The following is a 57,671-nucleotide window of genomic DNA, read 5'->3' as shown; positions in this document are numbered from 1 at the left end:
TAATGTTGCGTACCCGTCCTTCAGAACCATCGCGTTTCTGGAAAGTGCGAACATCCGATACATCCAGCACCATTCCAACGACATTAACATCAGAATCTCCGTCCTTTATCTTCGAGATACCGGAGAGGTTAATATTTGCCTTGACATTTTCCTCACTTTCAGAAATGCCTCCACCTCTGCCGATATTGACTTCAATTCCTGAATAACCTTCTTTGGCGTAGCCACTGATATTGTAACTCTTACCAGTACTGATATCACCGGTTTTTAAAAGGTCTGCAAGATCGTCCCAGAGAGTTACCCTGATCGAACCGGTTTCATCCGCCACTATAATATTTCCAACCCTGCCTGTGGTGCCATCGTCACGGCTGAATTCCTTTGGTTCAAAAACAGAAATTGCCTTTCCTGTGAAATTCACGTTGGATGATGCCTCATTTATGTCTGCAATCTTAATCGTTTCAACGCCCACATCCGTAGCACCGAGGTTATGTGCTACCAGCAGGGCGGCTGTTTGGACATCACAGAGGTTATGCATCTCCTCTATTTTTTCCTCTACCTTTGCTTCAAATTCTTCCCTGGAAATTATGCCTTCCAGTTTTTCATATACTGTATCGATATCGTCCATCAGCACACCTGCATTCTTTAATAAACAATGATTGGTTTAGTCTTCATTGCAGGGCGAATGTGATAAACCTAACGAAACAGGTCATTCCGATAATATAATTAACCATAAGTTCCATCCCCCTTCTGGTATCATGATCCGAAAATGTGGAGAACACGGCTATTTCCGTGGTGAGGAATGCCCCCGATGCGGGGAAAGAGGTAAATTTATGCTCGATGATGAGCATGAGATGAGACTGGGACGTTTCGTTTCCGGTGTCCTCAGGCATTTTCCGGATGATGTAGGGCTGGATATGGACGCTCAGGGATGGATCGAGCTTGATGCTTTTTGTGAGGCAATGAAAAAACGGTATAAGTGGGCAGGCAAGATGCGTCTGGTGTCCCTTGTGGAATCTGATCCCAAACAGAGATATGAAATTGATGACTCTTTTATACGTGCCCGCTATGGTCATTCTATAGATGTGAATCTTGATTATCCCCTGTATGATTCTGATGTACTCTATTATGGGGTCAGTCAGGAAGAGGTTGATATGCTTCTGGAAAATGGTATCAAACCTTACAGGCAGACCTATATTCATCTGAGTACTACCAGCCAGCAAGCAAGACAGGCGGCGGCGGTGCATACCGATAATCCGGTTATACTTGAGATAGATGCTGCCAGTGCTGCAAAAGATGGATATGAGTTCCTCTGTGCTAACGATGAGATAGTACTCAGCAAGGAAGTTTTGCCAGAATATATAGAAGTTGCAGATGAGTAAATGATCCTCCGTTAAATGGGAAAAGACCAACAGCAGACCCCCATATTTCCACTGGAGACACATCTACATTTTTCTTTTAGTCTGATCTTTTTGTTCTTTGGTAAGTACCATAAAGTTCTTAAAGGACAAAATCCAACTAGAATTGGTCATTAAAAATATATGATCATTATTAAGATAATCAAATTTCATTAGGTGTTATGATCTAATGAATAATCAGCCAATGCAGATAAATTTGGATCATTACGATTGGCTGCCAACATGGGTGGCCAATGATCAATAAAACGGAAGCATTATCAGATTTCATCACTCATAGAAGCATATATTTCCGATAGGGTCGGTTATATAACATTGGATAATTTAGATAAGATCCAATCACACAAGCAAAATTGAACTTAAACAAGTTAGTTCACAGTCTTATGTGTTCATTCGGACTGTTGGTACAACATTTGTCCGTGGGGGACAAAAGCATAGAGCCGGCATTATCCGGGCTTGATGTGGTGACTTCTGGAAATATTGATTCTGTTTTTCTTTGTTCTGATCGCTATTTTACTGCATTCTCTAAGAATAAGGAGTGAATCAACAATGCAAAGTACTGATACAACAAAGTATATCATTCATTCAAAAATCAATGCTGACGGGGTGATAGAACGCCCTGATATTGTAGGAGCTATCTTCGGACAGACCGAAGGTTTGCTGGGGTCTGATCTTGATCTGCGTGATCTCCAGAAGACCGGCAGGATCGGCAGGATCGAGGTCGTTGTAAGCACCAAGGGTGGAAAGACCAAGGGCAATATACACATTCCTTCCAGTCTGGACAGGATCGAGACATCAATCCTCGCAGCATCACTGGAAACTATTGACAGGGTAGGTCCCTGTTCTGCGAATATCGAAGTTAGCAATATAGAGGATGTGCGTGCGACCAAACGCAAACACATAGTCGAAAGGGCCAAATTCATTCTCACAGGTATGTTCGATGCCAACCTGCCTGAATCCCAGGAAATCGCTGACGAAGTACGTCAATCCGTACGCGTCGAAGAGATGCAGTTCTTTGGCAAGGATAAGAATATCCCCTGCGGTCCCAATGTAATTGATTCCGATGCCATTGTAGTGGTAGAAGGACGTGCCGATGTCCTGAACCTGCTGCGTTACGGTATAAAGAATGCCATCTGTGTGGGTGGTACGAATGTGCCTCCTGAGGTTGCAGAACTTACCCGGAAAAAGACCGTAACCGCATTTACCGATGGTGACAGGGGAGGCAAACTCATTATTAAGGAACTGCTGCAGGTAGCAGATATCGATTATGTGGCACGTGCGCCGGATGGTAAAAGTGTTGAAGACCTTGTACAGCGGGAAATCATACGTGCCCTTCGCCAGAAAGTACCGGTAGAACAGGCAATGGAAGCCTATTCTATCGATAAACCTGCTGAAAAAGCCAAATCATCCAGCTCTTCAGGTCCTAAAAAGGGTGGTCGTATCGCCAGGGTTCCAAAACGTGAGAAAAGGGTCAAACCCGATCGTGCCAGGAATCCCGCTGCCAAAATTAAAAAGATCGCCGAGCCACCTATCAAAAAAGAAAAGCCTAAACCTTTCAGGTCAAAACCTACAACCTCGCAACATCCCGTTCTGAAACGTTTAAGTTCTCACTCGGAATCGCTTGCAGGTACCCTTGGAGCACGCCTGCTTGATCAGGATGATAAGGTTGTCAATGAAACACCTGTACGTGATCTTGTGAATACCTTGAAGAATTCAGAGAATAATGTAAAAAGTGTGGTATTTGATGGTGTTGTTACCCAGCGTATACTGGACATAGCATCCAACAAAGGGATCGATACCCTGATTGGCGTGAAAAAAGGCAATATCACAAAAAGTCCTGCAAACGTAAAGGTTTACACATCTGCCTGATACATATCCCGTAAATTATATCAATATTTCACACCTCTCCTTTGCATGAGGAAAGATCGTGCAGAGGAGAAACCTGCTTTTTTTGTTATTGGTTTTAGTACTGTTTAGTTCAGGGTGTTCTGACATAGGGGATACGGTGAAGGATGTTAATGAAACCGTGGCTCAGGGCAGGGAAGATGTCGAGTACCTGAAATGGATGAAGGGTTCACTCGATGTCATTCATTCCGATTATGCCGATATCAAACAGGCTCTTGAAGCCCGAAACGTGGTAACACTGGAAAGAGCTGCTGGCAATCTTACTACTCACTGCAGGGAATCCAAAGAAACAATGCAATCTTTCAGTCCATCTCCCCACCTGCAACCTGTGGCTGAGAGGTACAGTCAAATTCTCAATCAATCCTGCAGTCTGGGTACCTTTCTGGAAGAAAATGCAGCCACTCTTAATGTCACAAATGAAACAACCATGCAGAAAGTAGAGAAAAATATGGCTCTTGTAAATGATTCGTTAATTCTCAACAATTGAAAGTCAACCCTGACTGTAATATGGAGCAGTTGCCATCTTTGGACATTCAAAAACATAACAAAAAATAAGAAACTATATATATTATAAATTATTTGTAAGGAATAGTTGAGGAATACTGCGAAAATACCCCCAAACTCCCCCAATTGAGTATTGCAGTACTGATCCTCCAAAACTCATCCCCCATCATCGAGTATTCCTCAACTACCCCCTCCTTTTTGGTCTTCTTTCTTAAATCTCAGCCCTTGCTATTGGTACATAAGTAATTTTAAAGATTTACAAAAAAAGATACTGGATTATTGCTTACCTGAGTTTTTCAGGAAAGGATTACTTCCAGTTTCTCCTGCTCTGCTGCAAGTTTGACTTCCTGGGAAATACGTTTGCCCGTGGATAATCCTTCTTCTATGAAATCGGAGTATGGCGAACCATTGGTGTATATATTTGTCCCTGCTACTATCCTGGCTGAAATCTCGAAGACCTTGATTTCAAGCTGGTCTGTAAAAACCGTTTCCAGACAGAAGGACCCGATCATGCCGCCAAACAATTTGAGGGATTCCTCTACAACCTGTTCCCCGAGGGAAAATATCTTGGGCATCAGGGATTCTCTGGCTACCAGGGGGATATTGCCGGTAACAACATATGTAGGCTGCACACTTGCCTCCTCGAGTTCCTTAGGAGAACCAAGACGGAATATCTCATCGGCATTGGATTCGACACGCCTGTCCATACTCAGCATTTCAAGTGTTCCGTTACTGAGCCTGTATCCTTCTTGCCTGAGGGGTGAATAGAAGAAGTGCAGGTAATAACGCGTCCCTACAATGAATTCCTGGACGGTGTACTTCTCACTTTCATCGATATTTTTCAGAAATTCCTCATAGTTCTTGGCAATGAAGAAACCACGTCCTCCTTTGGCACCGTGATATTTGACCATTACAGGACCGTGGATATCCTCTGGTTCTACAAGCCGGGGCATGTGGATTCCTGCTCCCTCCAGCCATTCCCGCTCTTTTGTGCGGTCTGATTCCCAATTGAGTACAGCACGGTTACCAAAGGTGGGTACTTCAAGATCAAGGAATTTCTCGGCACCCATGTATTCCACAAAGGAGCCATGTGGTATTATTATGGCATTTTTCTGTCTTAAAAGGGGGGCGATATCGGGAATATTCTTGTAACTGTCAACGGAAATGAACTCATCGGGTTTGGCCAGGGGATAGGCATCATAAAAGCGCGGAGGTTCACCTATGCAAATTCCGATTGTTTTTAACCCCTCTTTCCTGGCTCCATGAAATATCTGGAGGCTAGTATGAGAACATACCGTTGCAATCGCCAGGTCATCGGTATTGTAATCTTTCAGGATGTCGGAGATTTGCTTTTTCGTAATCATGATATCGCCTTAAAAGTTACATCACATTGTAGGAAGTAGTATTTAAATTTAAGGATATACTACGGAGTGGTCCGCACATTACACTAAATTTATTACTTCATTAATTGATACTCCTTTGTATGGAAAACGATGGCAATACGGAAAAAGTATTGGTCTTACCTTTAAATGAAGATTCACGTAAAATCACCCAGGCCCTTTCCAATGAGAAATCCCTGAAGATCCTGGAATTACTCGCAAGACAGTCCATGTCTGCAACTTCGATAGCCGAAGAGCTTGATATGCCCCTTACCACTATCAAGTACAATCTGGATGGTTTGCTGGAAAGCGAACTCATACAGGTAAAGGAGACCAAATGGAGTCGCAAGGGCAGGGAGATCAAGATATATGAACCCGTGCAAAAAATGATCGTGGTAGTTCCGGGCAGCAGCAAAACCGATCGCTCCAGTATCCTCGGTATGTTGCGCAAATATGTGGCAATGGCAGGAGCGGCTCTTTTTGCAGCATTGGGTATTGAATATTTCAGGGATTTTGAACCTCTGGGCCAGACCATGCCACCGGTCGCCCCTGCGGTGATGTCTGAGATGCCGGCTGGCAATGCCAGCAATGACACGGCTCTTTTTGCTGGCGAAGCTCCCACAAACGCAACCACAGAAGCTGCCAGGGCAGCCGGTGAATCTGCAGGTGCATCAGATGCAAGCAGTCTGATATCTGCGGATATCCTCTCCCATATAGGCGTATGGTTCTTCTTTGGATGCCTGTTTATAATAGCAGTACTTGCGTTGTGGGAAATTTATAATAGGAAAAAGGTGTAATTGGGCACAAGTGATCCTGTATGAGAGTTGCTCTCAAAATCGCTTATATAGGCTCTTCATATCGTGGTTCTCAGGTGCAGCCCGGAGTGGCCACCATAGAAGGGAGACTTTTAGAAGCCCTGCAGTCCCTTGAGATTATCGAGGATTCTTCCTCTGCCAGATTTGTAAGTGCCGGGCGTACGGATACCGGAGTGCATGCCATGGGACAGGTGGTGGCTTTTGATACCGATAAACCCAAGCTGGCTATTCCCAGGGTGATCAATTCCAAATTACCCGGGGATATATGGGCGTGGTCCCGTGCTGAAGTCGACAGTGATTTTCATCCCAGAAGGTATGCCAGAAATCGTACCTATCGCTATATAACACCTTCAATGGATGCCGATATTTCAAAAATAAGAGCCGCTTGCAGTATCCTTGAAGGCAGTCATGATTTTGCTAATTTTTGTTTCAGGGATAACGGACGCAGTACCATTCGCAGAATCGAGAAGATCGATGTGAGACTTGCAGGCAACCTGCTCAGGATCGATATCACGGCCAACAGTTTCCTGTGGAAAATGATTCGCAAGATTGTAACTGTCCTGTTGCTTGTGGGCAATGGTGCCAGGGATCTGGAATGGCTGGAAAACATGCTGGATCCTGCTTCCTACGAAGAGGGTATTAAACCTGCAAAACCCTATGGGCTTATTCTGACGGATGTGAATTATGGCGATTCAGTCCAGTGGTTTGATGACGGTTACTCCATGCGTCGCTCCCGTGAAAGAATAGAGGAATATCTTGTTTATCATCAGGTGTTAGCCGAGGTAATGGACCAGTTTTTGCCAAAAGAATAAAAGGCTGAATGATGCAGTTACATATTCGAGATGCTGTAATAGATTATGATATAGTTCACCGTCCCGTCAAATACGCAAGATTGGAGTTTAAGGACGGAATGTTGCGGGTAATTGTTCCCAAAGGATATGGTAATGCTGCAGCCTTTATCGAGAAAAATACAGACTGGATTTACAACAAACATCTGCATTTGCAGCGGGTTATTGCTCTATCCGGGGAAAAGAGACTGGAGAAAAAGCGCGCAGATCCTCTCTTTTATAGTTTCGTGGAAAGTATTGTACAAAGGCTGCAACGTGAACTGGAAGTGGAGGTCAGGGATTTAACTTTCAGGAAAATGAAGAGGAAATGGGCCAGCTGCAGCAGTGATAAAAAACTTGTTTTCAACCGGCACATGATGTATCTGCCGGATAACCTGATAGAATTTATTGTGTATCACGAGCTTTTGCACCTTATCGAGTTTAAGCACAATAAGAGATTCTGGAACCTGGTAGAAGCCAGATATCCTCTACGACAAAAGTATGAACTGGAACTTGCAGCATACTGGCATCTCATTAAAAAGACATTTTACTGATTATTTTTTTGCAAAATTGTAATATTGCGGGTCAGGCTTCTGTGTATTCTCTGGCTGTACTGTTTCACTATTGTAAATCCCGCATCCAGTGCGAGCCTGTTAATCTCCATCTCCGAGACGATTACTGCTTTACTGCTGGGTTTGAGAACCCTGTACATTTCTGCGAAGGATTCTTCGTATAAATGCCGGATGGATTCTGCCTTTATCATGGCGGACCTGCCATAAGGAGGATCGGTGATCACTGAATCAATGCAGCTGTTTTTGAGGGGTAATTTACAGGCATCCCCCTGCAGCAGGTTATAATCCCCGCCGAAATATTCCAGATTCATTTTTGCTCCCTGTATGATCTCATTCCGCGCTTCCAGGCCGATTACTCTTGAACCCAGCATGGCCGCTTCCACAAGTATGCCGGCAGTACCGCAGAACGGATCCAGCAGTCTGGTATCCTTGTTTACCCCTGCAAGATTCACCAGCGCCCGGGCTGTAATGGGCATGAGTACCCCTGGATAGAAAAAGGGTTTCTTGTGGGGTGCACGTGCATGGAATGCCTTGCGGTCTATGGATGCAATGACACAACCACATACGCATTTTTCGGTCAGTATGAGCCGCAGGGTAACATCGGGTTGGTTGAGATTGGCCCTGTAACCCTTCCTGAAAACAGCTCCGCCTACCCTCTGTTCCAGGTAGGAGCCTTCCACGGTGGTATGGTGATTGACCTTCCGGGCACGTACTACAAAGGTCTGGCCTGCAGAAAGATGGGGTTTGATGTCGCAGTTTTCTGCACTGGAAATAATGGTTTCGGGTTCATTATTGCAGATGAAAGTAACGCGCAGGATATGATGGCACATGGCCAGTTTTCCGGCAAATTTTTCCAACCTAATTTCGGCATCCGGCTCTTCAAGTTCCACCACAAGGCAGTGATCATAATGCTGCGTGTATACCGGTTTGAGACCTTCGGTAGCCAGACAGGCCAGAGCCTCGTCTGCAGCGATTTCTTCATGGTCTCCGGAAAGCTCAAAAGCGTAGCGCATATCAGAACATCTTTTCAAGAGCCTGTCTGCCGGTCATCCCTTCCTCAATTCCGATACCAAGGGCTTTTTTGCTTACCGATTTCAGAGATGCCTGCAGTACATCTTCAAAACTGTCCACACCACTTACCACAGCAGCCACATCCCCCAGTTTGTCTGCGGTTTCCATATTGAGATAGCCACACATCACATAACCCATGTCGGCTTTGATCAGGAGCAGGGAAGCGTTTTCAAATTCCCATTTGAGACCCTGTGCTGTACCGTTTTCCAGTTTGATCTGTTCTATTCTCATTTTGCTCACCTGATTATTCAGTGTAAAGGGAAAAATACGATGTATTCCCTATATTGCCCCTCACAAAAGTAGTATTTTCTCCTTCTGAAACAATAACATTCTCCATTCCTGCTGTAGAATTTATCTCCACTGTATCAGCAAGTTCGATAACAACTTCAGACTGATTCTGCCCCCTGAAGGTAAAGTTTGTGTCGGAATTGAGAACTGGAGTATCAAAAATATAGTCGACACTGTAACGGTTGTCTATCCTGTCTGTTTTGTTGATGTTGCCCAGTGTTTCAAATCCCATTTGTGCTGCGATATCGGTTACCTGGATATTCTCGGAGGAACCATTGATCTGTACATCCATCTCCTCTTCCAGTTCTCCTTTGAGATAATTGCGCACTTTGACATCCATTTTCAATACTTCCCAGGCGTTTACAAGCCCGCTGTCGTCTCCCAATTGTGAGTCGATGTAATCTCTGTAAAGAATGACTGAAGAATTTGTGTAACTTTCGTTGTAATTCCATTCCATGCTGTCTTTTTTGAGTATTATGTGGTTGTTCCAGATTATCTGGGCGGATGCAGGCATAATCAGAATAAATAGTACAAGCAGGATAGGTATTGCAACCACAAGTTTACGCAAAACGGACACCTCAACGAGTAGTGATCTCACACCCGTCTTCGGTAACAATCAAAGTGTGTTCGGCCTGGGATACCATTCCTCCGCCCACCTCTTTCAGTACAGGGAAGGAAGTGATGATTTCAGCCTTTTCAAGTTGCATCAGGGCAAGATCGATTTTGGAAGAGGTCAGCCATCTTTTGGCAAAGGGAAGGGTGCTGTATTCTTTCAGTTCCTTGAGAAGTTTGCGGGCTGCAGGCATACGTATGGGCTTTTTCTGTATGAACTGGTAGATTTCCGTGAAACTACCATCTGAGATCTTGCCCGCACCATCTGTCGCAAAGGGCTCGATGGCTATGATATCGCCTGCCTGAAGTTCCATCCCCTGTCCGATATGGCGGTTGGGTATGCTTGGCGGGGTATGTGCCTGATAACGTGCAAGGCCGTGGCCCGTGAGATTTGCAACCGGTTTGAATCCCTTGTCACGGATTGTATCCTCGATAACCGCTCCGATCTCTGCAGTATTCACACCGCTTTTGACAGTATCTATGGCTGCATCCAGTGCCTCTCTGGAAGCATCTGCCAGATCCTTATTTCCTGAAAGGTCAACGGTCAGGGCGGCATCGGCAATATAGCCATCCACATGTACTCCCATATCCAGCTTGACTATGTCCTTGCCAAAAACTTCCGTATCCCCTGCCATCGGGGTTGCATGGGCGGCTTCGTCATTACGTGAAAGATTGCAGGGGAAAGCGGGTTTGCCTCCAAGTTCCATTGTACGTTGTTCCACAAACTCGGCTACATCCAGCAGCTTTGCCCCTACCTTGATTTTATCCGCGGCTTCTCCCCGTACCTGTGACAGAATCTTACCGGCGGTTAGATACTTATCGAGAATCTCCTCGACTTCCTGAACTTTATCCTGCATGCTCATCACCTGTTATGATTCTGGAGATTAATGTTTATACTACAAATTCCTTTTCAAAAGTGTTCAGGTTCTCATAACCATGTTCTGTTATCAGGACCAGGTCTTCCAGGCGTATCCCGCCGATCTGTGGGTAGTAGAGCCCCGGTTCAATGGTAATGATATTGCCCGGCTGCAGGGGTATCTCCCTTAAACCGATCGAGGGTGCTTCATGCACTTCCAGTCCGACACCATGCCCTGTGGAGTGGATGTATCCTTCACCTTTTTCAGCATCCGTGAAATATCCCCTTTCTTCGAACTCGTCACAGACCGCTTGATGCACATCATTTGCTGCAACACCGGGTTTAAGCATTCCCAGAGCCTTTTCCTGGGCTGCAAGCACGGCATCGTACATCTGCTGTAATTGTTCTGTAGTTTCTCCCCTGGTAACGGTACGGGTCATGTCGCCACAGTAGTGATGCATTTTATGCTGCGGGAAGATGTCGATCACAATGGGCTCGCTTGCCAGCAGCTGTCCCTCACCATGCCAGTGTGGATCGGCTGCACCCTTGCCACAGGCCACAATGGTTCCATGGGCCCGACAGTCATGATCAAGCAGGCAATGTTCAATAATCCTGCGTACTCTGGATGCTGTCAGGGGTTGACCTTCAAGGAAGAGTTTATTGTCCTCGATCTCAGCGATCCTGATGGCTTCAATGGCTGCCTGCATTGCCTCTTCGTTGGCCTGCTGGACCTGCCTGATAAGATTGACCTCTCCCTTTTCCTTGACCTCACGCAATTTTCTTAAGGGGCTCTGGATCGGATTGACGGTAAAGCCCATCTCTTTGAGCACCTGAGCCGTATAAACGGGGAAATCCCGGGGTACTGCCACATGTCGCACTCCTTCCTTCTGCAGTAACTGGCCGATACATTCCCCGTAGGCCCTGCCCGGGTCGGCTGTTTCCTTGAGGCGTTTTTTGTAATCGCAGAAACTTAAAGGCACGATTTCCTCGATCCTGCTTTCCTTCTGAGCCCTGCCCTTTTCCATATCCGATATAAGCATCATGTCCCTGGCATTGCGGGTCTGGATGTAACAGAAAGGGTCGCCTGCACGGAATTTCGTGGCAAAATACATATCGGCGTTGGAAGAATCGGCAACAAGGAGGTAGGCTTCACATCGGTTTTTTGCAAGGGCTGCAGTAACGTCCGGGAAATTGTTCGTTTGCTTCATGTACTAAAATTTGTACTGATGCTACATAAGGGTATCAGCGGAAAAAGAAAAAGTCCTTGAAAGAGCTTAACAATCCAAAACACAGGAAGGAGGTTGTAGAAAGGCCATTTTAGATTTTTCGCTCACCCCCTGTTGTAGCCGTGGCCCGAATAGAGCCGATACATCCTGTTGCGACGTACCCTGCCTTTACTGTCCAAGATGGCTGAAAAGACCACAGCCGGGTCAATATTTTGTCCCTGTTTGTATAGCACCACTTTTTCTATCATTTATTTATCCCCACTCCTTGAGGTTTTAACCCTGAAGAGTAGATTGGCAGGGAGATATTTATACTGCTGCAATTGGGCTACACATGTAAGGGATTTGGGTAAGAATGGTTGCAGAATACCCCATCATAACAGGCATCATGAATGCCAATATAGAATTTTTGTGTAATTTGTAGACAAAGCATGTTTTGTATAGGACAGATATTATTATATACGTTATGTCTCAAATATTAATAATATGAACAATTAGCCCCCTCTTCAATCCCGGGCTTGCATAATTCTAATTAAAACAGCAAGGTGTCCAGATGAAAATCCCCCCTAATACTTCTGATTTTAACCATTTTGATGGTTGGTACAGCAGGTGCAGATACACTTAATGTGAACGACACTGGATGGTGGAAAGATGGCAACTCTTTCAATGAATCCTCCACTCCTATACAGGCAGCTGTGAGTAATGCAAGTAGTGGAGACACTATTCTCGTGGATTCAGGTACCTACATTGAGAATATCGAAGTTTCCACATCATTATTGAATATCACTTCGGCAAATGGTGCTTCTGTCACACATGTCATTGCAGCCGATCCAGAAAATCCTGTCTTTGATATAAAATCTGATAGTGTAACTATTAATGGATTTAATATTAGTGGTGCTAATGGTAATAATGGTATTTATGCATCAGGCATTTATTTGAATAATGCAAACTATTGCAACCTAACTGATAACACAATTCCAGATAACTACTTTAGTGCTATATATTTAAGTAGTTCTTCCAATAATAACATAACAGGCAACACTATTGCAAATAATAGTATGATTTATGGAATTTATCTGGCCTCTTCTGAAAACAACAATCTAAGTAATAATATTGTTTTTGGTAATAACTATGGGATTTATTTAGCAAATTCCAACAATAACAATTTGACAGGAAACGATGTATCAGAAAATCCCGGAATTGGAATTTATTTGCAATCTTCAAGTAATGATAATAAATTGATTGATAACATCATTCAAGATAACGAGGGTCATGGCATTCTTATGGATGATTGTGATAATAACAATATAACTGCCAATAATATTTCAGACAATGGATATTTTGATGGGGACGAATTTAGTGGTATATATCTACTAAATTCTATTACTAACAATATAACTGCCAACACAATTTCAGGCAATGGCTATCATGGAATAAAATTAGAGGGAAGCAATTCTAATAATCTTATTGACAACACAATTTCAGGCAATGGATATTTTGATGTGACCGCATATAGTGGTATATATCTACTAAATTCTATTACTAACAATATAACTGCCAACACAATTTCAGACAATGATGGCAATGGAATTTATATGTCTTCGCCTAAAGATACTTCCAGTGACAATAATTTTTCCAGTAATACTGTATATAACAATTCCAATGGTATCTATTTACAATATCCTCAGGATAGCACTTTGACTGATAACACTGTATATAACAATTCCAATGGTATCTATTTACAATATCCTCAGGATAGCATTTTGACTGGTAACACTGTGTTTAATAATACTGAAAATGGTATTACTCTGTATGATGTTGATAGAGTCTATAATGAAAATAATACCCTTATAGATAACACAGTTTTGAATAACAATAATGGTATAGATATTTCATATGTTTATAACACTACCCTTATTGACAACATAGCTTTGGATAACAATAATGGAATAAAGATTGCTCACTCTAAATACAACAATTTGACTCAAAACAATGTGTCAAATAATATCAACAATGGAGTTTATTTTGTTTCTTCCCACGAAAACAGGCTGGTTAATAACACTATATTGAATAACAAAATTGGACTACTTTTGGGCGGGCAATACGGATCATCTAATAATTTTGTTGGCAATAATAATATTTCTAATAATGGGGACAATGAAATAAATTCAGATCAAGGATATGGATGTGGAATATATATCCATGAATCTGGAAAAAATGAATTGAGTGGAAATATCCTGTCCAATAATGATCGGTATGGAATTTTTTTATATCCAGGGTATAATAACTCCATCTACAATAATACTATCTCAATGAATGGGGGTGGTGGCATATATTTAAGTGGTGGAAGTTCTGAAAATCATATCTATAATAATTATTTCAACAATGATATTCGGAATGCTTACATTTCTGGAACTCTGACCAATTACTGGAACACCACAAAAACCCTCGGTCCCAATATTGCAGGCGGAGACTATATCGGAGGTAACCTCTGGGCGACTCCGGATGGCACCGGTTTTAGTCAGGAAAATACTGATACTGATGGCGATGGTTTTTGTGATACTCCCAACGATACTTACACAATACATGAAGCAGAGAATAATTACGACTATTTGCCTCTTGTAATGCCGACTTCTCTTAAATTCACAGAATCACCGGCTGTCTTTTTCATCAACAATGATGGCACTAACAGATCTGAAAATGCAAATTTCACCTTTGCTTACAGTGGGGAGAATATCAGTTTGTGGACAAAACTGGATAATAAATCGGATGCCAGCGTAGTTGCAGATTTTTCCAATATAACTGGAAATACTAATCCCATTTCATTTGAGCATCAGGGTGATGGTGTATTCACCCTTCTGAATCATACTATGCCAGATAATGATACTGGTGTCTATTATATTTCCATTCATGCCACAACAGCTACAGGTGCTAACAATACCGTCTGTCCTGTAATGCTCAATTTCAATCCCAAATCAAATATAACCGGTCTGGGTAACCCCAATACTACAGATTGGACTGAAATCAATGATCTTACTCATGTAAGCAACCTGACCTTTGAAGCAAACGACAGTAATGGTAACGTAATTGGAAGTCTGGAATTCACGAAAAACGTAAATCTCTGTGACATTGAGTTTGCCCAGAAATTGCAACAATTCGGGGAATATGTGGATTTCGACACAGCGCAGACAACACTGGACTCTGCAAACCTGAGCACATTGAATGTTTCCACAAATCTTACAATGTATGGCCTTGGATCCTTCGAAAACCAGCCGGGCATACTGCTCGATGGCCAGCCAATTCTGGAATCAGGTCAGACTTCCAATGGCACGGTTTCAGGGCTTGATTGGAACGCAGAGAAAGGTACATTGACTTTCAGTGTAGGTCACTGGTCGACCTATACTGCTGATGGTAAAACACCCGAGGTCACTGCAATTTCTCCAAAGGAGAAAAGGGTAAAAGTTGGAGATATTCTTGACCTGAACGTTTCGGTAAAAGACACATCCGGCATCTCCTCAGTGGTGGTCAATGTCTCCAGTGTAAATGATACAGTAGATGAAGCGGTTCTCAAAAATGTCAGTGGCTACTGGGTAAACAATTCCATAATGGTGGATACAGATGCTGAAGACACATATTACCTGAATATAAACGCCACTGATGTTCTGGGTAATTATAACAACACAGTCAACCTGTCCGTGATCAGGGCTGATACTCTCAAAGCAGATGACTATAAAAAGAGCAGTTCCGGTGGACGCTCTTCAGTAGGTCCAAGTATGCCTCCTGAAGATGTCGAAGGTACAGTTTCCGGAATTAAACGTGTGCTTGCTGGATCGAATGTGAAATATGATTTCTCTGATGGACAAGGACCTGTACTTGGAATCAGTTTTGATGCAAAGGATGACAAAGGCACAGTTGTAGCAAAGGTGCAGGCACTCAAGGACAAACCCGATGATGTGGATGATCCAAAAGGTAATTCCTACCAGTTGATGAGTATCACCGTTGGCAGTGAAGGTACTATCTCTGATGAAAATGCTGACAACATCCTGATCGAGTTCAAGGTCAGCAAAGAATGGGTTGAGGAAAACAACATCGACCCTTCCACAATACGCATGACCAGATTCCATGATGGAAAGTGGCAGGACCTTCCAAGTAATCAGGTCAGAGAAGATGACCAATATCTCCACTTCACAGCCGAGACTCCCGGATTTTCTGTATTCAGCATTGTTGGAGATGAATACAAAGAAGGGATTGAAGAACCGATTGCCGAGCAACCTGAAGATGAAGAAACAACAGATGAACCTGCATCTGAAACTGAAAATGCTCAGACACCCGGCTTTACCGCCATTTTTGCAGTGGCACTGATTGCAGGTGCAGCACTCATAATGCGGAAGGACTAAAAGTCTTGAAAATGAGCGGAGTCACCCGCTCATAATATTTCTTTTTGATTGGTAAATTTTCTATAGAACCAATACCCTTATAGTTAGAAGTAATAGTACTAAAATCAGATGAAAGAATCATCACAGATTAAAAAGGATGTAAATGCTGTTCTGACAACCACATTGTTATATGTTGTCTTTGCAGGTCTTTGGATCCTGTTTTCAGATATGGCATTGGGATGGTTTGTTTCTGATATAAGATTATATGGCCTGCTGCAAACCTATAAAGGATGGCTTTTTGTTCTGGTAACCGCCCTTTTGTTTCTATTTTACGTAATACCCCACATTAATGAAATCAACAACTTCTACGAAGAGGCCTTAAAAGCCAAAGAGGAATACAGGTCCATCTTTGAAACCGCTGCAAACCTGATTACCTCTATAGATTCTGATGGCATAATTGTTGACTGCAACAACCAGGTCCAGAATTTCCTGGGTTATAAAAAAAAGGAAATCATAGGCTATCCAATGGCAAAGATAATTCATCCGGATTATCTGGGCAAAGCTTCCCAATCCCTTCAGGAAATCCTTGAAACCGGCTATTCTTACGGTAAAGAATACAAGATGGTTAGAAAGGATGGCACTCTTATTGATGTCATCATAAATTCCTCAGGTATGAATAAAACCAATGGAAACTATGAAAGAACGATATGTATTATCAATGACATCACTCAACGTAAAACGAATGAAAAAAGGATTGAGTACCTGACTTCGGTGTTAAAATCCATACGCAATGTAAACCAGCTTATCGTAACAGAAAACGATAAATTAAAACTTGTACAGGGTATCTGTGACATCCTCGCTGAATCCCATAGTTTTTACAGTGCATGTATATGTTTAATGGATCATAATCAAAAGCCAATCCTTTTTGAGGAAAGTAGCGGAGTTAGTAAATATTCACTCCTTTCCTCAAAAATGGAAAAAGGTGAAATCCCTGATTATATCAGGACTGTTTTAGAAAAAGACGAATTGCTTATTGTGGATGACTTATTTGAGCAATATACCGATCATACTCCGGCAAAGGAATATACAAAATCAGTACACCTGCTTTCTAAACTTGAATACAAGGATAATGTATATGGTGTAATTGCAGCCACCATATCCCGGGAATTTGCACAGGACGGCGAAATAATCGGTTTGTTTGAAGAAGTAAAAGGTGACATTTCTTTTGCCCTCTACAAACTGGAACTGGAAGATATTCGCCAGGAAATAGAAAAACATCTCGTGGAAAGTAAGGTAGCAGCTGAGGAAGCAAATCGTGCCAAATCAGAATTCCTTGCCAATATGAGTCATGAATTAAGGACACCTCTTAATTCAATCATTGGTTTTTCTAATATCCTGAAAGATAAAAAACATGGTGATTTGAATGAAAACCAGACCAGATACATATCCAATGTTCTCAAAAGCGGAAAACATCTGTTGAAATTGATCAATGATATTCTTGATCTTTCCAAAATAGAAGCGGGTAAAATGGGGTATGAACCTGAAAACATGAACCTTACAGAAACGGTGGATGAAGTAGTAACCTTGATGCAACCCATGGCTAATAAAAAAGATATTGAACTTACATCCAACATCGAATCTGAAGATATAGAAATATTTGCTGATAAGGTAAAATTCAAACAAATCATGTATAATATACTCAGCAATGCAATTAAATTCACACCTCAAAAAGGTAAAGTTACAATTACATCCCAGCTTGTCGGTGATAATATTGAAATATCTATCTCAGATAATGGTATAGGTATTCCTGATGAAAAATTCCAAAGCATATTTGATCCCTTTAAACAGGTCGATTCGTCTTCCACCCGTAAATATGGTGGCACCGGTCTGGGGCTTGCCATTGTAAACAGATATGTGAAAATGCATGGTGGAAGTATACGGGTGGAAAGTGAGCCTGGAATGGGTACTACTTTTACGTTAGCGATACCTGTACCAAAATGATTTCCGTTTCAGCACAATCTAATATTAACCACTGTTTGAAAATCAATTGTCATATCTTTTCTTTTATATCTGTAAGATTTTGATTCATCATCCACTATCATCTCTGTAAGATAGCCTGCAATAATGGATGTCAGAATAATGTACACTGTAAGTATTAGAGTGTGAACTACCACTTGGCTAAACCAGATGGCTTCCTGCTTCATACCTTTCCCAACGAAAAACAAGTTTATCTTCCGGTAGATGCTGAGAAGCTGTACTTTGATGTAAAAAAGTGCTGGATTTAATCAATAACAAATGTGTATGTGCCAACTCATGATTGCGATCACTGCAAAAAACTCTTTCTGAGAAGAATTGGTTCACTTTAGATAATACACTAAGCAAAGCACACCAAGCATCATCGATCCTGCAATGATAATCATTGTCCAGGTAGCAGTAGATAGCAACGTTTTGCTAAGCATACTCCCTCCCATTAAATATTCAATGGCTAATAGTGCAAAAACCGTAAACATTAAAAATAGAATTGAAGATATAATTATAATAAATTCAGATATAACCTTGTTCATCTTAACTCTAATTTGCAACTATAGTTAATATATTATATATTTGTATGCCAATACAACATAAAAAATTCAGTATGCCAGAGAAATAGATGTTGCGCCGATATCTCAAATAATCGATCACTGGTATCCTGGTTGTGATGGATATTGCTGATATCCTCAAAATAAAGAATGGATCTGATAAATCCATTCTCATTTGAGAATTCTGATCAACGTTCCTCTTCCAGAACTTCTATAAAATTTGTTCTTATTATCACTCTACTAGCCTGTTTCCCGGGCAATTATTCTGAAATATCTGCTTATTTTTAGATAGTTTCCGCCCTCAGTCCACCACCTTTTTTCTTTTTAACGTCCTCATTTGATGCAAATTGAAACAAAACGCCGTCACCATCACCTTTCCCGCTTTGAATACGCCTTTTGTCACCGCATACACCCTTTCACAGGGCATCCTCTGTACACTAATCCTGTCATTGCGCATAATCTGTCTGATATTCAGTGGCTTTCCTCTTACCGCTCTTTGCATCGTTGCTGCAAATCCTTTTGCCGCCACTTCGAAATATCCCTTATCCCTATACACCACTTCTCCTTTTTTTGACAGATCCACCTGAGAATCATGTACTGATGCCACAGTCGTTTCAAACCTTCGAATCAACTCATTCTCCTTATCAATAATCGTATGCAGTTTGTACCCAAAATATGATTTGCCACCTTTTTTTGACCAATTTCCAATCCTCTACAATCAATCTGTCTTTGTGGTTCAAGTTCTGGATCAAAAAAGACCATGCCATTGTTGTAACACAAGCATTTTGAACATCATTACAACATCATTTTCAGGTCGACCACCTTTGTCTGTCCTGTTGATATACATAGATTCCAGTATGGGACGAAATGGTTTCCAGTCGATCAACTTGTCTATTATCATATAGTTTGTCACCACCAGCTATCAAACGGTCATATTCTGTGTTTCAGGGTGAAATTACTGAAAGTACTCATATAACTAAATTTATCTTGATAGAATATAAATATTGTTGTTTAGTTTGGGTGAGGGGAGGAGTTAATCAGAAATCTCTATAGGAATATTAATCAAAATTATACACTCATGGATATCGAATGATAGAAGACTTCCAAGGAAGTGATACAGGCAGTGTTTCCTTAAACTGTAGACTTATTATTTATGAGTTCATTAATGGCCATATCGGCATAATTAATATTTAATAATAACAGATAATTATAAATTCTATTTTTGAGAATGCAATAAATGTTATGCCTGACCACAAGAAAAATTAATGTGAATTGCTTTTGGAAGATTCAACCCCGAGAATACCTGCAATCTCCAATCCTTCACTACCAAGCTCAGAAAGACGGTTGAAAATTTCGCTGCGATCCACGTACTTTTCAGTGCGTGTTCCATCTTCTTGCTCAATCTTGATGGTAATTTCACCTTTCACATATCCCCTTTCACGACACTGGGTTATAATGTCTGAATACTGTTCTGCAACAGCCTTTAAGCAGTCAAATATCTCATTACTGTAAATGGCATTCTCATCACCGGCCATCAAATTGACAAGTTTGCGGGAAGCAATACTGGACCGGGCAAATCCCACAAGATTATTGACAAGTGAATCAATCTCTTCGAGGGTTATTGATTTAAAAAGCGCAGGGTCTGCAGTAATATCAGTATCATCAAAAATCACGGAATACTCATCGCCGTCTGAAATAATTCTCAGCGAATGGTCTGCCTTTTTATTGCTGAAAGAGGCGTCCACGTGCTCCTTGCCATCATACTCAAACGATTTCAGTAAATACTCGGACAGGTCTTCCATTTTGATCTTTTTTTCCTTGGATATTAATCCGGTTCTTGTCCACGTAGGGATAAAAAGGGTATCAATCAGATCTTTTACCGCAACAGAAGACCTGTTATAACCCAATTCAAAGAAAGATTGCATTGACCCAAAAGTTGAGACCTTCTTGCCGGTTAAATGGCCATTTTCAGCTTCCATGGAATAACTTTCATGAGAACCATAAATTCCGCCTTCAAAAAGAGGATTCAACATAGAAAGGACCTGACTGCCGATAGAATTCATGAATTTGTTATAGTCATTTCTTTCCTTTTCGATAGAGAGGTTTACCTGTTCCAAGCCTTCATGTACAGCTCTGTCACAGGCTTCCAGGACTGATTTTTTATATTCATCCAGATAGTGGCCGGCAAAATCAGAATCCAGGGATTTGACACATTCCACAGTTTTATCATTGGAACTATTCAGTTCCTCCAGTGCTTTTTCCAGAGAACCGATATTTTTGTAATAATTTTCATTTTTTTCAATCGCTTCCTTTTCTACAGGAAGAACTTTGGAACAGGCATCCACAAAGTTCTTTAAATCCTCAATGAAATCCCGCTGTACAGGCAGATCAGTAGAATCCTGAAATGTATATTTCATGTTTCCCCCGGTTTAATGCTAAATATCTGCCTGCAAACATTATATATGTTATCGTGGGGATTTACAGGAGAACTTCCCTGACAGGTGCAAGTAACAGGCTCATGTATTTTACAGCACCGTTTTTAAGGTCCATTGGGTGCAGGGTCCCGTCTTCAAAGATTTTTTCAAGTTCCTCGTAACCATTGCATGTAAGATTGCCTCCAAATTTCTCAGGCCTTTCAAACACGACCTCTTCATAACGGGGTAATATATGGTAGCGGAAGAGCTGTAACACAGGATTATCAACTATCTCACCAGCAGGACAGAAAGCTTTTTTCATCTTTTTCTTGATGGTTGCCTCATCATCATCCACAGAAATATAATTGCCTCTGGAAGATGCCATTTTATCACCGTCAAGTCCCAGCAGGATTGGAGTATGGAGACATATCGGTGCCTTGTAACCCATTCCAGGCAGTCCCTCACGGGCAAGCATGTGTATCTTACGCTGGTCGATACCACCTACAGCTACATCAACATCAAGCATAGCAATATCAATAGACTGCATTATCGGATAGACCATCTGGGAAACCCGCGGATCATCCATTGTTCTTCCTACCTCATCCATACTGCGGCGGGCCCTGTTCAGAGAAGTAGTACAGGTGAGTCTGAGTACATTGAGCATATATTCCTCACCCAGCTGGAAATCCGAACCATAAACAAAATTGGTTTTATCAGGGTCAAGCCCCAGTGCAAGAAAGCATCTCCTGTTATAATCAGCAATTTGTTTTACTTCTTCCATAGTACCTTTCTGATTCAGGAAAGCGTGCACATCTGCAAGGAGTACCGTTATATTGAAGCCGGCCTTCTGAAGGTCGATCAATTTGTTTACGGTAAGCACGTGACCCATATGTATCTTACCGCTTGGTTCGTAACCGGTGTAGGCAGAAGGCTCTGCTTTTGCTTCCATCAGTTCATCCAGTTCCTTCTCTGTAACAATTTCCTGAGCATTTCTTTTAACAAGATCTATTCTGTCCATGGAGTCACCGCATAAGATAATTTAACTGATAATAAGGTCAATAATTGTGCAATCTCTATTCAATCCAGAGATATATGTCTTTTGAGGAAATTATCTCCCTCTTCTGTACTGAAAAGAGGCAAATCCCAATCCTGGTAGATACGTGAACGTGTGGAACGTGTCTTTTCCTCCAGAAGAGGATTATACCCTTCTATTGGATATTTCACCCTGTATACAGCCACACCTCGCCTTTGCCATGCAGGTTTCTTTGCCAGATTTGTGCCTCTTTCAAACATCATCTCATGTATGTCCTGTGATTTTTTGCCATGCATGATCGAAGCTGCACTTTTTCTGTCAATACCTTCATCTATAAGAGTGTAATAACCATAAGAACTAACAAAATTGCGCCAGGCTTCCTGTTGTCGCCACTGCATATATTCGGTAAACTGGCCACTGCATACAGGAATCACGCGGCAGTCAAAGGCCACAGGTTCCTCAATTCCTGAAAAAAGGGTAAAAGAGCTGCTCAAAAATGAAGGTACAACCGAATCAAGTTTCTCCACTCTTCTGTCAAAGGGCAGATCCGTGAATACAATGCTTGCCTCATCAGAAAAAGTGTACGCAAAAACCGGGTTCATGTTGCTTTTTTTGAAAAACAGCTCTATTGAATCGGCCATACAGGTGGCAAAGAAAAGGTCATAGGGTTTTTCAAACCCTTCTTTTTTCAGGGTATGCTGGAAGTTCCTGCCATCTACTCGAAGAATTACCGGAGACACACAACGCAAATCAGCATAGATCTCTCGCTCTTTCATGAGATGATCAGTCTTCTTCTTTCTCTTTATTCCTGAATTTGCTGACAACATCCCTGATAAGAACGATGTCCCCGCTTGTGATTACCCAGCGATAGGGAATTATGACACCCTTTGTAGGAACATCGAAAAAATCACGACTGATGTCAGAAAGAGCAAGACCACTTATTACCCCCTCCTCCACATTCATTACAAGGTCATCAACTTTACCCACATAAGTACCGAGGTTGGTATATACGTTTAACCCAAAGAGTGATGTAATATCTGCGCGCATGTTATCCCCTGTTATAGTTGTATATTGTATAAGAATTTACGTTGGTCATATATATAAATACATTTTCTTAAATGATATATATTCTGGCAAATTTAATTACATGAGCTGAATCCATCATATAAAATATTGGTGACATTAATGCTTACAAGTACTTATATTCATATCCCGGGCATCGGGAAAGAAACCGAGAGGAAGATATGGTCCGGTGGAATTACGACATGGAATGAATTCCTGCAGAATAAAAGCGCAATAAACCTCCCGGGTTCCAAAAAAGATAAAATTGCAATGGAAATTGAAAACTCCATCGAAAAACTTGAGATACGCGATATTCCTTATTTTGCAAAATCGATACCTACATCCGAACACTGGAGAGGATTCCGTAATTTTTCGGACTCTGTAGCCTACGTGGATATTGAAACCACAGGGCTTTCACCTGCATCCTCTGAAATAACTGTCATTGGAGTTTATAACGGTAAAGATGTGAAAAGTTTCGTGCGGGGCATAAATCTGGAAGAAATAGTGCAGGAGATGGAACAATACGATTTCCTGGTAACTTTTAATGGTGCGCGTTTTGACCTTCCTTTCATACAGCGAGAGTTCCCACAGATCACAATGGAACAAATGCATACCGATCTTATGTATCCTTTAAGGAGAATAGGGTTTAAAGGCGGACTCAAAAATATAGAACACATGCTGGGAATTAACCGCTCCGAAGAAACTGAAGGAATGGATGGTTTTGAAGCCGTGCACCTGTGGAAAGAATATGAAAAAGGGAATGAAAAAGCCCTTGACCTGCTTCTTGAGTACAACCGGCAAGATATAGTGAATCTGGAAACTATCCTGGATATTACATATGACAGGTTCGTTGAACATTGCTTTAAGGGGTGTACACCACAGAAATGAGTGAAAATATTGTGCCGGGACATCCGGACATATCGGATTTTCCCCACCTGCCCGGCGTATACCTGATGAAGGATGCAAATGATACCATAATCTACATCGGTAAAGCCAGGGACCTGAAGAAAAGGGTCAGCCAGTACTTTCAGACTGACAAAAACAAAAGTCCAAAAACAAAGGTTCTTGTCAGCAAGATCAGGGATATAGAATACATAGTTACATCCACAGAAGTTGAAGCCCTTATTCTGGAAGCCAACCTTATCAAAAAGAACAGGCCCAGGTACAATATCAGCCTTAAGGACGACAAACGTTATCCCTATGTGAAGGTAACCATCAATTCCAGATACCCGCGCATATACCTGGTCAGACGCAGGTTAATGGACGATGCTGTGTATTTTGGCCCATACACCAGTGTAAAGCCGGTACGCACCACCCTTGACCTGATATCCCAGATATTCAAAATCCGCAGGTGTCACGGCAATCCTGCACAGAAGAAAAGGCCCTGTCTGAACTATCATATAAATCGCTGTATGGGACCCTGTACAGGAGATGTGGATGCGGAAGAATACAGGGATAATGTGAAGGCTGCAGTAAAGTACCTCAGGGGGGACACCGGTGACCTGCTGGGCAAACTCAGACAGCACATGCAGGAATACGCAGAAAAACAGCGATATGAGGCAGCTTCGGTCATCCGGGACCAGATTGAAGGCTTAAAGGAACTTGCAAAACAGCAAAGGACAACTGCAGGAATCGATGACAGGGATGTAATCGGGTTGTATGTGGATGAAAAGGATGTCTACGTACAGCTCTTCTACGTGAGAAACGGCAGCATGGTGGGACGGGCGGATTTTGAATTGAACCGGGGGAAAAGTACGTCCTCTGAAATTATTGCCGAATTCATCAAACAATACTACCAGGATTCCCCTGTGCCTCCCGAAATTGTTGTGCCAGAAATGCCTCCGGAGGAAAAAGTAATCCGGAAATGGCTGTCTGAAAAGGCTGGCAGGAAAGTCACCCTGAACATTCCCCGGATAGGGGAAAAGAAAAAACTCCTTGATATGGCGATGAAAAATGCCACAATGGCCCGAGAAAGGGCAAACACGGAGAAAGCAAAAAAGGAAGGGACACTGAAAGGGCTCGAGATTCTGCAGGAAAAACTGGGAATTGGTACACTGCCCCGACATATAGAAGGTTTTGACATATCTAATATATCGGGAAGTGATCCGGTAGCTTCGATGGTGGTGTTCAAAAACGGTACACCTTCAAAAGCTGATTACAGGCATTACAACATCAAAAGTGTTGAAGGAATTGACGATTTTGCCATGATGGCCGAAGCTGTTGACAGGCGATACTCCCGCATGAAAGAAGATAAACAAGCCATGCCTGACCTCATACTTATCGACGGGGGAGAAGGGCAGGTCAACGCCGCAAGCCGGGAATTGCAAAAACTGCAGATGAATATACCCATAATCGGCCTTGCCAAGAAATTTGAGCATATAATTTTTCCAGACAACCACCCCCGTAAACTGCGGATTCTGCCAAAAAAATCTCCTGCACTAAAAATACTCATGCAGGTAAGGGACGAAGCACACAGGTTTGCGGTGGCTTCCCACAGGAAAAGAAGATCAGCGAGACTTTCCCATTCCGAGCTGGATGGGATTGAAGGTATCGGGGAGAAGAAAAAGAAAGAACTTCTGCAGCATTTCGGCTCTGTGGAAAAGATCAGACAGGCTGAGGAAAAAGAGGTCGCAGAAATTGAGGGAATCGGAAAGGAACTTGCAAGACGTATTGCCGAAAAGCTCAGGGAACAAAAATGAGCACGACAGTTATATAAAAAATACTGTCCTAATTAACTGCAAGGGTGATTAGATAATGAGTTACACCAAGATGCTTATTTCCGTTGACGGTTCCGGCTATTCGGAACAGGTGCTTGAAGCGGGGATGGAAATTGCAAAGAGTTTGGATAGTAGTATTTACGTAGTTTATGTGGTACATCCCGGTTCATCCCTTCTGTCAAATCCTGATTCCTGGAGTCCTTCTCGCCGGGTGCTGGAGGAGATGGGCAAAGACACATTCCGGAAGGCAATGGCTATTGCAAAAGAGAAGGGGTTGTCCTGCGAGACAAAAATGCTGGAAGGATATCCGTCAGATGAGATCATGGATTTTGCTGAACGAAAGAGTGTTGATATGATCGTCATTGGTTGCAAGGGCCAGCAGAGCACCAAAGAATTCCTGCTTGGCGGTGTTGCGGAGAAGGTGATACGCAATTCCAAAAAACCTGTATATGTAGTCCGTTGAAAATATTCTTAAATACTATGCCAGCGCGGTTAGTCCCAGGTGATGCAGATAACTTTGATAAGTAAAGAGCTCTCACAGACCAGATCAGACCTCTCTGCTGTAGAGGCATATCCTTTTGGAGAACTGGTTGATATAATCAAAGATGTGGGTTTTGAATGCAGCAGGTGTACACGCTGTTGCACCCGCGATTACAATGACCATGTTTTCCTGCTTGAGAATGATGTTGAGAGAATCGAGATGGTTGATTCTTCAAAAATTACACCTGCACCTTATTTTGATTACTGTGATAACAAGGGCAATTTCTATGTACAGGGGTATGCCCTGACCTACAAGGATGACGGGACCTGTGCTTTCCTGGGAGAAGATGACCTGTGTGCCATATACACACAGAGGCCCGCCATATGCAGCATATATCCGTATATGCTCAATCGCGAACCCAACAGCAGGGGCAAACTCCTGTGGAGATATGTAGCAGGCCTGAACGAACACGGTTACTACCACTGTGAAATGACTGAGAAGGACGCCATGCAGATAGCAAAAGATGTGTTAGAATATGAAACCGGATTCCTGCAGCACCGAATAGATTTCCTTACTACCCTGCTCTCCTATTTCAGGGAAAATAAACTCAAACCTTCCCAGAGACAATACGAAAGACAGATGAAAAAATACAATTCAGGAAAAGAAATTGTCGTTAACGTGTACCATTGCGGACAATTTCATACTCACCATCTTGCATATAAAAATTGAGCCCATTTTCCTGTCAATTTCCCATCCAGTGCCAGTTTACCCAGAAGTTTATTTACATCCGGTTCAATCGGTGCAGGAACTATATTTCCATAGGGAGTCGAAGGTAGTGGAGTCAGGTAATGAGCCCGCACCTTGCCACCTTTACTGATTATCCAGTTGATCATATCTAGGGTAATTCGCTGGTCCTCTTCGTTTTCACCGGGAAAACCGAATATGAAATCCACCATCGGCACTATATCTTTGTCCACACAGTGCTCAACGGCATTAAAGATATCTTCACTGCTATGTCCCCTGCGAATTTGCCTGAGTATCCTATCACTGCCTGATTGGCCACCCAGGCTTATGCTTTTGTTTGTGCAGTATTTATCTACCAGTTCCAGGGCATCCTCGGACACGAATTCAGGACGCACTTCCGAAGGAAATGTACCAAAGTAAATGTTCTTTCCCTCAAGTTCTGCAAGGGAGGCAAGTAATTTTTCCACCTTATCCGGCCTTGGATGAATTCCGTCACTCCCGTAGGCAAAAGCATTTGAAGAGGTGAATCTCAGGTCATTGTAGCAGCGTGCATAACGAACAATGGAGTCAATACTTCGATGACGCATTTTGTGACCTAAAAGTCTGGGAGTCTGGCAATATTTGCAATTCCAGGGACATCCCCGGCTGATTTCAATTGGCGATCGGGGCCCATCACAGTCAAAACAGGGATAATCATCAAGGTTTACCGGTTGCCGGGCAGCCGTATACACAATATTACCCTCTTTTTTGTAGGCGATGCCGGCTACTTTTGAAATATCTCCACCCATCTGCAGGGTATCCACAAGTTCTGGCAGGGTTTCTTCTCCCTCCCCTATCACCACATAATCAAAAAACCCAAGAGTTTCTTCCACTGATCCTGATGGATGCGGCCCTCCTGCTATATAGACAGAATCGGTGTTTGAAGAGGATACTTCCCTAAATATGTTTCTTTTTTGTGCGGTGGAAAAGCTGTACACCATTATGCCGTCAACCGGATGCCTGACAAAATCGGCATTTTCAAGCAAGGGATAAAGCGTCGCCAGACTGTATGAGTTCTTTCGATGCCATCGGAGATTTATATCCATTCAATTCACTTCCTTAAACAGTAACTACAGTAAAAGGAACCGGTGTGAAACACAACAGGCCCAACACGAAGGTAACTATTCCCAGTAACATCCTTTTCCCGTCAAGTTCATGGCTGTCTTCCATTGGTCGGGGATGGCCTGCGGTAGCAAAAAGAAACAGTAAAACCGCCCAGAAAAACCAGATTCCGGCATTCTGTCCCATTACAGTGCCTATATATATGGCTACCAATCCGAGTATAACCGGCATTGCTGAAGAAATGTATTTCGCTTTTTCACCAAGCATTGCACGCATGGCATGCCCTCCGTCCAGCTGGCCCGAAGGTAGCAGGTTGAGCAGGGTGACAAACATGCCCACCCAGCCGGCAAAAGCCACAGGGTGAATGGTTTGACCACTGGAACCCATTAGCCATTGCAGGAAGGCAAATAGGGGAGGCATCTGCAGGTCTATCATAAGGGTCCCGGGTGCCTGAGAGAACTCCAGCGGGGGTTGCATCAAACCTATGATCGTTACAATTACTGAGGCCACAAGCCCTACAAGGGGGCCTGAAACTGCCACATCAAACAGGGATTTCCTGTCCGGTATCATTCCTTTGTGTTTGATAACCGCCCCCATTGTTCCGATTATGGAGGGAAAGGGAATAAAATAGGGCAGGGAAGTTTGCATGCCATGCCTGCGAGCTGCGAGATAGTGCCCCATCTCATGTGAACCCAACACACCCATTATAGCGATAGTAAAAGGCAAACCTTCAAAAGCAGAGATCGGATCTGCAATTACATCTGCCCCGAACATGCTTGCACCGGCAAACATGGTTGTAAAAAAAGTGGCTATTGCAAGCACAACATTAATCCAGACCCTGTCCTTTCCTTGTTTGAAGGGAATCGCTGCAATTACCTCTTCCCCTAACTTAGATTCGATAGCAAGGTTGTAACCCCTGGCGGCAAACTGTGCCGTGAGAGATTCCTGTATGATCTTGCGGCTAACCCGTGGCATTCCATAGAAATAGACCGACCCGGCATGATAGTTCACCTCATATACCCTGAAAAAAGGACTTACCTGAAGATACATCCATTCAATAAACTGTTTGACCTGAGGGTCTACTGAAGGTTTCCGTTTCAAGCCCATCTTAATCCTTTGTTTCCAGCCAGCCTTCATTACCATTTACGTTCACGTTCATACCATCCTCCAGCATCTCAAATGGATTACTTTCCAGACCATCAACCAGAGGGATTTCGGATATGATCGCTCCCACAGCTACTATCGGTTCACATTCCAGGTTTACCATTGCAACCGGAGCAACACCATTTTTGAAAAGCTGATAAATTACATAGGAACCCACTGTCGAACCTTTCCCATGAGGAAATACCAATACCTTGCCAGCTATATTTTTCCCGAAAAGACAATGATCGGGATCAACGATCTTACCTGTTTGCGGGTCTACGTTGCCCAGAAATGAGATCGGATCTTCTGAAAGCAATACTTCACCGCCAGCAATTCCTTTTGAGATACCCCTGCCTTTAATCCGAATGAGCTCCACCCCCTTTTTCCATGCATTTTTCAATATTGTCAATTGTTGCGGCCACCTTGCACATTCCAGGCAGGTAGGCATAGGCTTTTCCGGAATTTACTGCCATGTGAGAGAACTTATCGGTTGCCGGGGAGACCACCATACATGTGTCACAGAGAACCTTTGCACCACTTTTCTCGATACGTTCTACAAGCCTGGGATTGGACTCAGCAACTTCTCTGGAAGTAAATATCCAGACATTGTTGTCCACTACCTTACCTTCAAGCTTTGCAGCAACCTCTTCCAGTTCTTCAGGTGAACAATGGGGACAACCCACAGCGGCACTGTCACATTCTGTTATTCCATTACCTGATACTGTTTCATAAACTTCATCTATCTGGGTTCTTTCAATCGTTAATTGTTCAGCGGGCAGCTCGAAATCTTTCCTGCAACTTTCAGGAGTGACACCTTCCACATGATAGAGGGCTACAGCACCCGATGCGGCCATTGCAGCACCCAGCGCTTTGAGCTGGTCCCTGTGAGGTGTAGATTGCATCCTGAATAAGGGAACACGTTTACCTGCTGCTTTGCCTGCAACATAGCCCAGGACTGCATAGTCTGAAGCCTCCAGTTCACAGTCCACGGATATCATAAGTTCAGGTACCCTGTTTTCATCCAGATGATAGCCATATTTTGCAGTTTTACCCACAAGAGCTGCACAAAGAGCAGAAGGACCACCTTCACGGTTGGTACGGGCCCCGATAACGGAGTTGGCGTAGGATACAGCTGAGGATTCACTCCAGGCAAGATGATCACCGTAGGTTGCCGAGAAACTTTTCAGGTAATACGGTGTGCATGTACACTGGACCTCTATACCCAGACTCCTGTATGCCTGGATGATCTCCTGCTGCTTTTTAGCGAATTCGGCAGATACTCCCATCTCCTGCCATCTTTCAAGATCCATACCGGCAGGATTGAGAATGGAAGGTACCTGCACCCTGCCTTCAAGATCGGATATCCATTCCAGACCGGCTTCCCCCATCGTTTTATAGGAAACGCCTGCAATCTGGGCACTCTTAATGGGAATCAGGCGGTCTGCTTTGTAGATATCACCCAGTGCGACCAGGATTTCCATGGCCTTTTGCAGGGTAGGGCCGCTTTCTCCTGCGATTATTCGTTCTTCTTCAGGTGTGAGATACATATAAAAAACCTTCAAATATGATCAGTGAATATTTTTTGGCATCGTGGCTCTTTCGAATTTCTCTTTTTCTGCCAGAACCTTTGTGGCATCAATACCCATTTTAGTAGTTGTACCATCGGATGCTCCACGGGGGTCAAGAGAACTCCCCCGGACTCCGGGAATTATCATAACATCTGAATCCGCCTTCACACGGGTTGCCATGGCAAATTCGATGTCATTACTGTCAAATATATCTATATCCTCATCCACAACAATCACATGTTTGAGACTGGTGTGGGCAGCAAACGCTGCCATTATGGCGTTTTTTGCATCTCCCTCGGTCTGCTTTTCAATCTGGACAATGGCATGAAGATAGCAGCAACCTCCTTCGGTAAGGATTACGTTTTTTACTTTTGTAACCTCCCCGACAGCCCTGTAAATACGGGGTTCATAGGGTACACCCATCATCAGCAGGTGTTCGGGACCCGCAGGTAATATTCCATGGTATATGGGGTCTTTACGATGCCATATTTTTGTGACAGTTATGACCGGCTCCTGGCGTACAAGGTCATAGGTGCCCGTGATATCCACAAACGGGCCTTCATCTGTCCTTTCTTCGGGATAGATGTAACCTTCCATGACAATTTCACAATGTGGGACCTTTACACCATTGTCACATTCAAATAGTTCCACGGGATTGCCCATCAGGGATGCCGCATAGTTAAATTCCTTGCCTTCCCCGACCCGTGTTGTGGATGCAAAAGCAATCGCGGGGTGCGAGCCCAGTACTATGGAAACAGGCAATGGATCACCATTGTTTTCAGCCTTCTTTTGCAGAAGATATGTATGTCTTGGAGGCACGAGGCGCCCGGCCAGTTTATTTTTCCCCACAACCATCATGCGATGGATGGAGGCATTTGTCACACCTTCATATTCGGAAACAACTATTCCTGCCGTGATATAGGGACCACCGTCTTTCTCAAAATGAGTCATTATAGGAAGAGAATAGAGGTCCACTTCTTCCTCACAAACTTCTTTTGTAGGAGAGGAATCCACGATCCTTATTTCGCCATCCGGCTGTATCCCGGAAAGACTCTTAATAATATCCCTTCTATTGACATCAAGCATTGCTCCCAGCTCATCCCTGCTTCCCAGCACGTTCATGATCGCCCGGTAACCATTAATATTTTCGAAAAGGACCGGCCCGGCGGTCTTTTTTGCAATCATTGGTGCCTCGTACTCGGCATTCACCTTTTCTTTGATTACGGTAAGCCTGCCGGAAGTACGGATCCTGTCAATAAAATCTCTGAGGGTCATTGGTTATACTATAAAAAGGGATGATAAATACATATTGCCATTAAAAAGTTGTGAGCTCCCCTCAGATAATTGTGGGAAACAGGATAAATGGAAAGGAGGTTGACAGGAGCCCACAGATATTCGGCAATTGAGAGAATGATACGACATTATAAATACCATATATTTTGCATCACGTGTGTAATCCAGATAGCTAACAATATCAGTACTCAAATCCCTCTGCTTCATTGATATTTTTGAGGACTTGTGCAATCAATAGCTGCACTTCCTCTGAATGGGATTCGGATAATTTCCCGCCTTCAATCTTGAGCAGTTCTCCTATATCATCTATCATGCTATGTATCATGGTTAGGATTTCTTCCTGGTCTATCAGACCTGCATAATATGCATAAAAAAAAGTTGTCCCACTGCGCCTGATTTTTTTCTTGAAGGCTGAATGAGCATTGGATACTTCCTGCCTGGAATACGGACTTTCTGCAAACGGCACAATATCCGGCAGGTTTTCACCTATCCAGGTCATTTCCGAATGGTTGGATACATTTTTGAAATCTGCACAGAGACGAGCAATCATCCATTCACGCGCGGTCAGATGAGTTGTAGATTTAAGGTACCTGTTGACTTCAGAGTATGTCTTGTTTTCCATTTTCTTGAATTTTTCATACCTATTCATGCTGATACCTTCTGTGTATTGCAACCACTATAATACTCATTGCTGTAATGTTTTAATAGTTTTTCCATAAGAAAATGGAACAAGGTAAAAATATCCCCCTCTGCACACAGGTATCCATGCATGAAATCAAAAAACTAGAGGAAACGTCTACAGGGAAGGCCTGTATCCCGTGAATTCAGGGAAATATTTCATCCAGTTTATTCCTTCCCGCAATGACATCATCCAGAGAAAAGACTTCAAGATTGAATATTCCATCAAATCCCGACAATTCTTCAAGTACGGTATAATCAATACAACCCGCACCCGGGCCAAGGTGTGCATCTCCGAAATAATCACCCGTGCACTTTCCGTGATTATCATGAACGTGTACATGGACAACATGTTCTGCAAAGAGTCGTGCAAAATGCCTGAGCAGACCACAATCTCCCCTACAGGTCAGGTTGGCATGACCAACATCAAAAGTGATACCAAGAGAGGGGGAATCAACTTCAAGCACTGCCCTTACAACTTCCTCTGCATCGCAGCAGAGATTATCAGGAGCTGTATTTTCCTTATTTTCAAGTCCCAGTACCACACTCCTGTCCGAAGCAAAGGCGGCCAGTTCTTTCAGGTTTGCAATCATTTTGTTGAAAGATTTTTCATAATCTCCCTTCTGGATACCGGGATGAATGACAACAGCATGGGAACCAATCTCTGCGGCAAGATCAATGGACTCTTCCATGAGTCTGAAATCCTGTTTGTCCATGGCTGCCGTATTAACCACAAGACCAGAAGGATAGGTTGGCACATCGGCAAAGTAAGGAGCGTGAATCGATGTCTCCAGATCACAGGTGGATAATTCATCAAGTATTGAAAAGAGCCGCTCCCTGTCCAGTGTTCTTCCATCATATACACCAAGTTTGGGAATATAGAGTTCAACAGAATCAACATACTCATCGAGTTTTGGCAGCGGAGCTGCAAAGGAAGATGCACCAATCATATAGAATACTGTTCTGCAAGTGATAAATAGTCTTTTTGGTAAGGCAAAGAGGTACTGTTCAGTTAAAGCATCATTCCCATTGATACGGCGTATATGAATTTAGATTTTGATGATTTCTGATGTAATTATGGTAAGTGATAAACATATTGATCCAATTGTTGATATGCTGAACAAATCCCTCTTTATGTGGGAAATATAATCGATTTCAGGAGACAAATCCGAAAGGTTTATGAATTATATTAAATAATCCAAACCCACCTTAGATGAGTCTATGTTATAATTCATAACATACGGAACAAACTCCAAAGAGTTGTTCTACAGCAATACATGGATTTATTATAATTAATTAAAAAGGAGGATAAAAGATATGGAACCACTCATAGGAATGGGTGTGTTGGCACTAATGGGTGCAGCGGCAACTATCGCCGGTGCATCGGAAGATCTGGAATCCGACGTTGGTTCTCAGAGTAACCCGAACTCCCAGGTACAGCTGGCACCCCAGATGATGTATCCACACAGGATTTTTAACAAAGCCATTTCAGGTGAACCACCCTCCAATGCCTTACTGGCAGCGGTCGGAGGTGCATCTGCATCGGTGCTTATGAGCGCCTACAGTATGTCAGTGGTCTTTGCCATCGCAGTTGGAGCCCTCATTGCAGCCGGTATACATGGCACTTACGCAACAACTGCATATATGGGAAGGAGCGCAAGCCAGAAAAGATTCAGACAACCCGTATATCTTGATATAGTCCGTTCACACGTACCTGTTATGATGGGATTTGCCTATATTACTACATTTTGTATCCTTGTTGTGTCATATCTCATGACAACTGTTCTCGGACATCCTTTCCCGCTTACCCTGCTTGCATTCATATGGGGTATCACAGTAGGAGCGGTCGGATCTTCCACAGGGGATGTGCACTATGGTGCAGAGCGTGAATTCCAGAATGTGGAATTCGGATCCGGGCTTAATGCCGCAAACTCCGGTAATATCGTGAGAAAAGCAGAGTGCGGACTGAGAAACGGTATCGATAATTCCTGGTTCTGCGCCAAATTCGGTGGACCTGTAACAGGACTGGCTTTTGGTATGACCGTATTCCTCAGTGGCTGGATTACTACAATATTTGACCCTTCAATGGGTGCCAATATTGGCTGGCTGTCAATAGTTGCCGGACTGGCAATCATACTTATCCTGATAATAGGAAACCGCAGACTGGAAGTATTCGCACGTAACCAGTACGGTCCATACAAAGAAGATGAAGAGGTGACTGCATGATAGATATTGCAGGAGTACTGGCAGCCAATTTCCTATACGTGATCCTCATCACACTTGGAGGAGTTCTCGTATCAGGAAGTGTACACTTCGTACCTGTGGGTGGTGCACCCGCAGCGATGGCACAGGCTACAGGAATTGGAACAGGTACAGTACAGCTCGCTGCCGGTGCAGGTCTTACAGGACTTGTGACAGCAGGCGCAATGCTTAACCTGACAGACAGTATGGCCCTGATCCTTGCAGCCGGCATGGTCGGTGCAATGATTATGATAGGAGTAACTATGATGGTCGGAAACCTTGTATACGTCTACGGTGTGGGAGTTCCCCCTGCTTCAGCAAAGGTCGACTATGACCCAATCACGAAGGACAGACAGGATATCTATGTATCACAAGGTACCGAAGGACACGGTCTTCCAACTGTATCATTTGTAAGTGGTATCATTGGAGGGGGGCTGGGTGGTATCGGCGGTGCACTTGTTTATTATTCCCTGATGAGTATTGCAAACGGCATGGCTTCAGCGGACTTTGTGGGCCTTGCAGCTATTTTCGCTGTGGGAATTTTCTTCGTAAATGCTGTAATACCGTCCTATAATATAGGAGGTACTATCGAAGGATTCCATGATCCTAAGTTTAAGAAGTGGCCAAAAGCAGTAGTAACATCTTTAATTGTCACATTTATGTGTGCAATTGTAAGTGTAATTACAATAGGAGGTCTGTAAAATGTCTGCAGGAGGAAGTGGCGGAGGTGCCTCAGAGGCAATTCCCCAGAATAAACTTATCGCTTTCGGAGCAGCAGGCGGACTTATTGCAATTTATTTGAGCTATTTCATGGTACAGTTTGCAGGACCTGCCTTCTCATTCATAGGCGCCCTCGGTGCAATTTGTGCCATCGTATGGGGCTCAGCTGCAGTACGCAGAGTAGCCAGTTATGGACTTGGTACAGGTGTACCTTCCATCGGTATGCTCGCTCTGGGTATGGGAGTGGTGGCAACAATGTTTGGCCTAGCAATCGGGGGTATTGCCGGACCCATAGTTGCATTTGTCACCGCAATGGTTATCGGCCTGGTAATCGGTGCCCTTGCCAACAGGGTAATAGGAATGGGCATTCCAATCATGGAACAATCCATGACAGAAATCGCAGGTGCCGGTACGCTGGCCATTGTAGGCCTCAGTACCGCCATGACAGGCACTTTCATGTTTGATGTGGTTCTGACAGAGGTAATCGCTACAGGTTACATCGCATTGATTTTCATCGCTGGAGGTATGGCAATTCTTCATCCGTTCAATGCAAACCTCGGGCCCGATGAAAAACAGGACAGGACCCTTTCCACTGCATTCGAGAAAGGTGCTATTGCAATGATAATGGCCGGTATCGTCTCTGCAGTTTCAGCCGGTGCATCCGCTGCCCCCACAATCGTCATCGGACTGGCCATATGGTATGTTTCGTTCAGCCAGTACAGGAACTATGTTGTCAGGGATGCATATGATGTGGTTGGAACAGGTCTCCTGCCAAAGGAAGAGGAGGAATCGGAATGAGCATGGTACATGTTGCACCTGAAGTACATTTAGTACTGGATCCAATGTCATCCCTGCTTGCAGCAGAACGGGATGATGTGATTCAATATTCCATGGATCCAATAGTTGAAAGAATAGATGATCTTGACAAGATTGCAGATGACCTTGTGAATTCCCTCGCCCCGGACAGGCCACTTCTAAGTTCCTTCCCGGGAAGAGAAAATACCTCATACAGTGCCGGTATCTACAGCAACCTGTTCTATGGCGTCATTGTAGGACTGGTATTCTCAGGAATTCTGGCAATTGTAATCTACATGCTTAGCATGACCGGAGGATTGTAAAATGGCAGAAAAGAGAGAACCAGCACCCGGATGGCCAATCCTCAAAGGAGAATACGAGGTAGGAGATCCGGAAAACTGTGTTGCAGTAATTACCCTAGGTTCACACCTGGAAGGAGGACCCTTACTGGATGCGGGAGCTTCAATTGCAGGCCCCTGTAAAACAGAGAATCTGGGTCTGGAAAAAGTTATATCCCACATTATTGCAAACCCCAATATCAGGTATCTGGTCGTAACCGGATCTGAAGTAAAGGGACACATAACAGGTGAAGCATTCGTAATGCTGCACAAAAACGGTGTCAGTGATAACAGGATCGTGAATGCCAGTGGTGCTATTCCATATGTGGAGAACCTGACCGAAGAAGCTGTACAGAGGTATCAGGAACAGGTCGAATGTATCGATCTTATTGGTACTGAAGACATGGGAACTATCACCGGTAAGATAAAGGAACTTGCAGCCAAAGACCCTGGTGCTTTTGATGCAGATCCCCTTGTGGTAGAAGTCGGCGGTGAAGAAGAAGAGGAAGAAGAAGTCGGTGGCCTAAAACCAATGGCATCAGAATTCTCTGTAATTCGTGGCAGGATCCTTGATATCGAAAGGGAAATGGCCAGGATCGGAGAGTTCAATAAATTCCATGCCGGTGTTCACGCAGGCAAGATTGAAGGAATAATGATCGGACTTACCATTACATTGTCCCTGCTTGGCCTGATATTATTCGGGAGGTGAATGATATGGCGGAAGAAGAATATGGAAAAGGCGTGCCAATGGTCATTGAACCAAAAATGGGCGCAATTGATCGAGTGGTCGAAGATATCCGTTACAGGGCCCAGCTGATTTCCAGGAACCAAAAACTTGATTCCGGTGTATCAGCCGCAGGAATAGTCGGTTTCACAATCGGATTTCTTTTTGCACTGATAATGGTAATCATACTACCACTATTGGTATGGCAGGTGATTTAAGATGGCTGACGAACAAGCGAATAACAATATTCCAGCCGTAGTGGTGGACTCGGAGGATTTTGATGAAATACTCAAGAAACTCAATGATATAGACGAGAAAATCGAGTTTGCCAACAGTGAAATCACACAGAAGATAGGCAAGAAAGTAGGAAGGGATATAGGAATACTCTATGGAGCAGTTGCAGGCATATTGATGTTCTTGCTCTATATCTCGATATCACCGATACTTTTCTAAAATAGAGGTAATAACATGTTCAAATTTGATAAGAAGCAGGAAGTATTCGAGGTCGGAAATGTCAAGTTCGGCGGACAACCCGGCCAATACCCAACCATCCTGGTCGGGTCAATGTTCTACAATAGGCACAACATTGTCACTGACGAAGATACAGGAGAATTCGACAGACCAGCAGCAGAAAAACTCTGGGACAACATGCTCGAGATGGCAGAAACTACAGGAAACCCCTGTGCCAACCAGATAGTGGGTGAAACCCCGGAAGCCATCAAAAAGTACATAGACTGGTTTGTTGAGTACGATGAAAAGACTCCGTTCCTGATAGATTCTTCAGCAGGGGACGTCCGTGCTGCAGCAGCTGATTATGTTACAGAGATAGGTGTTGCTGACAGGGCAATCTACAACTCCATCAACGCAAGTATCCACGAAGAAGAGATAGAAGCGGTCAAGAGAAGTGACATTGAAGCATCCATCGTACTTGCATTCAATGCAGTTGACCCCACCCTTAAGGGTAAGATCGAAGTACTCGAAAAGGGTGCATCCGGTCAGACACAGGGTATGCTTGATATCGCCAAAGACTGTGGAATCACAAAACCTCTTGTCGATGTTGCAGCAACTCCCCTTGGTGCCGGTGCCGGTTCATCCATCCGTGCAGTAATTGCTGTAAAGGGCCACTTTGGCCTGCCTGTAGGTGGAGGTTACCACAACATGGCATCCGCATGGGACTGGATGAAGACATACAAGAAACAGTTCGAGACCAAGGAGCAGCGTAAGGCAATCTACATGCCTACAGACATCGGTACAAACCTCGTGCCACAGATCCTCGGATCCAACTTCCAGCTCTTCGGTCCAATCGAGAACACAAACACTGTGTTCCCGGCAACCGCAATGACCGATATCATCCTTGCAGAAAATGCCAAGGAACTGGGTCTTGAGATCGAAGACGAAAACCACCCAATCAACAAACTGGTCTGATATTTCAGATCGGTTTTACTTTTTCTTTTCTTTTTTAGCACATAAATCTTCTATTACACAAGCCACACAATCCGGATACAGAGGTTTGCACACCGTTTTGCCAAACTGGACAAACAATTCGTTAACTTCTCTCCAGTAAGACAGAGGAACCTGTTTTTGTAACTCAATTTCAGTCTGTTCTGGGGTTGTGGTTTCCACAAGACCGAGCCTGTTTGAGATCCTGTGTACATGAGTATCCACTGCGATTGCTTTTTCCAAAAAAGCATAGGACAGAACACAGTTTGCAGTCTTTCTTCCAACCCCTGGTAATTTGAGTAACTCATCCATGGTAGCAGGGACCTGTGAATCATATTCATCTATAAGTATCTGAGAAATCTCTTTTATCCTGCCGGCTTTCACCCTGTAAAAACCCACATCCCTGATAAGGGTTTCAATACTTTCTATATCTGCTTCCACCATCTGGACTGGAGTGGAATAGTGCTCAAAAAGTCTCCTGGAAGCAATTTCTGTAACTTCATCCCTGGTGCGCTGGGAAAGAACAGTTGATATCAATATGTAGAAAGGATCCCTTTCAGTGGAAAAGTATTCATGGGGATAGAGGGGTTTCAATCTGTCGAATATTTCTTCTGTGTCCATGGATAACCCAATGTTATGCAAAATAATAAGGTTTACCTGATGGAGAATCAGAACCAACAGATACAGGAACACGAACAAGATCACGATTTCCAACTACAAGGAAACAACCGAGGATGTTGTGATAGTGGAACGCCTCTATGGAGACTGGGAAATCACTGAATCATCCCATCCCTACACAAAGCAGGATGCAAACACCATCGAGTTCAAGGTGGAAGTACCTGCCAAGGGAGATGTGGAAGTTACCTATACATCCCTCTACAATTACTGAGCCCAGGGCGCTCAGTCTTTTTTATTTACCAAGTAAATTACAGAAATCCGAACAATCCATTTCATTGAGATCTATACCGACAGCCTCTGCAGAATAGCCCAGTGAGAGGGCCAGTAACTGGGAGTAGTGAATTACGGGGATGCCAAATTCCCTGCCTTTGCCTGCAAGGGATACCTGGCCCGCATCAAACTGCATGTGACAGAAAGGACATGCTTCCACGATGCAATCTACACCTGCCTCTTCAATCTTGCCCAGTTTGTGTTCGGTGATTGCAAGGGCCGTTTCACCCAGGGCTGACCTGACACCGCCACCGGCACCGCAACATTCCATCTTATCGGGATAATCCACACTTGTGCAGCCCAGTGCTTCCACCAGTTCATCAAAAACAGAAGGGCGCTCAACACTGTCAGTAGCCCTGCTTGATGAAGGTTTGAGCATATGACAACCGTAATGAACGGCCACTTTCAGATCCAGGGGCCTGACAATTTTTTCTTTTATTTTTTGCACACCGATTTCAGAATACAGGAATTCGATGATATGGCGTACATCAATGGTACCGTCAAAATGGCGACCTATTTGTGACAGATGGCTGTTGGTCTGCTCTTTCAGGAGAGAGTTGTTTTTCAGTTTGAGATTGGCATCCGCCAGGGACCCATAACAACCGTTACAGATTGTCAGGACATCCCTCTCATCCGTCTCCGACAATGTGATGTTCCTGGAAGCCAGGGCCAGCCAGGTGGGCTCATCGAACGAGCGGAATACACCGGGTGCCGGACAACAGGATGCGCCTTCCAGCTCTTTCCAGTCGATACCCAGATATTCAAGGCAAATCCCTGTGGCTTTTTCGATTCCAGGATAGCGGTTGGGCACAAGACAGCCCAGGAACAGGGATATTTTCATTGCTCCTCACCTCCTGTAATTTCCCCGAAATCACAACTTGCAAGCAGGCGCTTTACGTCTTTCAGGGCATCGGGATGGCTATGGACCGTGGAAGGCAGGGAGTTCAGGCCCAATTGCATGCGTTTTTCTCTGTGAGTGTCATCAATAGGTACAGCATGGCCATGTTCCTGAAGCAGATTGGCCACATGCCTGTGTCGCTCCAGAATCAGTCCTTCATGAGCAGCAATACTTCGCACAGCGAGTATGGCATCCACAATTGCAATACCCCTGGGACACCTCTCCTGACAGTTGTAGCACGTCGTACACATCCAGAGGGTCTCATCGGAAATGGCTGTATGGTCTTTCCCGATTTTGCGCACAAGCCGCCTGACATTCAGACTGGCCTGCCTGCCGGAGGGGCAACTACCACTGCATACGCCACACTGCATACATTTCAGGACATTGAAATCCTCTATAACCTCCTCAATTGAGGGAGTACCTGCCATGATTATATTCACCTACCTGCAAGTAGATTTTCATTTGTTATAAAGATGAGGCATTTCGTTGTGGAAGTTTGTGGGACCGGATTATTTCTGAGGTGCAGCTGGCAGAGTATCCAATAATGTTGTCTTTCCTGTAAACTTGGACAGGGGGCAGCATACCTGCTAGGTAAAATATTTTTAACTTAACCTAAACATAAGAATAAATATTCACTGCCAACAACACTATATAGAATGATATCAAACATAATTTTCGATGTGAGGTCAGAAAGTGTTCAATCAGTCAGGACCCCACATCTTTGCCCGCAAAGCAACGATTGCGGCGTTCCGGACACCATAAACCTGAAAAGATTTTGTAAGACATCAATTGTGTGAAAGTCCTTCACACAATTGTCTTTAATTTTAGTGGAGAATCAAACATGAGAGTACTATTAATAGCATTCATCATCCTTACAATCACAACACTCCCTGCAATGGCAGATACACTCACAGTTGACGGTAGCCAAGGAGCGGATTACAGATCAATGCAGCAGGCTGTAAATAATGCAACATCAGGAGATACAATCCTTGTGTATCCCGGGAATTACACGGAAAGTGTCTACATTAATAAAAAACTCACAATAATTTCCAAATCCGGTAACCCTGCCGATACAATAGTGAATGCTGCCATTATCTCAGATCGTCATCATATAGAGACAGATGACGTATTTAATGTGAATGCCGACGGTGTTGTTATCAGTGGATTCACCTCCTTTTTTCATTCAAAATCACACTAGGAATTTTTTCTTATAGAAATGCTGATTTATTAGCTGAAGTCATATGAAAGGAATTCTACAGAGAATGATTTTCATTTATGCAAATAATGCAGGGGGTTCAAGAGGCCCGGCGGTTTTTTGGACCCGAACCAGTTGCCTCCCAGATACAATTTATTATCTGTAACAGGGTATTTTTCCCATATTTCAAGATGCAGCATGGCAGGATTTTTTTCTTTGAGTGCCTGGATGTATCGGGGTGATGTGCTATCTATCATCTCAGGGTTGAGTACCTGTCCGACTTTTCCAATCCGGTCATATTTTTTGACCCTTGAACCCTTTTCCGGAATGGTCATGCCCATTTCCCCGTATTTGTAATATTTCCCGGAATTTCCCCGTACTATTAGATGGTAGGTTTCATTCCAGTACTCTATCATTGAGGAAGAGGTCATTATTTCAATTTCTACAACTTCCCCTTCCTCTATGGCAAAAACCGGGGTTCCTTTTTCTGCATAAAGGTCAATGCCACAGTGGTGGCGGTCTTTTCTGTCTTCCCAGAAACAACCCGATTCACCATCAGCAGGTATATGTACCGGTACTTGAAGGGCGCAGTTTTTTTCATTCCCTGTTTCCATAACCTCCTCCTCCTGGAGTTTTAATTATGAATGTATCTCCTTCTTCCACTTCCATTTCATCAGCTGCTGAAAGTTCAATAGTTTGCCCGCTTTTCTTTTTTAAGATGTTTTCGCCGGTGCTTGCAGTCTCTCCGCCTGCCATTCCCTTTGGCGGGTATTTCCTGTGGCTTGAAAGAATCGCTGCCTTCATTTTTTTGAGAAAACGTATCCTTCTGATCACGCCATTGCCTCCCTGAAATTTTCCCGCTCCTCCACTACCCCTTCGAATACTGAATTCTTCTATTCTGACAGGAAAACGTAATTCCATTATTTCGGGGTCTGTAATCAGAGAATTAGTCATGTGTGTCTGAACCGCATCTTCTCCATCAAAACCATTGCCTGCTCCTGCCCCTCCGCAGATGGTCTCATAATACTGGAATCTGTCATTGCCGAACGTGAAATTATTCATTGTTCCCTGGGACGGTGCAAGTATACCGAGGGCTCCGTAAAGGCAATCCACGATGTATTGGGAAGTTTCGACATTGCCGGCCACAACAGCTGCAGGATATGAAGGATTAAGCATCGAATTATCGGGAATGATTATCGTAATAGGCCTGAGACAGCCCGAATTAAGCGGAATATCATCCTGCACAAGTGTCCGGAATACATAAAGTACCGCAGCTTTGCAGACTGCAGACGGTGCATTGAAATTGCTTTTTGTTTGAGGTGAAGTGTTTGTAAAATCGATGGTTGCTTTTGTGTTATCCCTGTCAATTCTTAACCTTACTGCAATTTTACTGTCATCATCCAGTGTGTACTCGAAATCTCCATCTTCTAAAATATCAATCACTTTTTCCACTGCCATTTCGGCATTATCCTGTACATGTTGCATGTATGCAGTAATGGTTTTCAGGGAATAGGTATCAACAAGTTTGCGGAGTTCTTCTATTCCTTTCTGGTTGGCAGCAATCTGTGCTTTGAGATCTGCGATGTTCTGGTCGGGGTTTCGAGGGGGATATGTTGCCTGATTGAAAAGTTCCACAAATTCTTCTTCCCGAAATTTTCCTTGCTCTGTAAGTTTGAATTCTTCAATAAGAACTCCTTCTTCCTCGATCCTCTTGCTTAATGGTGGCATGGAACCTGGAGTAATCCCGCCGATATCCGCATGGTGGCCTCTGGATGCTACATAAAATTGTGGTTTTCCGTTGCTAATAAGCGGGGAAACTGCGGTTATATCGGGCAGATGGGTCCCTCCATGATAGGGGGAATTGAGAATGTAGGTATCACCTTCGCTGAAATCATTCTCATGATTGCGGATCACCTCTTTTACTGCGTCTTCCATGGAGCCCAGGTGTACCGGGATGTGGGGCGCATTTGCAACAAGGTTACCGCTGCCATCAAAGATTGCACAGGAAAAATCCAGTCTCTCCTTAATATTTACCGAATGGGCTGCATTGCGCAACCTGTATCCCATCTGCTCGGCTACTGACATGAAACGGTTATTGAATATCTCAAGCATGACAGGATTGACTTCAGTACCAATATCCGGTCTGGACTTTGTCATCTTTTTTTCCAGTAGCAAATGATTGTGTTCTGTTACGCAAGCCTGCCATTTACGTTCCAGTACAATGGTAGTTGTATCTTCCATGATCAGGGCAGGACCGGTGATCCGATTGCCGGGTTTGAGAACATCCCTTGTGAACAAAGGTATCCGGTGCCATCTCCCTTCCATGTAAACTTCCTTTGAAGATGCAGGTTTCGGGTTTTTATCTGTTAATAAATGGGTGGTTTCTGCAGGTATCTGGTTCTTCCCAATAATTTCCACATAAACAGAATCTACTACCAGTTTTCTATTTTCGCTTACAAAACCAAAACGTTCTATGTGCAGGTTGTAAAACATTTTTGTCATTTCGTCTATAGGGCCATATGGCACATCAAAAGTTGTTTCAGTACCTTCATATTTCAGGCGGACCCTTTCCACGGTTTCGATGTCAATATTCCTGTCACCTGTGGCAAGCATGCGTTCCATTCCTTTTTCAGAAAGGTTCTTTGTAACACCTGTCAGTTCCTTTTCAATCCCTTCTTCAAGATACTTTTCCAGAGCCTTCTCCTCGATTACCCGTCTGTCTGCAAGTCCCATTCCGTAGGCTGACAGTACTCCTGCAAAGGGATGAATCAGTATTTTTTCAATTCCCAGAGAATCAGCTACAAGACCCGCATGTTGGGCTCCTGCACCTCCGAAACAACAGAGAATGTAATCTTCAAGATTATACCCTCTTTTCACCGAAATATGTTTGATGGCATTAGCCATATTTTCCACTGCCACCTTCAGGAAACCTTCGGCAACTTCTTCCGGATTCATGCTTTTGCCGGTTTGCAACTTTATTTCTTCTGCAAGTTCACAAAATTTTTCCACAACAATTTCCCTGTCAAGGGATAAATCCGCATTTTCACCGAAAATGCGGGGAAAATTCTGTGGGCTGATCTTGCCCAGCATTACGTTACAGTCAGTAACGGTAAGTGGCCCTCCTTTCCTGTAACAGGCGGGTCCGGGGTCGGCTCCCGCAGAATCAGGTCCTGCCTGGAACCTGCCATCTTCAAAATGCAGGATTGATCCACCGCCTGCAGCAACAGTATGTATGTTCAGCATTGGAGTGTGCAGATGTGTTCCTGAGATAGTTGATTCAAGGGTTCGTTCCATTTCTCCCCTGTAATGGGCTACATCGGTGGATGTTCCTCCCATATCAAAACTGATTACCCGATCAAACCCTGCCATCCTGCAGACTTCTGCTGATCCTACGATACCGCCGGCAGGTCCAGAAAGAATACTGTCTTTGCCCCTGAAACTGTTTCCGTCGACAAGTCCGCCGCTGGATTGCATGAAAAAAAGATCAGTCGAGTTTTTCTGATCATTGAGTTTGTTGCGTACCAGGTTTACATAATGTTCCAGCACCGGGGACAGGTATGCATCCACAACTGTTGTTTCTGCCCGGGCAACCAGCTTGCTTAACGGGCTTGTGCGATGGGATAGGGATATATTGGTATATCCTGCATTATGTGCAATCTTTTCGATTTGCTCTTCGTGAGCAGGATAGCGAAATGAATGCATAAGGGCAACTGCGACAGAGCGGTAACCTTTATGGTAATATTCCATAAGTTTTTCTTTGATGTCCTCACAGTTCAGAGGAGTTACTATTGTTCCGTCAGAGCTGTATCTTTGCCTGACTTCAATAACTTCCTCATAGAGGACTTCGGGTTTTTTTATATCAAGTGCAAATATAGAGGGGCGGTTCTGGTATCCTATTTTCAGGATATCCCTGAACCTTTCCGTTATTACAAGTACTGTAGGCTCTCCCCTGCGCTCAAGCAGTGCATTTGTTCCTACAGTGGTTCCCATACGGATAGATGCAATTTTTTCTGCAGGAAGGGTTTCATCTTTTCCGAGATTCAGGATTTGTCGAATTCCTTCTATAGCAGCATCTTCGTATTGTTCGGGATTGTCGGACAGGAGTTTGTGTGTCAGGAGTTTCCCGTCCGGTTTCAGGGCCACGATATCGGTGAATGTGCCACCTCTGTCGATCCAGAAGTCCCAGGAGTTTGAATTGTTTTGCATGTTTTCACAGCGATTATCCTGCAAAATTATTTATATCTGGCTTATAATATTATATCAATGCCATTTTAGGAATTTGATTTACAATTATTTCATTACATAAATTCCATTCAGGCTCTTGATTTTATTATGGTCCCCCTGACAATAGCGGGAAACCTGTTTATATGGTTGTTAATCGCTGCATTTCTATATATATTTAAAGGTAAATCCTATGCAGTCTATTACTTGTCACTTTTGTTCATAATATGGCTGCTTGTTTATTGGATTAAATCATTATTCATGGTCCCCAGGCCAGAAACCGGACGTATCCTTGTGGATGCAGCCGGTTATTCTTTTCCCAGCAGTCACACAGCACTGGCTTTTGGAACTGCCAGTTTTTTGCATCCAGTTTCAGGCAAATCAAGTTATTTATTCTGGATATTTGCCATAATGATGGGTATCAGCCGGATAGTGGTGGGTGTACATTATCCTTCGGATGTTATAGCAGGTGCAATAGCAGGTATTATTCTGGGTTATGCAGGTTTGCTTTTGTATCCTGCATTTGTAAGAAAAGTAAAAAGGTTTAGAATTGATTAAGCCGGGTTTGCCTGCACTGGCATTTTTCCCCGGGAATTTCCAGTGGATATACTTCTGTCAGACATCCCATACATAGATCTTCTTTGTCAAGACCTATGGCTCTGACCAGTCCGTCGATACTTAGATAGCCCAGGGAATCTGCGTTTATGGTATTACAAATATTTTCTACTTTGTTGTTGGCCGCAATTAATTCCTCACGGGTAGCCATATCAATACCCATATAACAGGGGGCAATTATAGCTGGGCTCCCAATTCTGGCGTGTACTTCTCTGGCACCGGAGTCTTTTATCATATTGATGATTCTTCGGGAAGTAGTTCCCCTTACAACACTGTCATCGATGAGTATTACCCTTTTGTCCTCTATGTTTTCTGCAATAGTGTTCATCTTGAGCCTGACGGCTGTTTCCCTCATTTCCTGGCCCGGAAGAATGAAGGTCCTGCCAATATAACGATTTTTCATCAAGCCTTCCTGATACTGGATGCCTGATTCCCTGGTATACCCGACAGCAGAAGTTATGCCCGAGTCAGGCACAGGGGAAATAATGTCTGCTTCTACAGGATGTTCTTTTGCAAGTTCCCTGCCAATACGTTCCCTTACTTTGTAGACGAGCTGCCCATCAATTACAGAATCAGGTCTTGCAAAATAAATATATTCAAAAACACAATGTGCCGCATGTGTGGTATTGTATACCTGATGGCTTTCCACTTGACCATCTTTTAATACAATGACTTCGCCGGGTTTTACATCCCGGATAAGTTTGCCGTTTAATGTATCAATGGCCACACTTTCGGATGCAACTACCAGCCCAAGGTCAGTTTTTCCTATGCAGAGAGGTTTGATTCCAAGGGGGTCCCTGGCGGCTACCAGGAGGTTATCGATCATTATGGCCAGGGAATATGACCCCTTAAGCCTTTTCATTACATTCTTGATAGATTCTACAGGTCCATGCTTTAGCAGTTCCTTGACAAGAAGGTGGGCAACAACTTCGGTGTCAGAATCGGTAATGAAAATCCTGCCTTCTGATTCCAGTTCGTCCCGCAGGTCGCTGCCGTTTATCAGGTTGCCATTATGAGCAATAGCTACAGTACCACTTTTGTAATTCACAATTAGGGGCTGGCAATTTTCTATGCGTGACTGGCCCGTTGTGGAATAGCGGACATGACCGATTCCCACATGGCCTACAAGTTTAACAATGTCTTCCATTGTATAAACTTCCGGGACAAGACCCATCCCTTTCAGCGAATGGGTTGAACCACCATTGTAAACAGTAATGCCGGTGGATTCCTGGCCCCTGTGCTGTAGTGCATAGAGAGAATAGTAAATCTGAAGTGCGGCGGTTTTTGATTGGGATTTTGTATCATCCAGTAAAATCCCTACAACACCGCATTCTTCCTTCATTTGCACCTCAGCAAAAGAATAAGAGTAATCAGTATTTGCACTTGCGCTGCCACTTGTAACTTCTCATACGTGAAGTCTTACCAAATCCGCATGATGTGCACTGTTTGGTATGGATGTTAAGAGATACGCTACCACAACGTCTGCATTTAGCATGTGTACGTTTCTGTCTTTTTCCTCTTGAGGGAGTACCTTTTGACATTATTTATCACCTTGTAATATGGATAGTAGTAATCAGTATTTTGAAGGGTACCATTGATTGCCCTGATTATTCTTATAGGTTACGGAGATACATATACAACATTATCGCCACGGACAACAACGCTGCCAATCTTGCGGACTATTTCTCCTTCCTTGATTTCTTCAGCTTCATCCAGTACCAGATTCATGTGAACGTCATATCCCTGAAGTGTTCCACGAAATTCTCTTGCACCTTTCAATCTTACGATTACGGCTGTGTTTAATGCGTTGTTCAGTATATCCAGAGGTCTGTTTCCCATATTGAATTGCCCCGTAGGTATAAATATTTAAATCTAAGTTACCCATACGAATTTAATTGGGTGTTTGCATGCAATAATGTAAATCTCTCATGGTGCAAATACTATATATAAAGGTATCGCAGATATTCTGCATCAGTCAAAGAAATTATCATCAGGTGGAATTATATGAGCAATACAAAGGTAGCCCTTACGATAGCAGGTTCGGATTCCGGCGGCGGTGCCGGTATAGAAGCAGACATTCGTACCTTTTCGGCACTGGGAATGCATCCCACATGCGCCGTTACATGCATCACCTCCCAGAACACAATGGGACTGCAGGATTCAACGGAGGTGCCTCTATCCCACATATCCTCTCAGATTTATGCGGTATGTACGGATATGGATGTAAAGTGGGCAAAAACAGGAATGCTTTCTTCTCCTGAAATTATCGATGCGGTTGCATCTGAGGTAAAGAAGCATCGTCTTAAACTGGTTGTGGATCCTGTAATGGCTGCCGAGGCCGGAGGCACCTTGCTTGCTGAATCTGCGCTTAATACCCTGAAAGAAACATTGTTGCCTCTGGCTTTTGTTGTAACTCCCAACATATATGAGGCAAAAGCCCTGTCAGGAGTTACGATAAACACCTGGGAAGACGGGCAGAAAGCAGCTCGCAGGATAGCAAAACACGGCGTGGATAATGTAATAATCACAGGAGGCCATTTTGATGCTTCGGATCTTGTCTACGAATCCCACAATGACACATTTACAACAATATCAAGTCGATTTGTTGAAGGGGGAACTCATGGTTCCGGGTGTACCTATTCGGCGGCTTTGCTTGTTTATCTCTCAAATGAATTGAGAGTGCCCGAGGCTGCAAGGTGTGCCAAAAGATTTGTAGAAAATGCCATTTCCAGAAGTACCGATGTTGGAATGGGTGTATCCCCGGTAGATCCGCTTGCTTTTCTGCGTAATTCAGCTGCAAAATACCATACTTTTGTGAATACTACCGAGGCCCTGGATCTCTTGCTTTCGGAAAAGGCTTTTTCAAAACTCATCCCTGAGGTAGGGTGCAATATTGCCATGGCAACTCCCGAGGCGGAAACAATATCCGACGTAGCCGGCGTACACGGTCGTATAACCCGTTCAAAAGGCAGGCCTGTGGCATCAGGGTGTGTTGGGTTTGGTGCCAGTAAACATGTTGGAAGAGTGGTACTTGCTGCTATACATTCCAATCCTGAAATCAGGGCATGCCTGAATGTTAAGTACAGTAAGGAGATACTTGCTGCCTGCAGCCAGATGGGCTTTGGCATTGCTTCCTTTGAACGCAAGGACGAGCCTTCCGATGTGAGTACAATGGATTGGGGCACGGCTTATGCAATAGAAAAATATGGTAAGGTTCCTGAAATCATATATGATGAAGGCGATGTCGGAAAAGAACCCATGATAAGACTGCTTGGCAAGAATGCTACAGATGTGGTGGAGATGGCCCTGCGAATAGTCGAACGAATTAACTGATCGGTTTTGGGTATAGGTATAAGTAAGTACAGATTTATACCTAATATTTGTTATTTCCAGTATTAATGGAGGAATATTGTATCGCAGTAGGGGCCGATGATTTTTATTTGACGATAATCATAGTTATATTGACATTGCTGGTGATCCTGCTGCTCCAGTATCTTTTCAAAAAATCTTTGGTTTTCAAAGGTGACCCTTTCATAAGGAATCTTTTCTTTACCCTTATAACATTCCTGGGTATGATGCTGGTTATATTTTCCCTGCCGATATCCAGTGATTCAAAACAGATCATTGTAAGTGCGATAGGTATTATTGTTGGTGCTACGGTAGCTCTTTCTTCTACCACTTTTGTTTCAAATGGAATGTCCGGTATAATGGTTCGGCTCATCAAGCCATTCAATGTGGGTGATTACATAAGAAGCGGTGAAATCTTTGGCAGGGTGACGGACAAAACCATACTCTACACACGAATTCAGTCAGAAGATCGTGACCTGATCACCGTGCCAAACCTGAAAATAATGTCCAACCCCCTGACTACCATACGCTCGTCGGGAACTATAATCTCTACTAACGTTTCACTGGGTTATGATATATGCCGGCAGGATATTGAAACAGCCCTTCTCAAGGCGGCTGATGAGGCAGGCCTGGAAGATCCTTTCGTACATGTTCTTGAGCTGGGGGATTTCTCCGTCACCTACAAGGTGGGAGGTCTGCTGAAAGAGACTAAAGCCTTGCTAACTGATCGTTCTAATTTTAAGAAGGAAGTGCTGGACTCCCTTCATAGAATGGATATTGAAATTGTATCTCCTACATTCATGAACCAGAGAGTCATGAATAATGGCAAACGATTCATTCCTCCTCTACCGGAAAAAAAGGAGAATGAGGAGGAATTCCGTCCAGATAGGGACTATATTCCTGAAGTATCCACCGAAGAAATTATTTTTGATAAGGCTATAGAAGCTGAAATGCTGGAAAAGGCCAGAAAAACGCTGGAATATTTTGATAATAAAAAGGCAAAAGTGGAAAAACAAATTTCCTGCCTTCCCGAAGAATCTGCCGAAATCCAGCAGAATAATTGGTCTTCTATAAAGGATCGCTTGGGCAACATAGAGCAGATTGTTGAGGCACTGGAAAAAGCCCCGGAACCGGGAGAAATGGAATCATCGCCCGAAGGCCTGCTTCACTCCAAGGTGCTTGAACACCTCAGTTCCATCATGGACAGCATTCTTGAGGATTATAACCAAATGGTGAAAATAATGGAATCCGAGTCCTGTGAGATTGAGGACAAAAAATCTTACGGTTTATCAGAAAGTAAAGAATCTGTCAGTGAAAATGATGTTAATTAAATAACTTATTTAGGATCACTTTTAAATACCAGATTGCTATAGTGACCGGATATGGACGTTGTATCATTCTTTATCTACTCCTTTGTTAGCATCTTCATTATAGTGAGTCCGATCGGAGTAGTCGTAACGTTCATCTCTCTAACAAGCAGCATGACACAGGAAGAAAAAAACAGTATAGCAACCCGTGCAACCCTTCTTTCCTGTGCGATATGCATTTTCTTTGCCGTTACCGGTCACGGCATCCTCAATGTTTTCGGGATTAGTGTAGATTCCCTGAGGGTGGCTGGTGGAATATTGCTGTTCAAGGTAGCCTTTGATATGCTGCTCTCAAAAGTATCCGGGGAAAGTGTAACTGAAGAGGAAATTCATGAATCCCTCAGCCGTGATGATGTCTGGATATTTCCCATTGCCCTTCCATTGATGACGGGGCCTGCAACAATCACAACCGTAGTCGTGCTTTCAGGTACCTCCCCTTTAATTTCCTATAAACTAGTGGTATTGCTGGCAATTCTGCTGACATTTGGCATATGCTTTGTGACTCTATATTATTCCCGCCGTCTCTATAAATTAATAGGATACACCGGAGCACATGTTATCACCAGACTGCTCGGGCTTTTCCTTGCAGCTCTTGCGGTGGATTTTGTAACTCATGGTGTGTGGAATATATACAGTAACCTTGCAGGAATTACCTGACCGACATTACATCACAGCTGGCATTATGGATCACTCTTTCTGCTACACGTCCCAGCCGGAATGTCCCGTCAGAACCCATGCCCAATGTGCCCATTACAATCAGGTCTACGTTCTTATCGGAGGCAAAATCAAGGACCTCATTTGCAGGTTTGCCTTCGATATGTACTTTTTCGACATCTACGCCCTTATTTTTCCCGAGTTCTTCTACGTAGGAAAGAATATTTTCTGCTTTTTCCTCGAGATGTTTCTTGCGCTCTATTCTCCAGTTCTCGTCGGCAATCTTTGCAAATTCGCGCCACTGGGCCGGAGATATGTGTTCTGGAAGTGAGACCTGCATTGCTGTTTTCCAATCCCTGTGTATTGCTTCCCTGGTCATGCCTACAGGATTCATTTCCATTACATAAAGTGCATATACCTTTGAACCAAACGCATTTGCTAGTTCTATCCCCGATTGCACGGCTTTTCGGGCATTTTCAGAACCGTCGGTAGTTATTAATATAGTGTTATAGACCATTGGTATTCCCCCATAGAAACAAGGGGAGTACTCCAATAAATAGCTAATTCAGCGCAATATTACGGCCATTACATCGCTGACTTCAATAACATCCACTGTCCTGCCTGCAGACGTCACTTCTTTTATTATTTCCACACTTTCAGGTTCCAGACTTATTTTTTCTCCATCAACTTCAATATCAATGGATCCGGATTCCTTCATCTGTGCAACCCGGGATGCATCCATGCTTTTCAGGGTAGTGATGATACTGCCAGCCTGTTTGCGGAATTTTGGTCCGATAATGCCCATGTTGGGTTTCACATCCACAGGCACATGTTCAAATTCGGGTTTTCCTTCTATAACTTCCACCGCGGAATTTGTAGCTCCCTCAAGATCGGTAACATCATCCATTACAGAATATATCTCGATCTTCTTGAGAGGAGCATTCAGAGCCATCCCTGAATCGGATTTATACCTGCGGATACTGCTTGCGAGGTCTTTTATTATTTCACCCTGCTTCTCAGAAGTTTCATCGATCATTTCCCTGTGTGCAGAGGGCCATTTTGTTTGGTGGACGCTGCCTGTAGAAATATGGGAATAAACTTCCTCTGCAAAGAAAGGCGCAAAGGGTGCAAGCATGCGGGTCAGAGTTTCCAGAGTTGTGTGGAGGGTGTAACGAGCTGCTCTCTTTGAAGTTTCATCCTCTCTATATAGTCTGGCTTTAACAAGTTCGATATAGTTGTCTGCAAGGGTTTCCCAGGCAAATCCGCGTATGGATTTGCAGGCTTCGTCGAACTGATAGTTATCCATATTTTTGGTTACTGAAATTATCAGCCTGTTGAGTTTGCTGAGCAGCCAACGATCCACTGTGCCCAGGCTGGATGTGGCAACTTCAGGGATGTCGGGGAGTACTTCTTCCAGATGGGACATTGAAAAGCGGAAGATACTCCACATTTTGTTAAAGTATCTGGACCCTGATACCACGTCTTTCCATCTAAACATTACATCAGAACCAGTAGAACCTCCGATTGCAGCCCACTGGCGGAACGCATCCGCACTGTACTGGTCAACGACCTCTTCCGGAGAAATGATGTTGCCCCGGGATTTGCTCATCTTGTGTCCGTCTTCTCCGAGTACCATTCCATTTATCATGATAGAATCCCATGGCTTGGAATCCTGAAGGGCTTTGGAGCGCAGTATGCTGTAAAATGCCCACGTGCGGATAATATCGTGGCCCTGGGGTCGCAGCTGTGCAGGTGATCTCATTTCATGATCTGTAAGCCAGCCTGTAACGTGCAGGGCTGTCAGGGATGAGTCCATCCAGGTATCCAGTACATCTTCTTCACCTTCAAAATCAGTCGAACCACATTCACAGGGTATTGGAGGTTTTGTCTGTGTGGGATCAAGAGGCAACCAGTCCTCTTCTGCAATCAGGGATTTTCCACATTTTTTGCAGTACCACACAGGTATGGGGGTGGCAAAAATACGCTGTCTGGATATACACCAATCCCATTCCATGGTGTTTGTCCAGTTCTCCAGACGTATCTTCATGTAGTCGGGAATCCAGTTGATCTCATTTGCAGTCTCAAGGATTTTATCATTTTCAATTTTGACAAACCATTGCCTTTCAGAAAGGATTTCTATCGGTGTGTTGCAACGCCAGCACATTCCTACATTCTGGTCAAGGTTGTTCTGATCATACAGGTAACCCTGCTCTTTGAGATCTTGAATGATTGCATCCTTACATTCTGAAGATTTCATTCCTTCATATTTGCCGGCAATATCTGTCATAAAGCCATTCCGGTCAATAGCTTTGCGCAGAGGTAGATTGTGCTCGATCCACCAGCGTACATCCTGTTTGTCACCGAAGGTACATATCATTACCACACCTGTACCGAATTCCGGATCAACCTCTTTGTCTGCAATTACAGGCACTTCATGGTCAAATAAAGGTACTCTTACATTTTCACCAATCTTTTCCTTATATCTTTCATCATCGGGATTGATTGCCACAGCCACACAGGCAGCCAACAATTCAGGTCTTGTGGTGGCGATTTTGACTTTATCAAAGTTCAAATAGTTCAGTTTTGTGTCCCTTGCTTCATATTCGACTTCCGCAAAGGCAATAGCTGTTTCGCAGCGCGGACACCAGTTCACCGGATGGTCGGCCTGATAAATACGTCCCTGCTTTTGCATCTGGACAAAGGAGCGCTGTGTTTTCACGAAGTATTCGGGTTTCATCGTGATGAATTCGTTACTCCAATCTACCGAAAAGCCCAGCATGCGCATTGTCTGGCGCATTTTCTCTATATTTCCGATTGTAAGTTCTTCACAGAGCTTCCTGAATTCAGCTCTTGGGACCTGGTTTTTAGTAATGCCATGTATCTCTTCCACCTTCACCTCGGTGGGAAGGCCGTGACAGTCCCATCCCTGTGGGAACATAACATTGAATCCCTGCATGCGTTTGTATCTTGCAACAAAATCGATGTAACACCAGTTAAGGGAATTTCCAATATGGAAATTGCCTGTAGGATAGGGAGGCGGGGTATCTATTATATACTGGGGTTTATTCTCATCTTCCCAATCAAAATGGTACATTGACATGTCCCAGGCATTCTGCCATCTTTTTTCCACTTCTTGGGGGTTATATTCTTTAGGGATCGTCATCAGGACACTCCGATAATTATGATAAATAAGTTTGATATTCAGTACCGGATGGCATAATATGTGTATGTCCGGCAAATCTCGAACAACATCTTGTCTGATCTTATATTGAACTACTCCACGCTTACGCATGGAGATTCCTACGAGTTGTTATATCATTCATTGGATGTATTTGGGATACATCAAATGTCAATAACCCTGTTTGTCGTAGATTATGAGCAAAATGCTCATAGCCTGTCCAAATGGCATTCTGTGATAGGAAACGTATCATGATATTGATAGCACTATTTCTATCTCTATCAATAACGTTACCACAATCACATGTCATATCACGTCTATATAATGGCATATCATGTTGTTTTCCACAAACATAACATGTTTTTGACGTATAACTTTCATCAATTTTAACTACTTTTTTACCTATAAACTCTGCTTTATAGGTGAGAAATTCGATGAAACGTGATAAATAACCATTATTTTGTGTAGAGCGGTTCAATGATCTTGATTTTGATTTACCCATATTTTTAACGTTAAGTTTGCCTACAATAATTGTATTGGCTTTTGTGTTTTCTAACATTTTTTTGGTGGTTTTGTGTTGCCAATCTTTTATTTGATTGTTTTTCTTACTTACCATAGTACTAATAGTTTTGTTTAATCGATGCCATTTTTTACTGTATTTTTTGCAATGGTCACGTCTTGATTGAACTGCACTGATTTTAGAATCCCAATATAAATCATATCGTGGATTGTTTATTTCAAAAAATTTCCCTTTATCATTTATCGCAGTAATCGTTTTGGTAATCCCTAAATCAATGGCTTGAAATTTATGGTTTTGAACATAAGGTACATTGATTTCAGGTTCATAGGAAAGGGCAACAAAAAAATCTCCATTACCCTTTTTATCTTCATTGAATATTTCGATTTGTTTAATCTTCAAATTTGATATATCATGTTCAATATCAATTATCAAATCATCATTATTTATTTTATGTGAGAATTTAATTATATTTCCAACTACTTTGAAACCACTCTGATTATATGTTATTGTAAAAAAGTATTTACGACTTCTAAATTTAGGTGGTCTTGCTTTTTTGTCACCGTTTTTGTGAAGTCCAAAAAACGATTTATAATTGGCATCTAATTTACGCAAAACCATCTGACATGTTTTAGAATAAAGAACATTTATATCAGGATTTGCTTCTTTAATTTGTGGCAAATCGTTCTGCTGTTTTGTATATGAAATGGATTTTTTATCATTTTTCCATGAGTCTTTTCTTTCAGATAATGCAATATTATAAAGAGATGTACATGCATTGGATAACTCCCAAAGCATTTCTTTTTGTAATTCAGTTGGATGAATTTTGTATTTTTTTGTTAATTGCATTATTTCCCCTGATTATCAACATATCTTTTCAAAACATCCAGCGTAACCTGTCCTGTCGTAGCCAAGAAATATGATCTTGACCAGAATGCATCTTTCCCAACTTCTCTTTTACTTCTGGAAAATTCCATCTAATCTCTCTTGATGAAATTGTTTTGATTGAATTGATATATTTAGGTATATCCAATGTTTGTTTTGCTTTGAATATCATATGAAAATGGTCTTTATCACATTCGATATTTAGGACTTCCACTTCAAAGTTTGCACTTATATTGTATATAGTTTTTTCAAACAATCAACTACGAGAGGATTCACCAAAGCATCTCTTCTATATTTTACACATTGTACAAAATGATATTGCAGTGAATATACAGAATGGCTACCTGTATCCAGTTTGTTGTTCATAGTTACATATATAAGCTTATAACCCGACTTTGACAGTCAAAAGTAATAATAGTGTTCTTAGCTTTGCTGTATTCGGTAAAAATGCAATCAAAACTAAGAACGTATGAGATTATTCCTAACAAGAATATATGCTTTCCTATCGGAACCGTCCTGGCTGTAAACCAACTTTACGAAATTCTAGATCTTCCTTCAGTTTTTGGTAAACACAAAAAGAATGGAATTGACATCAACAACCTGCTCAAAGCTCTTGTAAGTTACAAACTGACGGATAATTTCAGCATAAGTAAAGCTCATGAATGGATTAATCGGGAGGAAGTCCTTGATATTTTTACTCTTCCTGAATTCAGTGAAAGAACTCTGTACAGGGTTCTTGAAACCCTGGGAAATAATCGTGAAACGATTATTTCCGATATCCAGGATAAACTGTTTGAAAGATACGATTTCGAACATACCAATATCAACATGGACTGGACCAGTATCGTATTACATGGTGATAAATCACCACTGGGTAAGCATGGATACAGTCGTGACCACAGGCCAGATAAGAAACAGATCACACTGGGTATAAGTG

General features: G+C 43.1%; 56 protein-coding genes and 3 pseudogenes (1 of these 59 running past the window's edge). 27 read left to right on the top strand and 32 right to left on the bottom strand.

Features of this window, described 5'->3' with window-relative positions; all coding sequences use genetic code 11:
- A protein-coding gene (locus A9957_RS07995; protein WP_105460758.1) for an OB-fold nucleic acid binding domain-containing protein crosses the window boundary here: on the bottom strand, positions 1-622 show its 5' portion. 503 nt of this gene lie to the left of the window's left edge; only the first 622 of its 1,125 coding nucleotides appear in the window; it begins with the start codon at positions 620-622; its stop codon lies off the left edge, out of view.
- A gap of 130 nt (positions 623-752) precedes the next feature.
- Between A9957_RS07995 and A9957_RS07990 the strand changes: the two genes are divergently transcribed.
- The 3 genes from A9957_RS07990 to A9957_RS07980 all read left to right on the top strand — a co-directional run bounded on the left by A9957_RS07990 (position 753) and on the right by A9957_RS07980 (position 3,801).
- Positions 753-1,376: an RNA 2'-phosphotransferase gene (locus A9957_RS07990; protein WP_096712668.1), complete on the top strand. Its 624-nt coding sequence runs from the start codon at positions 753-755 to the stop codon at positions 1,374-1,376.
- Between the two features lie 582 nt (positions 1,377-1,958).
- Positions 1,959-3,278: a DNA primase DnaG gene (gene dnaG / locus A9957_RS07985; RefSeq protein WP_292343804.1), complete on the top strand. Its 1,320-nt coding sequence runs from the start codon at positions 1,959-1,961 to the stop codon at positions 3,276-3,278.
- Between the two features lie 136 nt (positions 3,279-3,414).
- The gene (locus A9957_RS07980) at positions 3,415-3,801 is read left to right on the top strand and encodes a hypothetical protein (RefSeq protein ID WP_292343802.1); all 387 of its coding nucleotides are present in this window, start codon (positions 3,415-3,417) and stop codon (positions 3,799-3,801) included.
- Between the two features lie 313 nt (positions 3,802-4,114).
- Here A9957_RS07980 and A9957_RS07975 read toward each other — a convergent pair whose 3' ends face one another.
- Entirely contained in the window at positions 4,115-5,182 is a 1,068-nt protein-coding gene (locus A9957_RS07975; RefSeq protein ID WP_105460755.1) for a formate--phosphoribosylaminoimidazolecarboxamide ligase, read from the bottom strand.
- Between the two features lie 119 nt (positions 5,183-5,301).
- Between A9957_RS07975 and A9957_RS07970 the strand changes: the two genes are divergently transcribed.
- The 3 genes from A9957_RS07970 to A9957_RS07960 are packed head-to-tail and all read left to right on the top strand — an operon-like array spanning position 5,302 to position 7,393.
- Positions 5,302-5,994: a transcriptional regulator gene (locus A9957_RS07970; RefSeq protein WP_292343800.1), complete on the top strand. Its 693-nt coding sequence runs from the start codon at positions 5,302-5,304 to the stop codon at positions 5,992-5,994.
- Positions 5,995-6,014: 20 nt separating this feature from the next.
- Complete coding sequence (gene truA / locus A9957_RS07965) at positions 6,015-6,824, top strand: tRNA pseudouridine(38-40) synthase TruA (protein WP_292343798.1); 810 nt, start codon at positions 6,015-6,017, stop codon at positions 6,822-6,824.
- An 8-nt stretch (positions 6,825-6,832) separates the two neighbouring features.
- Positions 6,833-7,393, top strand: a complete 561-nt coding sequence (locus A9957_RS07960) for a M48 family metallopeptidase (RefSeq protein ID WP_096712650.1) — start codon at positions 6,833-6,835, stop codon at positions 7,391-7,393.
- Here A9957_RS07960 and A9957_RS07955 read toward each other — a convergent pair.
- The 6 genes from A9957_RS07955 to A9957_RS07930 form a co-directional block, all read right to left on the bottom strand.
- Positions 7,387-8,442, bottom strand: a complete 1,056-nt coding sequence (locus A9957_RS07955) for a TRM11 family methyltransferase (protein ID WP_308736819.1) — start codon at positions 8,440-8,442, stop codon at positions 7,387-7,389. The genes A9957_RS07960 and A9957_RS07955 overlap by 7 nt on opposite strands.
- Entirely contained in the window at positions 8,426-8,713 is a 288-nt protein-coding gene (locus A9957_RS07950) for a YunC family protein (protein WP_096712648.1), read from the bottom strand. The genes A9957_RS07955 and A9957_RS07950 overlap by 17 nt, the downstream gene beginning before the upstream one ends.
- A 13-nt stretch (positions 8,714-8,726) precedes the next feature.
- Complete coding sequence (locus A9957_RS07945) at positions 8,727-9,368, bottom strand: hypothetical protein (protein ID WP_146107108.1); 642 nt, start codon at positions 9,366-9,368, stop codon at positions 8,727-8,729.
- A complete protein-coding gene (gene map / locus A9957_RS07940) occupies positions 9,349-10,239 on the bottom strand; it encodes a type II methionyl aminopeptidase (protein WP_096712646.1) in 891 nt (296 codons plus the stop codon). Before map ends, A9957_RS07945 begins: the two co-directional genes overlap by 20 nt.
- Before the next feature lie 34 nt (positions 10,240-10,273).
- Positions 10,274-11,446: a Xaa-Pro peptidase family protein gene (locus A9957_RS07935; RefSeq protein WP_292343796.1), complete on the bottom strand. Its 1,173-nt coding sequence runs from the start codon at positions 11,444-11,446 to the stop codon at positions 10,274-10,276.
- A 122-nt stretch (positions 11,447-11,568) separates the two neighbouring features.
- On the bottom strand, positions 11,569-11,712 hold the full coding sequence (locus A9957_RS07930; RefSeq protein WP_292343794.1) for a hypothetical protein: 144 nt from the start codon (positions 11,710-11,712) through the stop codon (positions 11,569-11,571).
- A gap of 342 nt (positions 11,713-12,054) precedes the next feature.
- Between A9957_RS07930 and A9957_RS07925 the strand changes: the two genes are divergently transcribed.
- Both A9957_RS07925 and A9957_RS07920 read left to right on the top strand, forming a co-directional pair.
- On the top strand, positions 12,055-15,858 hold the full coding sequence (locus A9957_RS07925) for a NosD domain-containing protein (RefSeq protein ID WP_292343792.1): 3,804 nt from the start codon (positions 12,055-12,057) through the stop codon (positions 15,856-15,858).
- A gap of 108 nt (positions 15,859-15,966) precedes the next feature.
- On the top strand, positions 15,967-17,838 hold the full coding sequence (locus A9957_RS07920; protein WP_292343790.1) for an ATP-binding protein: 1,872 nt from the start codon (positions 15,967-15,969) through the stop codon (positions 17,836-17,838).
- An 879-nt stretch (positions 17,839-18,717) separates the two neighbouring features.
- Here the strand turns inward: A9957_RS07920 and A9957_RS07915 are convergent.
- The 5 genes and pseudogenes from A9957_RS07915 to A9957_RS07895 form a co-directional block, all read right to left on the bottom strand.
- Positions 18,718-19,342, bottom strand: a pseudogene (locus tag A9957_RS07915) (transposase).
- Positions 19,343-19,678: 336 nt separating this feature from the next.
- The gene (locus A9957_RS07910) at positions 19,679-20,833 is read right to left on the bottom strand and encodes a hypothetical protein (RefSeq protein WP_096712641.1); all 1,155 of its coding nucleotides are present in this window, start codon (positions 20,831-20,833) and stop codon (positions 19,679-19,681) included.
- Between the two features lie 61 nt (positions 20,834-20,894).
- Positions 20,895-21,848 carry a tyrosine--tRNA ligase gene (locus A9957_RS07905; RefSeq protein WP_096712640.1) on the bottom strand — a complete coding sequence of 318 codons (954 nt, stop codon included), beginning with the start codon at positions 21,846-21,848 and terminating at the stop codon, positions 20,895-20,897.
- A gap of 59 nt (positions 21,849-21,907) precedes the next feature.
- On the bottom strand, positions 21,908-22,639 hold the full coding sequence (locus A9957_RS07900) for a tRNA(His) guanylyltransferase Thg1 family protein (protein WP_096712639.1): 732 nt from the start codon (positions 22,637-22,639) through the stop codon (positions 21,908-21,910).
- A 7-nt stretch (positions 22,640-22,646) separates the two neighbouring features.
- On the bottom strand, positions 22,647-22,910 hold the full coding sequence (locus tag A9957_RS07895; RefSeq protein ID WP_096712638.1) for a PRC-barrel domain-containing protein: 264 nt from the start codon (positions 22,908-22,910) through the stop codon (positions 22,647-22,649).
- Between the two features lie 138 nt (positions 22,911-23,048).
- Here A9957_RS07895 and A9957_RS07890 point away from each other — a divergent pair, with 138 nt between their 5' ends.
- The 4 genes from A9957_RS07890 to A9957_RS07875 are packed head-to-tail and all read left to right on the top strand — an operon-like array spanning position 23,049 to position 26,852.
- Positions 23,049-23,813, top strand: coding sequence for a ribonuclease H-like domain-containing protein (locus tag A9957_RS07890; RefSeq protein ID WP_292343787.1), 765 nt, complete (start codon positions 23,049-23,051; stop codon positions 23,811-23,813).
- On the top strand, positions 23,810-25,624 hold the full coding sequence (gene uvrC, locus A9957_RS07885; RefSeq protein WP_292343785.1) for an excinuclease ABC subunit UvrC: 1,815 nt from the start codon (positions 23,810-23,812) through the stop codon (positions 25,622-25,624). Before A9957_RS07890 ends, uvrC begins: the two co-directional genes overlap by 4 nt.
- A 55-nt stretch (positions 25,625-25,679) precedes the next feature.
- Positions 25,680-26,105, top strand: a complete 426-nt coding sequence (locus A9957_RS07880; protein ID WP_292343784.1) for a universal stress protein — start codon at positions 25,680-25,682, stop codon at positions 26,103-26,105.
- Between the two features lie 42 nt (positions 26,106-26,147).
- Positions 26,148-26,852, top strand: coding sequence for a YkgJ family cysteine cluster protein (locus tag A9957_RS07875; RefSeq protein ID WP_096712634.1), 705 nt, complete (start codon positions 26,148-26,150; stop codon positions 26,850-26,852).
- Here the strand turns inward: A9957_RS07875 and A9957_RS07870 are convergent.
- The 7 genes from A9957_RS07870 to A9957_RS07840 form a co-directional block, all read right to left on the bottom strand.
- Positions 26,828-27,952 (bottom strand): TIGR04013 family B12-binding domain/radical SAM domain-containing protein, encoded by a 1,125-nt coding sequence (locus A9957_RS07870; protein WP_096712633.1) that lies wholly within the window; start codon positions 27,950-27,952, stop codon positions 26,828-26,830. The genes A9957_RS07875 and A9957_RS07870 overlap by 25 nt on opposite strands.
- 13 nt (positions 27,953-27,965) lie before the next feature.
- A complete protein-coding gene (locus A9957_RS07865; RefSeq protein ID WP_292343782.1) occupies positions 27,966-29,111 on the bottom strand; it encodes a site-2 protease family protein in 1,146 nt (381 codons plus the stop codon).
- Positions 29,077-29,487 carry a DUF126 domain-containing protein gene (locus A9957_RS07860; protein WP_292343839.1) on the bottom strand — a complete coding sequence of 137 codons (411 nt, stop codon included), beginning with the start codon at positions 29,485-29,487 and terminating at the stop codon, positions 29,077-29,079. Before A9957_RS07860 ends, A9957_RS07865 begins: the two co-directional genes overlap by 35 nt.
- Positions 29,468-30,658, bottom strand: a complete 1,191-nt coding sequence (locus A9957_RS07855; RefSeq protein WP_292343780.1) for an aconitase X catalytic domain-containing protein — start codon at positions 30,656-30,658, stop codon at positions 29,468-29,470. Before A9957_RS07855 ends, A9957_RS07860 begins: the two co-directional genes overlap by 20 nt.
- 21 nt (positions 30,659-30,679) lie before the next feature.
- Positions 30,680-31,954, bottom strand: coding sequence for a UbiD family decarboxylase (locus A9957_RS07850; RefSeq protein ID WP_292343778.1), 1,275 nt, complete (start codon positions 31,952-31,954; stop codon positions 30,680-30,682).
- A 199-nt stretch (positions 31,955-32,153) separates the two neighbouring features.
- On the bottom strand, positions 32,154-32,621 hold the full coding sequence (locus A9957_RS07845; protein ID WP_105460738.1) for a DUF5806 family protein: 468 nt from the start codon (positions 32,619-32,621) through the stop codon (positions 32,154-32,156).
- A gap of 175 nt (positions 32,622-32,796) precedes the next feature.
- Positions 32,797-33,600: a sugar phosphate isomerase/epimerase family protein gene (locus A9957_RS07840; protein ID WP_292343585.1), complete on the bottom strand. Its 804-nt coding sequence runs from the start codon at positions 33,598-33,600 to the stop codon at positions 32,797-32,799.
- Between the two features lie 367 nt (positions 33,601-33,967).
- Between A9957_RS07840 and mtrE the strand changes: the two genes are divergently transcribed.
- The 8 genes from mtrE to mtrH are packed head-to-tail and all read left to right on the top strand — an operon-like array spanning position 33,968 to position 38,893.
- A complete protein-coding gene (gene mtrE / locus A9957_RS07835) occupies positions 33,968-34,876 on the top strand; it encodes a tetrahydromethanopterin S-methyltransferase subunit E (RefSeq protein ID WP_292343583.1) in 909 nt (302 codons plus the stop codon).
- Between the two features lie 5 nt (positions 34,877-34,881).
- Positions 34,882-35,592 (top strand): tetrahydromethanopterin S-methyltransferase subunit D, encoded by a 711-nt coding sequence (mtrD, locus tag A9957_RS07830; protein ID WP_373420711.1) that lies wholly within the window; start codon positions 34,882-34,884, stop codon positions 35,590-35,592.
- Position 35,593: 1 nt separating this feature from the next.
- Positions 35,594-36,409, top strand: coding sequence for a tetrahydromethanopterin S-methyltransferase subunit MtrC (mtrC, locus tag A9957_RS07825; RefSeq protein ID WP_105460734.1), 816 nt, complete (start codon positions 35,594-35,596; stop codon positions 36,407-36,409).
- Entirely contained in the window at positions 36,406-36,729 is a 324-nt protein-coding gene (locus A9957_RS07820; protein WP_072561311.1) for a tetrahydromethanopterin S-methyltransferase subunit B, read from the top strand. Before mtrC ends, A9957_RS07820 begins: the two co-directional genes overlap by 4 nt.
- Position 36,730: 1 nt before the next feature.
- Positions 36,731-37,453: a tetrahydromethanopterin S-methyltransferase subunit A gene (mtrA, locus tag A9957_RS07815; protein ID WP_292343582.1), complete on the top strand. Its 723-nt coding sequence runs from the start codon at positions 36,731-36,733 to the stop codon at positions 37,451-37,453.
- A gap of 5 nt (positions 37,454-37,458) precedes the next feature.
- Positions 37,459-37,686, top strand: a complete 228-nt coding sequence (locus A9957_RS07810) for a tetrahydromethanopterin S-methyltransferase subunit F (RefSeq protein ID WP_096712621.1) — start codon at positions 37,459-37,461, stop codon at positions 37,684-37,686.
- A 1-nt stretch (position 37,687) separates the two neighbouring features.
- Positions 37,688-37,921 (top strand): tetrahydromethanopterin S-methyltransferase subunit MtrG, encoded by a 234-nt coding sequence (gene mtrG / locus A9957_RS07805; protein WP_096712620.1) that lies wholly within the window; start codon positions 37,688-37,690, stop codon positions 37,919-37,921.
- Positions 37,922-37,936: 15 nt separating this feature from the next.
- Positions 37,937-38,893, top strand: coding sequence for a tetrahydromethanopterin S-methyltransferase subunit H (gene mtrH / locus A9957_RS07800; RefSeq protein WP_096712619.1), 957 nt, complete (start codon positions 37,937-37,939; stop codon positions 38,891-38,893).
- 15 nt (positions 38,894-38,908) lie between these two features.
- On the opposite strand, the gene nth is transcribed toward mtrH, so the two are convergent.
- On the bottom strand, positions 38,909-39,529 hold the full coding sequence (nth, locus tag A9957_RS07795; protein ID WP_096712618.1) for an endonuclease III: 621 nt from the start codon (positions 39,527-39,529) through the stop codon (positions 38,909-38,911).
- 118 nt (positions 39,530-39,647) lie between these two features.
- Here nth and A9957_RS07790 point away from each other — a divergent pair, with 118 nt between their 5' ends.
- Positions 39,648-39,797, top strand: coding sequence for a hypothetical protein (locus A9957_RS07790; protein ID WP_206631059.1), 150 nt, complete (start codon positions 39,648-39,650; stop codon positions 39,795-39,797).
- Positions 39,798-39,818: 21 nt separating this feature from the next.
- Here A9957_RS07790 and hdrB read toward each other — a convergent pair whose 3' ends face one another.
- Both hdrB and hdrC read right to left on the bottom strand, forming a co-directional pair.
- Entirely contained in the window at positions 39,819-40,697 is an 879-nt protein-coding gene (hdrB, locus tag A9957_RS07785) for a CoB--CoM heterodisulfide reductase subunit B (RefSeq protein WP_096712617.1), read from the bottom strand.
- Positions 40,694-41,182: a CoB--CoM heterodisulfide reductase subunit C gene (hdrC, locus tag A9957_RS07780; RefSeq protein WP_292343580.1), complete on the bottom strand. Its 489-nt coding sequence runs from the start codon at positions 41,180-41,182 to the stop codon at positions 40,694-40,696. Before hdrC ends, hdrB begins: the two co-directional genes overlap by 4 nt.
- Before the next feature lie 413 nt (positions 41,183-41,595).
- Here hdrC and A9957_RS07775 point away from each other — a divergent pair, with 413 nt between their 5' ends.
- On the top strand, positions 41,596-41,952 hold the full coding sequence (locus tag A9957_RS07775; RefSeq protein ID WP_292343578.1) for a hypothetical protein: 357 nt from the start codon (positions 41,596-41,598) through the stop codon (positions 41,950-41,952).
- Positions 41,953-42,023: 71 nt separating this feature from the next.
- Here A9957_RS07775 and A9957_RS07770 read toward each other — a convergent pair whose 3' ends face one another.
- Both A9957_RS07770 and A9957_RS07765 read right to left on the bottom strand, forming a co-directional pair.
- Entirely contained in the window at positions 42,024-42,563 is a 540-nt protein-coding gene (locus tag A9957_RS07770) for a M23 family metallopeptidase (RefSeq protein ID WP_096712614.1), read from the bottom strand.
- Positions 42,547-46,155: a hydantoinase B/oxoprolinase family protein gene (locus A9957_RS07765; RefSeq protein WP_292343776.1), complete on the bottom strand. Its 3,609-nt coding sequence runs from the start codon at positions 46,153-46,155 to the stop codon at positions 42,547-42,549. The genes A9957_RS07770 and A9957_RS07765 overlap by 17 nt, the downstream gene beginning before the upstream one ends.
- A 126-nt stretch (positions 46,156-46,281) precedes the next feature.
- Here A9957_RS07765 and A9957_RS07760 point away from each other — a divergent pair, with 126 nt between their 5' ends.
- Complete coding sequence (locus A9957_RS07760; RefSeq protein WP_096712612.1) at positions 46,282-46,728, top strand: phosphatase PAP2 family protein; 447 nt, start codon at positions 46,282-46,284, stop codon at positions 46,726-46,728.
- Here the strand turns inward: A9957_RS07760 and purF are convergent.
- The 3 genes from purF to A9957_RS07745 form a co-directional block, all read right to left on the bottom strand.
- Positions 46,715-48,127, bottom strand: coding sequence for an amidophosphoribosyltransferase (purF, locus tag A9957_RS07755; protein ID WP_096712611.1), 1,413 nt, complete (start codon positions 48,125-48,127; stop codon positions 46,715-46,717). The two genes, A9957_RS07760 and purF, sit on opposite strands and share 14 nt — an antisense overlap.
- 28 nt (positions 48,128-48,155) lie before the next feature.
- Positions 48,156-48,326, bottom strand: coding sequence for a 50S ribosomal protein L37e (locus A9957_RS07750; RefSeq protein WP_072358969.1), 171 nt, complete (start codon positions 48,324-48,326; stop codon positions 48,156-48,158).
- Between the two features lie 79 nt (positions 48,327-48,405).
- Positions 48,406-48,624: an LSm family protein gene (locus A9957_RS07745; RefSeq protein WP_072358970.1), complete on the bottom strand. Its 219-nt coding sequence runs from the start codon at positions 48,622-48,624 to the stop codon at positions 48,406-48,408.
- A gap of 165 nt (positions 48,625-48,789) precedes the next feature.
- On the opposite strand from A9957_RS07745, the gene thiD reads away from it, so the two are divergent.
- From thiD to A9957_RS07730, 3 genes are all read left to right on the top strand, one after another.
- Complete coding sequence (gene thiD / locus A9957_RS07740) at positions 48,790-50,118, top strand: bifunctional hydroxymethylpyrimidine kinase/phosphomethylpyrimidine kinase (protein WP_105460725.1); 1,329 nt, start codon at positions 48,790-48,792, stop codon at positions 50,116-50,118.
- A gap of 65 nt (positions 50,119-50,183) precedes the next feature.
- A complete protein-coding gene (locus A9957_RS07735) occupies positions 50,184-51,464 on the top strand; it encodes a mechanosensitive ion channel family protein (RefSeq protein ID WP_096712609.1) in 1,281 nt (426 codons plus the stop codon).
- Positions 51,465-51,515: 51 nt separating this feature from the next.
- The gene (locus A9957_RS07730) at positions 51,516-52,157 is read left to right on the top strand and encodes a MarC family protein (RefSeq protein ID WP_096712608.1); all 642 of its coding nucleotides are present in this window, start codon (positions 51,516-51,518) and stop codon (positions 52,155-52,157) included.
- Here the strand turns inward: A9957_RS07730 and A9957_RS07725 are convergent.
- The 4 genes and pseudogenes from A9957_RS07725 to tnpA form a co-directional block, all read right to left on the bottom strand.
- Positions 52,150-52,671: a universal stress protein gene (locus A9957_RS07725; RefSeq protein ID WP_128754647.1), complete on the bottom strand. Its 522-nt coding sequence runs from the start codon at positions 52,669-52,671 to the stop codon at positions 52,150-52,152. The two genes, A9957_RS07730 and A9957_RS07725, sit on opposite strands and share 8 nt — an antisense overlap.
- A gap of 48 nt (positions 52,672-52,719) precedes the next feature.
- Entirely contained in the window at positions 52,720-55,317 is a 2,598-nt protein-coding gene (locus tag A9957_RS07720) for a valine--tRNA ligase (protein ID WP_292343774.1), read from the bottom strand.
- 121 nt (positions 55,318-55,438) lie between these two features.
- On the bottom strand, positions 55,439-56,698 hold the full coding sequence (locus A9957_RS07715; protein WP_292343772.1) for a transposase: 1,260 nt from the start codon (positions 56,696-56,698) through the stop codon (positions 55,439-55,441).
- Positions 56,698-56,948: pseudogene (gene tnpA, locus A9957_RS07710) on the bottom strand (IS200/IS605 family transposase). The gene A9957_RS07715 and the pseudogene tnpA overlap by 1 nt, the downstream one beginning before the upstream one ends.
- Before the next feature lie 233 nt (positions 56,949-57,181).
- Between tnpA and A9957_RS07705 the strand changes: the two are divergent.
- Positions 57,182-57,671: pseudogene (locus A9957_RS07705) on the top strand (IS1634 family transposase); the annotation flags it as partial.

The organism is Methanohalophilus sp. DAL1, from assembly GCF_001683555.1.
Taxonomy (GTDB): domain Archaea; phylum Halobacteriota; class Methanosarcinia; order Methanosarcinales; family Methanosarcinaceae; genus Methanohalophilus; species Methanohalophilus euhalobius.
This window is presented reverse-complemented; position numbering and strand designations above follow the sequence as displayed.

Excerpts from the sequence above, each read along its gene's own strand:
- A9957_RS07990 (WP_096712668.1), top strand. The coding sequence starts at position 753 with ATGATCCGAAAATGTGGAGAACACGGCTATTTCCGTGGTGAGGAATGC.
- dnaG (WP_292343804.1), top strand. The coding sequence starts at position 1,959 with ATGCAAAGTACTGATACAACAAAGTATATCATTCATTCAAAAATCAAT.
- A9957_RS07975 (WP_105460755.1), bottom strand. The coding sequence starts at position 5,182 with ATGATTACGAAAAAGCAAATCTCCGACATCCTGAAAGATTACAATACC.
- A9957_RS07970 (WP_292343800.1), top strand. The coding sequence starts at position 5,302 with ATGGAAAACGATGGCAATACGGAAAAAGTATTGGTCTTACCTTTAAAT.
- truA (WP_292343798.1), top strand. The coding sequence starts at position 6,015 with ATGAGAGTTGCTCTCAAAATCGCTTATATAGGCTCTTCATATCGTGGT.
- A9957_RS07960 (WP_096712650.1), top strand. The coding sequence starts at position 6,833 with ATGATGCAGTTACATATTCGAGATGCTGTAATAGATTATGATATAGTT.
- A9957_RS07950 (WP_096712648.1), bottom strand. The coding sequence starts at position 8,713 with ATGAGAATAGAACAGATCAAACTGGAAAACGGTACAGCACAGGGTCTC.
- map (WP_096712646.1), bottom strand. The coding sequence starts at position 10,239 with ATGCAGGATAAAGTTCAGGAAGTCGAGGAGATTCTCGATAAGTATCTA.
- A9957_RS07935 (WP_292343796.1), bottom strand. The coding sequence starts at position 11,446 with ATGAAGCAAACGAACAATTTCCCGGACGTTACTGCAGCCCTTGCAAAA.
- A9957_RS07930 (WP_292343794.1), bottom strand. The coding sequence starts at position 11,712 with ATGATAGAAAAAGTGGTGCTATACAAACAGGGACAAAATATTGACCCG.
- A9957_RS07925 (WP_292343792.1), top strand. The coding sequence starts at position 12,055 with ATGGTTGGTACAGCAGGTGCAGATACACTTAATGTGAACGACACTGGA.
- A9957_RS07920 (WP_292343790.1), top strand. The coding sequence starts at position 15,967 with ATGAAAGAATCATCACAGATTAAAAAGGATGTAAATGCTGTTCTGACA.
- A9957_RS07910 (WP_096712641.1), bottom strand. The coding sequence starts at position 20,833 with ATGAAATATACATTTCAGGATTCTACTGATCTGCCTGTACAGCGGGAT.
- A9957_RS07905 (WP_096712640.1), bottom strand. The coding sequence starts at position 21,848 with ATGGACAGAATAGATCTTGTTAAAAGAAATGCTCAGGAAATTGTTACA.
- A9957_RS07900 (WP_096712639.1), bottom strand. The coding sequence starts at position 22,639 with ATGAAAGAGCGAGAGATCTATGCTGATTTGCGTTGTGTGTCTCCGGTA.
- A9957_RS07895 (WP_096712638.1), bottom strand. The coding sequence starts at position 22,910 with ATGCGCGCAGATATTACATCACTCTTTGGGTTAAACGTATATACCAAC.
- A9957_RS07890 (WP_292343787.1), top strand. The coding sequence starts at position 23,049 with ATGCTTACAAGTACTTATATTCATATCCCGGGCATCGGGAAAGAAACC.
- uvrC (WP_292343785.1), top strand. The coding sequence starts at position 23,810 with ATGAGTGAAAATATTGTGCCGGGACATCCGGACATATCGGATTTTCCC.
- A9957_RS07880 (WP_292343784.1), top strand. The coding sequence starts at position 25,680 with ATGAGTTACACCAAGATGCTTATTTCCGTTGACGGTTCCGGCTATTCG.
- A9957_RS07875 (WP_096712634.1), top strand. The coding sequence starts at position 26,148 with ATGCAGATAACTTTGATAAGTAAAGAGCTCTCACAGACCAGATCAGAC.
- A9957_RS07870 (WP_096712633.1), bottom strand. The coding sequence starts at position 27,952 with ATGGATATAAATCTCCGATGGCATCGAAAGAACTCATACAGTCTGGCG.
- A9957_RS07865 (WP_292343782.1), bottom strand. The coding sequence starts at position 29,111 with ATGGTAATGAAGGCTGGCTGGAAACAAAGGATTAAGATGGGCTTGAAA.
- A9957_RS07855 (WP_292343780.1), bottom strand. The coding sequence starts at position 30,658 with ATGTATCTCACACCTGAAGAAGAACGAATAATCGCAGGAGAAAGCGGC.
- A9957_RS07850 (WP_292343778.1), bottom strand. The coding sequence starts at position 31,954 with ATGACCCTCAGAGATTTTATTGACAGGATCCGTACTTCCGGCAGGCTT.
- A9957_RS07845 (WP_105460738.1), bottom strand. The coding sequence starts at position 32,621 with ATGAATAGGTATGAAAAATTCAAGAAAATGGAAAACAAGACATACTCT.
- A9957_RS07840 (WP_292343585.1), bottom strand. The coding sequence starts at position 33,600 with ATGATTGGTGCATCTTCCTTTGCAGCTCCGCTGCCAAAACTCGATGAG.
- mtrE (WP_292343583.1), top strand. The coding sequence starts at position 33,968 with ATGGAACCACTCATAGGAATGGGTGTGTTGGCACTAATGGGTGCAGCG.
- mtrC (WP_105460734.1), top strand. The coding sequence starts at position 35,594 with ATGTCTGCAGGAGGAAGTGGCGGAGGTGCCTCAGAGGCAATTCCCCAG.
- A9957_RS07820 (WP_072561311.1), top strand. The coding sequence starts at position 36,406 with ATGAGCATGGTACATGTTGCACCTGAAGTACATTTAGTACTGGATCCA.
- mtrA (WP_292343582.1), top strand. The coding sequence starts at position 36,731 with ATGGCAGAAAAGAGAGAACCAGCACCCGGATGGCCAATCCTCAAAGGA.
- A9957_RS07810 (WP_096712621.1), top strand. The coding sequence starts at position 37,459 with ATGGCGGAAGAAGAATATGGAAAAGGCGTGCCAATGGTCATTGAACCA.
- mtrG (WP_096712620.1), top strand. The coding sequence starts at position 37,688 with ATGGCTGACGAACAAGCGAATAACAATATTCCAGCCGTAGTGGTGGAC.
- mtrH (WP_096712619.1), top strand. The coding sequence starts at position 37,937 with ATGTTCAAATTTGATAAGAAGCAGGAAGTATTCGAGGTCGGAAATGTC.
- nth (WP_096712618.1), bottom strand. The coding sequence starts at position 39,529 with ATGGACACAGAAGAAATATTCGACAGATTGAAACCCCTCTATCCCCAT.
- hdrB (WP_096712617.1), bottom strand. The coding sequence starts at position 40,697 with ATGAAAATATCCCTGTTCCTGGGCTGTCTTGTGCCCAACCGCTATCCT.
- hdrC (WP_292343580.1), bottom strand. The coding sequence starts at position 41,182 with ATGGCAGGTACTCCCTCAATTGAGGAGGTTATAGAGGATTTCAATGTC.
- A9957_RS07775 (WP_292343578.1), top strand. The coding sequence starts at position 41,596 with ATGAGAGTACTATTAATAGCATTCATCATCCTTACAATCACAACACTC.
- A9957_RS07770 (WP_096712614.1), bottom strand. The coding sequence starts at position 42,563 with ATGGAAACAGGGAATGAAAAAAACTGCGCCCTTCAAGTACCGGTACAT.
- A9957_RS07765 (WP_292343776.1), bottom strand. The coding sequence starts at position 46,155 with ATGCAAAACAATTCAAACTCCTGGGACTTCTGGATCGACAGAGGTGGC.
- A9957_RS07760 (WP_096712612.1), top strand. The coding sequence starts at position 46,282 with ATGGTCCCCCTGACAATAGCGGGAAACCTGTTTATATGGTTGTTAATC.
- purF (WP_096712611.1), bottom strand. The coding sequence starts at position 48,127 with ATGAAGGAAGAATGCGGTGTTGTAGGGATTTTACTGGATGATACAAAA.
- A9957_RS07750 (WP_072358969.1), bottom strand. The coding sequence starts at position 48,326 with ATGTCAAAAGGTACTCCCTCAAGAGGAAAAAGACAGAAACGTACACAT.
- A9957_RS07745 (WP_072358970.1), bottom strand. The coding sequence starts at position 48,624 with ATGGGAAACAGACCTCTGGATATACTGAACAACGCATTAAACACAGCC.
- thiD (WP_105460725.1), top strand. The coding sequence starts at position 48,790 with ATGAGCAATACAAAGGTAGCCCTTACGATAGCAGGTTCGGATTCCGGC.
- A9957_RS07735 (WP_096712609.1), top strand. The coding sequence starts at position 50,184 with ATGGAGGAATATTGTATCGCAGTAGGGGCCGATGATTTTTATTTGACG.
- A9957_RS07730 (WP_096712608.1), top strand. The coding sequence starts at position 51,516 with ATGGACGTTGTATCATTCTTTATCTACTCCTTTGTTAGCATCTTCATT.
- A9957_RS07725 (WP_128754647.1), bottom strand. The coding sequence starts at position 52,671 with ATGGTCTATAACACTATATTAATAACTACCGACGGTTCTGAAAATGCC.
- A9957_RS07720 (WP_292343774.1), bottom strand. The coding sequence starts at position 55,317 with ATGACGATCCCTAAAGAATATAACCCCCAAGAAGTGGAAAAAAGATGG.
- A9957_RS07715 (WP_292343772.1), bottom strand. The coding sequence starts at position 56,698 with ATGCAATTAACAAAAAAATACAAAATTCATCCAACTGAATTACAAAAA.